The sequence below is a fragment of the Selenomonas sp. KH1T6 genome (assembly GCF_900108415.1).
In the GTDB taxonomy this organism is placed as follows: Bacteria; Bacillota; Negativicutes; order Selenomonadales; family Selenomonadaceae; genus Selenomonas_B; species Selenomonas_B ruminantium_A.
Window position 1 is genome coordinate 1 of the sequence record NZ_FNWN01000017.1, and the last position, 57671, is coordinate 57671.

General features: G+C 48.0%; 55 protein-coding genes. 36 read left to right on the forward strand and 19 right to left on the reverse strand.

What is annotated here, in order from left to right; all coding sequences use genetic code 11:
• A partial coding sequence (locus tag BLW59_RS10650) for a transposase (RefSeq protein ID WP_139283642.1) occupies positions 1–208 on the forward strand: 208 nt, incomplete at its 5' end.
• Positions 209–429: 221 nt separating this feature from the next.
• On the opposite strand, the gene BLW59_RS10655 is transcribed toward BLW59_RS10650, so the two are convergent.
• Together BLW59_RS10655 and BLW59_RS17745 are read right to left on the reverse strand one after the other, a co-directional pair.
• Positions 430–1242 carry a hypothetical protein gene (locus tag BLW59_RS10655; RefSeq protein ID WP_139283643.1) on the reverse strand — a complete coding sequence of 271 codons (813 nt, stop codon included), beginning with the start codon at positions 1240–1242 and terminating at the stop codon, positions 430–432.
• 198 nt (positions 1243–1440) lie between these two features.
• Entirely contained in the window at positions 1441–1617 is a 177-nt protein-coding gene (locus BLW59_RS17745) for a hypothetical protein (protein ID WP_175463405.1), read from the reverse strand.
• A gap of 157 nt (positions 1618–1774) precedes the next feature.
• On the opposite strand from BLW59_RS17745, the gene BLW59_RS17750 reads away from it, so the two are divergent.
• Positions 1775–1942, forward strand: a complete 168-nt coding sequence (locus BLW59_RS17750) for a hypothetical protein (protein ID WP_175463406.1) — start codon at positions 1775–1777, stop codon at positions 1940–1942.
• A 151-nt stretch (positions 1943–2093) separates the two neighbouring features.
• A complete protein-coding gene (locus tag BLW59_RS10660; RefSeq protein WP_074697763.1) occupies positions 2094–2915 on the forward strand; it encodes a hypothetical protein in 822 nt (273 codons plus the stop codon).
• 80 nt (positions 2916–2995) lie between these two features.
• Here BLW59_RS10660 and BLW59_RS17755 read toward each other — a convergent pair whose 3' ends face one another.
• The 13 genes from BLW59_RS17755 to BLW59_RS10725 form a co-directional block, all read right to left on the reverse strand.
• Positions 2996–3421: a hypothetical protein gene (locus BLW59_RS17755; RefSeq protein ID WP_175463407.1), complete on the reverse strand. Its 426-nt coding sequence runs from the start codon at positions 3419–3421 to the stop codon at positions 2996–2998.
• A 157-nt stretch (positions 3422–3578) separates the two neighbouring features.
• Complete coding sequence (gene pglZ, locus BLW59_RS10670) at positions 3579–6185, reverse strand: BREX-1 system phosphatase PglZ type A (RefSeq protein WP_074697764.1); 2607 nt, start codon at positions 6183–6185, stop codon at positions 3579–3581.
• Positions 6186–6187: 2 nt separating this feature from the next.
• Entirely contained in the window at positions 6188–6676 is a 489-nt protein-coding gene (locus tag BLW59_RS10675) for a DUF3368 domain-containing protein (protein ID WP_074697765.1), read from the reverse strand.
• Positions 6669–6923, reverse strand: coding sequence for a UPF0175 family protein (locus tag BLW59_RS10680; protein ID WP_074697766.1), 255 nt, complete (start codon positions 6921–6923; stop codon positions 6669–6671). The genes BLW59_RS10675 and BLW59_RS10680 overlap by 8 nt, the downstream gene beginning before the upstream one ends.
• A gap of 21 nt (positions 6924–6944) precedes the next feature.
• Positions 6945–10601 carry a BREX-1 system adenine-specific DNA-methyltransferase PglX gene (gene pglX, locus BLW59_RS10685; RefSeq protein WP_074697767.1) on the reverse strand — a complete coding sequence of 1219 codons (3657 nt, stop codon included), beginning with the start codon at positions 10599–10601 and terminating at the stop codon, positions 6945–6947.
• A 14-nt stretch (positions 10602–10615) separates the two neighbouring features.
• Positions 10616–14182 carry a BREX system P-loop protein BrxC gene (gene brxC, locus BLW59_RS10690; RefSeq protein WP_074697768.1) on the reverse strand — a complete coding sequence of 1189 codons (3567 nt, stop codon included), beginning with the start codon at positions 14180–14182 and terminating at the stop codon, positions 10616–10618.
• 19 nt (positions 14183–14201) lie between these two features.
• Positions 14202–14756, reverse strand: a complete 555-nt coding sequence (locus tag BLW59_RS10695) for a DUF1788 domain-containing protein (RefSeq protein ID WP_074697769.1) — start codon at positions 14754–14756, stop codon at positions 14202–14204.
• Between the two features lie 10 nt (positions 14757–14766).
• On the reverse strand, positions 14767–15369 hold the full coding sequence (locus BLW59_RS10700) for a DUF1819 family protein (protein WP_074697770.1): 603 nt from the start codon (positions 15367–15369) through the stop codon (positions 14767–14769).
• Positions 15370–15430: 61 nt separating this feature from the next.
• Complete coding sequence (locus BLW59_RS10705) at positions 15431–15988, reverse strand: AAA family ATPase (RefSeq protein ID WP_074697771.1); 558 nt, start codon at positions 15986–15988, stop codon at positions 15431–15433.
• Between the two features lie 34 nt (positions 15989–16022).
• Positions 16023–17147 carry a ParB/RepB/Spo0J family partition protein gene (locus BLW59_RS10710; protein WP_074697772.1) on the reverse strand — a complete coding sequence of 375 codons (1125 nt, stop codon included), beginning with the start codon at positions 17145–17147 and terminating at the stop codon, positions 16023–16025.
• Complete coding sequence (locus tag BLW59_RS10715; protein ID WP_074697773.1) at positions 17140–17973, reverse strand: ParA family protein; 834 nt, start codon at positions 17971–17973, stop codon at positions 17140–17142. The genes BLW59_RS10710 and BLW59_RS10715 overlap by 8 nt, the downstream gene beginning before the upstream one ends.
• Before the next feature lie 225 nt (positions 17974–18198).
• Positions 18199–19506, reverse strand: coding sequence for a replication initiation protein (locus BLW59_RS10720; RefSeq protein ID WP_074697774.1), 1308 nt, complete (start codon positions 19504–19506; stop codon positions 18199–18201).
• A gap of 531 nt (positions 19507–20037) precedes the next feature.
• Entirely contained in the window at positions 20038–20484 is a 447-nt protein-coding gene (locus tag BLW59_RS10725) for a helix-turn-helix domain-containing protein (protein WP_074697775.1), read from the reverse strand.
• A 204-nt stretch (positions 20485–20688) separates the two neighbouring features.
• On the opposite strand from BLW59_RS10725, the gene BLW59_RS10730 reads away from it, so the two are divergent.
• The 28 genes from BLW59_RS10730 (at position 20689) to BLW59_RS10865 (ending at position 48878) form a co-directional block, all read left to right on the forward strand.
• Complete coding sequence (locus BLW59_RS10730; RefSeq protein ID WP_074697776.1) at positions 20689–20874, forward strand: hypothetical protein; 186 nt, start codon at positions 20689–20691, stop codon at positions 20872–20874.
• A 75-nt stretch (positions 20875–20949) separates the two neighbouring features.
• Positions 20950–22101 (forward strand): ParA family protein, encoded by a 1152-nt coding sequence (locus tag BLW59_RS10735; RefSeq protein ID WP_318258505.1) that lies wholly within the window; start codon positions 20950–20952, stop codon positions 22099–22101.
• Positions 22102–22118: 17 nt separating this feature from the next.
• On the forward strand, positions 22119–23171 hold the full coding sequence (locus tag BLW59_RS10740; protein WP_074697777.1) for a ParB/RepB/Spo0J family partition protein: 1053 nt from the start codon (positions 22119–22121) through the stop codon (positions 23169–23171).
• Positions 23168–23626 (forward strand): M23 family metallopeptidase, encoded by a 459-nt coding sequence (locus tag BLW59_RS10745; protein ID WP_139283644.1) that lies wholly within the window; start codon positions 23168–23170, stop codon positions 23624–23626. Before BLW59_RS10740 ends, BLW59_RS10745 begins: the two co-directional genes overlap by 4 nt.
• Before the next feature lie 32 nt (positions 23627–23658).
• A complete protein-coding gene (locus BLW59_RS10750; protein ID WP_175463409.1) occupies positions 23659–24771 on the forward strand; it encodes a replication initiator protein A in 1113 nt (370 codons plus the stop codon).
• A gap of 11 nt (positions 24772–24782) precedes the next feature.
• Positions 24783–25733 carry an ATP-binding protein gene (locus BLW59_RS17120; protein ID WP_081348499.1) on the forward strand — a complete coding sequence of 317 codons (951 nt, stop codon included), beginning with the start codon at positions 24783–24785 and terminating at the stop codon, positions 25731–25733.
• Positions 25730–26455, forward strand: coding sequence for a hypothetical protein (locus BLW59_RS10760; RefSeq protein ID WP_074697779.1), 726 nt, complete (start codon positions 25730–25732; stop codon positions 26453–26455). Before BLW59_RS17120 ends, BLW59_RS10760 begins: the two co-directional genes overlap by 4 nt.
• A 584-nt stretch (positions 26456–27039) precedes the next feature.
• A complete protein-coding gene (locus BLW59_RS10765) occupies positions 27040–27600 on the forward strand; it encodes a S26 family signal peptidase (protein ID WP_081348500.1) in 561 nt (186 codons plus the stop codon).
• A 12-nt stretch (positions 27601–27612) separates the two neighbouring features.
• Positions 27613–28155 carry a hypothetical protein gene (locus tag BLW59_RS10770; protein ID WP_074697781.1) on the forward strand — a complete coding sequence of 181 codons (543 nt, stop codon included), beginning with the start codon at positions 27613–27615 and terminating at the stop codon, positions 28153–28155.
• A complete protein-coding gene (locus BLW59_RS10775; RefSeq protein ID WP_074697782.1) occupies positions 28152–28445 on the forward strand; it encodes a hypothetical protein in 294 nt (97 codons plus the stop codon). The genes BLW59_RS10770 and BLW59_RS10775 overlap by 4 nt, the downstream gene beginning before the upstream one ends.
• A 9-nt stretch (positions 28446–28454) precedes the next feature.
• Positions 28455–28934 (forward strand): hypothetical protein, encoded by a 480-nt coding sequence (locus BLW59_RS10780; protein ID WP_074697783.1) that lies wholly within the window; start codon positions 28455–28457, stop codon positions 28932–28934.
• A complete protein-coding gene (locus tag BLW59_RS10785) occupies positions 28935–29423 on the forward strand; it encodes a hypothetical protein (RefSeq protein WP_074697784.1) in 489 nt (162 codons plus the stop codon).
• A 196-nt stretch (positions 29424–29619) separates the two neighbouring features.
• Positions 29620–29931: a hypothetical protein gene (locus tag BLW59_RS17980; RefSeq protein ID WP_217634617.1), complete on the forward strand. Its 312-nt coding sequence runs from the start codon at positions 29620–29622 to the stop codon at positions 29929–29931.
• Between the two features lie 17 nt (positions 29932–29948).
• Positions 29949–30695 carry a VirB8/TrbF family protein gene (locus tag BLW59_RS10795; RefSeq protein ID WP_074697786.1) on the forward strand — a complete coding sequence of 249 codons (747 nt, stop codon included), beginning with the start codon at positions 29949–29951 and terminating at the stop codon, positions 30693–30695.
• Between the two features lie 43 nt (positions 30696–30738).
• A complete protein-coding gene (locus BLW59_RS10800) occupies positions 30739–31854 on the forward strand; it encodes a TrbG/VirB9 family P-type conjugative transfer protein (protein ID WP_074697787.1) in 1116 nt (371 codons plus the stop codon).
• An 11-nt stretch (positions 31855–31865) separates the two neighbouring features.
• Positions 31866–33203 carry a TrbI/VirB10 family protein gene (locus BLW59_RS10805; protein WP_074697788.1) on the forward strand — a complete coding sequence of 446 codons (1338 nt, stop codon included), beginning with the start codon at positions 31866–31868 and terminating at the stop codon, positions 33201–33203.
• A 14-nt stretch (positions 33204–33217) separates the two neighbouring features.
• Positions 33218–35932, forward strand: coding sequence for a type IV secretory system conjugative DNA transfer family protein (locus BLW59_RS10810; RefSeq protein ID WP_074697789.1), 2715 nt, complete (start codon positions 33218–33220; stop codon positions 35930–35932).
• Positions 35932–36897: a P-type conjugative transfer ATPase TrbB gene (gene trbB, locus BLW59_RS10815; protein ID WP_074697790.1), complete on the forward strand. Its 966-nt coding sequence runs from the start codon at positions 35932–35934 to the stop codon at positions 36895–36897. Before BLW59_RS10810 ends, trbB begins: the two co-directional genes overlap by 1 nt.
• Positions 36898–36972: 75 nt before the next feature.
• A complete protein-coding gene (locus tag BLW59_RS10820; RefSeq protein WP_074697791.1) occupies positions 36973–37377 on the forward strand; it encodes a hypothetical protein in 405 nt (134 codons plus the stop codon).
• Positions 37378–37384: 7 nt separating this feature from the next.
• Complete coding sequence (locus tag BLW59_RS10825) at positions 37385–37654, forward strand: VirB3 family type IV secretion system protein (RefSeq protein WP_074697792.1); 270 nt, start codon at positions 37385–37387, stop codon at positions 37652–37654.
• A 60-nt stretch (positions 37655–37714) separates the two neighbouring features.
• On the forward strand, positions 37715–38719 hold the full coding sequence (locus BLW59_RS10830) for a hypothetical protein (protein WP_139283646.1): 1005 nt from the start codon (positions 37715–37717) through the stop codon (positions 38717–38719).
• Positions 38720–38722: 3 nt separating this feature from the next.
• Entirely contained in the window at positions 38723–41197 is a 2475-nt protein-coding gene (locus tag BLW59_RS10835; protein ID WP_081348501.1) for a conjugal transfer protein TrbE, read from the forward strand.
• Entirely contained in the window at positions 41181–41429 is a 249-nt protein-coding gene (locus BLW59_RS10840; RefSeq protein ID WP_074697794.1) for a hypothetical protein, read from the forward strand. Before BLW59_RS10835 ends, BLW59_RS10840 begins: the two co-directional genes overlap by 17 nt.
• 4 nt (positions 41430–41433) lie before the next feature.
• On the forward strand, positions 41434–44019 hold the full coding sequence (locus BLW59_RS10845) for a hypothetical protein (protein ID WP_074697795.1): 2586 nt from the start codon (positions 41434–41436) through the stop codon (positions 44017–44019).
• Entirely contained in the window at positions 44016–44567 is a 552-nt protein-coding gene (locus tag BLW59_RS10850) for a lytic transglycosylase domain-containing protein (protein ID WP_318258509.1), read from the forward strand. Before BLW59_RS10845 ends, BLW59_RS10850 begins: the two co-directional genes overlap by 4 nt.
• Positions 44568–44581: 14 nt before the next feature.
• Positions 44582–45352: a hypothetical protein gene (locus BLW59_RS10855; RefSeq protein WP_074697796.1), complete on the forward strand. Its 771-nt coding sequence runs from the start codon at positions 44582–44584 to the stop codon at positions 45350–45352.
• A gap of 302 nt (positions 45353–45654) precedes the next feature.
• On the forward strand, positions 45655–47343 hold the full coding sequence (locus BLW59_RS10860; RefSeq protein ID WP_074697797.1) for a toprim domain-containing protein: 1689 nt from the start codon (positions 45655–45657) through the stop codon (positions 47341–47343).
• Positions 47340–48878, forward strand: coding sequence for a type IV secretion system protein (locus BLW59_RS10865; RefSeq protein ID WP_074697798.1), 1539 nt, complete (start codon positions 47340–47342; stop codon positions 48876–48878). The genes BLW59_RS10860 and BLW59_RS10865 overlap by 4 nt, the downstream gene beginning before the upstream one ends.
• A gap of 49 nt (positions 48879–48927) precedes the next feature.
• Here BLW59_RS10865 and BLW59_RS10870 read toward each other — a convergent pair whose 3' ends face one another.
• From BLW59_RS10870 to BLW59_RS10880, 3 genes are read right to left on the reverse strand one after another with little or no spacing between them, the layout of a single operon-like run.
• On the reverse strand, positions 48928–49269 hold the full coding sequence (locus tag BLW59_RS10870) for a hypothetical protein (RefSeq protein ID WP_074697799.1): 342 nt from the start codon (positions 49267–49269) through the stop codon (positions 48928–48930).
• Positions 49270–49299: 30 nt separating this feature from the next.
• Entirely contained in the window at positions 49300–50547 is a 1248-nt protein-coding gene (locus BLW59_RS10875; protein ID WP_074697800.1) for a hypothetical protein, read from the reverse strand.
• A 13-nt stretch (positions 50548–50560) separates the two neighbouring features.
• Positions 50561–50953 carry a hypothetical protein gene (locus tag BLW59_RS10880; RefSeq protein WP_074697801.1) on the reverse strand — a complete coding sequence of 131 codons (393 nt, stop codon included), beginning with the start codon at positions 50951–50953 and terminating at the stop codon, positions 50561–50563.
• A 241-nt stretch (positions 50954–51194) separates the two neighbouring features.
• Between BLW59_RS10880 and BLW59_RS17760 the strand changes: the two genes are divergently transcribed.
• The 4 genes from BLW59_RS17760 to BLW59_RS10900 all read left to right on the forward strand — a co-directional run bounded on the left by BLW59_RS17760 (position 51195) and on the right by BLW59_RS10900 (position 54997).
• Positions 51195–53042, forward strand: coding sequence for a peptidoglycan DD-metalloendopeptidase family protein (locus BLW59_RS17760; protein ID WP_318258511.1), 1848 nt, complete (start codon positions 51195–51197; stop codon positions 53040–53042).
• Between the two features lie 17 nt (positions 53043–53059).
• A complete protein-coding gene (locus BLW59_RS10890; protein ID WP_074697803.1) occupies positions 53060–53923 on the forward strand; it encodes a hypothetical protein in 864 nt (287 codons plus the stop codon).
• A 443-nt stretch (positions 53924–54366) separates the two neighbouring features.
• Positions 54367–54663: a hypothetical protein gene (locus BLW59_RS10895; RefSeq protein WP_074697804.1), complete on the forward strand. Its 297-nt coding sequence runs from the start codon at positions 54367–54369 to the stop codon at positions 54661–54663.
• A 52-nt stretch (positions 54664–54715) separates the two neighbouring features.
• A complete protein-coding gene (locus BLW59_RS10900; protein ID WP_074697805.1) occupies positions 54716–54997 on the forward strand; it encodes a hypothetical protein in 282 nt (93 codons plus the stop codon).
• Positions 54998–55051: 54 nt separating this feature from the next.
• Here the strand turns inward: BLW59_RS10900 and BLW59_RS10905 are convergent, their stop codons facing one another.
• Positions 55052–55375 carry a helix-turn-helix domain-containing protein gene (locus tag BLW59_RS10905; RefSeq protein WP_074697806.1) on the reverse strand — a complete coding sequence of 108 codons (324 nt, stop codon included), beginning with the start codon at positions 55373–55375 and terminating at the stop codon, positions 55052–55054.
• A gap of 1059 nt (positions 55376–56434) precedes the next feature.
• Here BLW59_RS10905 and BLW59_RS18340 point away from each other — a divergent pair.
• The gene (locus BLW59_RS18340; RefSeq protein ID WP_413778188.1) at positions 56435–56680 is read left to right on the forward strand and encodes a hypothetical protein; all 246 of its coding nucleotides are present in this window, start codon (positions 56435–56437) and stop codon (positions 56678–56680) included.
• Positions 56681–57671: the final 991 nt, after the last annotated feature.

Sequence of the window (57671 nt, forward strand, 5' to 3'; positions counted from 1 at the left end):
CTATACCACCAATACCATAGAAGGCTTCAACCGCCAGCTCCGCAAGGTGACGAAATCCAAGTCCGTATTTCCGACAGATGACAGCTTGCTGAAAATGCTCTACCTTGCCATGATGGACATAACGAAGAAATGGACAGGCCGCCGCCAGGATTGGAGCATTATCCATGCCCAGCTGGCCGTCTATTATGAAGACAGGCTTCCGGAATAAAAAATCTGCACGTTCAAGGATTTCTTGACGTGCAGAGAGAAATATGGTTGGTATTAGTGACAAGGGCTTAAACCTCTTGTTTTAATAACAATTTTACATCACGATATGGAGTTTACACAGAATTTGGGACAGCCTCAAAATAGCTGAGCCCCCGCTCTTCAAGAGCGGGGGCTCGTCCCTTTTGAAAGAAAGAGAATAGGATTACTTCTCATTACGATATATTACTGTACTATACCATATAATCCTCGGCTTTTTTTATATTTACCGCATTTTTTCCCCATACAAGAATTACGGAAAACCTTACATTGGAATGTTATTAACTCCATAAAAACGCAATCTTTGCAAATTGTTTTTTGTTTTCCTCTTGTGCTAGAATTGTTAGATGAAGGCTTTTGGGAGGAATTTTTGACAGAAATTTTATTTTCATATTCCCGTTTAAGGCTAGAGTTAATATTGTCTCCTGTACTATTTTTATGTTCTTTGGAGCTTGTTAATCCTTTTTTTGTTTGATTATTTTGTGCATTGGAAGAGATAGAGCATTTCTTCTTGCCAGTTTTCTTACTTGTTTGCTTACTTGCATTCATGACTTTTTCTATTTTTACAACATGTCCATTTTTCTTTATCCTTTTATAACCATATTCATCTGTTATTTCCTCTATTATATTTCCTTTTTTATCAGTTTTTTTGTGATATGAAATCTTTTTTACTGCATTATTTAATACTTCTTTTAACTGTTCTTTTAACTTCTTGATTTGAAGTTCTTTCTGTTTAATCTTTTCTTCATTTTTTAAGCTTCTCTTTTTCCTATTATTCTTTTTAATTTGTTGTATAGAAGCTTGTAAATTCTTTATCTTATTTCTAAATCTTATGGTTCTTGCATCAGTAAAACCTAGGCCATTGTTTACATTTCTTTTAGCATCCTCTCGCTGTTTCGCCATCCGTTCTTTACATAATTTTCTTTGTTCTTTACCTGTTATATTAGCTGTAAAGTGTGTTAAGTGTACGCCACCTGCTCCATGTCCATATCTAAGCATTACTTTGAAGCACTATCCTTTCTTCACATCAGATTTTCGTATTAGCCATTTTATTTTGCACCTTAAATTTCATTATTGTAAATACCCCCTGAAAAAATCTATCACAATACTCTACATATTGCAAAATATCCGATGGCAAAGAAAATCTTTAGCTATATATCCCATTGCTTTTTCTTCGTAAATATTATTAAGGACGCTTTAGGACCTGGCCTCATTCCCCTTGTCGGCCTGGGCCTTTTTCACATATTCTTCCATGAAGGATTTGATGACCTTAGAGGCCGTCTGATTCTTGTCCTCGCATACTTTGGCAAAAGAATCCCTAAGTTCCTTAGGCAATCGTATCGACATCATAACATCGCTTGATTTAGTAGCCATACTGTTTCCTCCGTATTGACATGTATATACACACATTATACCACAAATTTGTGTCTGCTACCCGAAAATAAATGTATATACAAGTATTGACATGTATATACATTTCTTATATAATTGACCTATATTCAAGATATATAAAGACAGGGAGGAACAGAAAATGAATACCAACGAACAGCACCTTCAGCTTGTCCTGGCGGCATGTCAAGCCAAAAGAACCGCAGACATACGTGGCTACATAAAACTTTCTCTAGCAGCATTTTCATTCGGCACCGGCATAGCCTTTGTCTGGTTCCTCCTTTGGAGCATACTGACCATTATCATGTAAAACATAAATAACACCCCCAAGTCTGTGAATCCTTCACTTTCTTGGGGGTATTATTACATACATCATATGCACGGAGAAGGAAAACAAACGCTATATGTAGAAATCATAATGGCAGATATTGTTCCACTCCTGTGAATGTGAGGTAATTATCGTGATTTATCTATTTGTCACTATATTTCTTATAAGCTCGATATACCTCATTATCCTATTTCGTAAAAAGAGCAAACCAAAGATAAAACCACCAAAACCATCAACCGGCGAACCGTATGATAACACGAATCCAGTTTTACAATTAAATCCTTCAAAAATCATAACAATTATAATTTCAGTATCCTCTTTTCTCCTTACAATCTACTGTTTGTCTTCAGTAAAATCCTACAATGATGATATAACTGTACCAGCGACTATAGAAGAGACTAACATCCTAACAGAACCAAAGGATTTTACACAAGAAAAAGCTGATGAACCTTACAGCGAATCACCTGCACAAGTGCCAACGCTTCACATCACACCTACAGAATTTCAGCAAAAATATAATGAATACCTGTCTATTTTACCTTTTGAAAATGTGAATCAAAACCATCTTATTTTGGGGATTCCAGTATTACGACATGAGCCATTAGATGATATTGTTGAATATACATTCAATGACTTACAAATTGGCATGAAGGAGACGATTGACAAAAGTACAGGCGAAATTAAGGAAATAGTCATTATCGCATACATTGCAGGACAAAAAGGAGAAGATGTACGCACCACCTTATTATTTGCCCTTGCTGCTTACAATGCTGCTATTCTGGCAATAGACCAAAATGCAAATACTGACGACATCGCAAAAGGACTAGATTTGTATAACAAAGTTAGTGAATGGGCCAAGGATACCGACACAGCTCACGGTAATTTCACCTATTTCAAAAGGGTATTTTTCGGATATGGTTTAGCTTTTGGAGTTTCTGCAGAACCTGAAAAATAATTCAATCAAAATATAGCCCACTATGACATAAATTATGCTGTAGTGGGCTATTTGACGTGATTTTTTAGATGAAAGAGCTATTATGCTGAAACCACTAGTCGCTCAATGTCACCATACTGAAGCTTACCATTTGCATCCGTAGGCTCGCCCTTCAGGATGTCATTCTTCACTGCCTCTTTATCTGACATATTCACACGACCAGCAGCCACTTCCTCTTCAACCTTTTTCAACAGAGCTTTTCTGCCCGCAACGGTATCTGCAAAGGCTTCATTGTTGTAACGGATATTCATGGAAGTCGCATCTTTATTATCGTTGCAGTTGAAGAATACATAGACGTACTTCTTGGTGGCCGTTGCGGTCTTCTTAGTGGTCTTTGCCGCAACCTTCGTAGCAGCAGTTGTAGTTGCAGCCTCAACAACCTTGCTTGCCACAGACTTCACAGCCTTCTTGGCGGTAGCAGTTGCAGCTTTTTTTACAGTAGATGTTTTCTTTGTAGTAGTAGCCAATCTGGACCCTCCCAAAATCGTTCTGTAAAATTAATCCCAACAAATTCTATCACAGATTGATATTTTATGCAAAAATAGCCTCTTTCATATCCTCTGGAACTAATGAAAATTGGATTTTTTAGTTTCAGCTCCTTGCTTAGATAGTCTCATTCATAAATCATTCCATAAAGTTAAATTCGTCCTTCTGGTAAGCCGTATCAATCTGGAATTCTACCTTCTGCACCACTTCACCGTTATCCTCATTCTGGATGACGAGGAAATACTGGGCACTGCGGCTGTAGTCTCCAGCTTTGAGATTGAAGTTCACACGGAAGGTGCGGTCTGTGGTTTCGGGGCTTACCTTGTCGGCTATGATACGCTGTACATCGCTGACAGCGTTGCCGTAGGCATCGGTGAAGCTTACATCGTAGTTTGCCGGGACAAAGCCGGAGCCTGCGGCTTCCACCTGATAGAAATTCAGGCCGAAGTTCATGTTGCTCACCTTGTGGCCGGAACTCAGGAGCTTTACCTGCACCGGCTTCATGGCATACTGCTCACGGTTCTTTCTGTATGCTGCCGAATCGGAGCGGATGTGTTTGAATTCGAGGATGGGCACCACCATTTCCTGCAAGCTCACGCCGCCATGGACGAAGTTCAGGCCACAGCCCTTGACCTTGAGCCTTATCTGTTCCTTGGGGGCAAAACCCTTGAAATCAGACCTGCCCTGCATGAAATTGACTGCCAGCAGATGGTCTGCCTTGGCCTCTTTGTCTGTAATGACATAGCGGCGGGAAAGCTCCAAAATATGCTCTTTGGATAGGCCGCTACTGGCCTTGCTGTCTTCTGCCAGCGGTCTGGCGGTATAAAGGAAGCCATGGTCAGCGGTCAGGATGATATTGGTACCGCTGAATTCACTGACGATGATACGCACGAGATTTTTCAGCTCGTCAATAGCCTCCTGACAAGCGGTGAAGACCTTCTTGTCATCCGTATGGCTGGCGGCATCTATGGTGTCATGGTAGATATATACTACCTCCATGCCCTTCACCAGTGCCGAACGCTCACTGCGTTTCATCAGGTTCAGCTCAGAGGCCTTCAAAGCTACGCTCTTGGCATTGGCGTTTTTCAGCACCGTATCACGGTTCCCGGCCTCGGTAGACTGACCATCTGCCAATACCGACAAGTTGCCATTGCCCTCCAACTTTACGGTCAGTTCTTCATGGGGAAGCAGGGCTGCCATGCCAAATTTGGTGATACTGGGGAACATGGACTGGCAACTCTCCAGCTTCACCTCGCTGGGAATCTCCCGCTCCAAGCCACCGGCCAACTCTGCCGCTACCTCATACCGCATAGCATCCGAAATGATGACAAAGATACGGTATTTCTCTCCAGCCACCTTACGCTTGTAGAATTCATCCTGCGGGAAAATCTCCTGAATCCTGCCATGCTCGGAAAGGTCATGGGCAATGTTCTTTGTCCAATTCTCCCCAAGCTCCGCCAAATAGCCATTGGCATACTGATTTTCCACCAGTTCGGCCAGCTGCTTGTAGGCATCATCCAAACTTGACGGCAAGTGCATCCCCAGAATCTCAGCAAAGTCAGCGTGGAATTTCCGATAGTAACCATCCATGCGGTAATAGTCACTGGTATATGCTTTCCAGATTTCTCTGGGATTAGTCAAATGGAAGCCAGCCCCATGAACCTCAGCAAATACCGCCATATGGCCATACTGCACCAGACCGTCATACAGATGTTCCCACTCTTCATACCAGAAAGTAGAACGCCGCCGCTCTACCACCTGCAAAATCGTATCTGCTGCCACAAGGTTGTCGATGGCATCCTGCAAGAGCCGTTCGATGATAACGCCATCCACGCAAGGCAGCAGGTCAAAGCTGCCCAGTTCCTCTACAGAAAGACCTTTGAGGCGGTGGGCAATGTTCAAAGATTCCTCTGCCCGCTGTGCCACCGGCAGGAATTCCCGCCTCCGCACACCGTGCATCCACTCTGACACGAAGTCAAAAGCATAGGTTTCAAAGCCCTCGCCTCGCAGGGATTCTATCTCTTTGAAGGCACGGCTTGGAAGTACCCGGCTGGCCGCCGTCACAAACAAATGGAGAAGCAGTCGGGACAGGTTGCTCTCTTCCTTCTCATCATAGCCCGTAATCTGCCGCACCATTGACCAGAAAATCCCGGTCAGCTCATGGGCATGGAGCTTCTGATAGGCCTCGTTGCTATCCATATCTAGACCGGCAGAAAAGACCGAACGCATAATATCTCCGGCCTCACAGGTCTTGCTCTTCACCAACACAGCCATCATGCAGAGCATGAATTTGGACGGTGAATACTCCCCTTGACTGATGCTCTTAAACTGCTGTCTACGTTCCCTGGCATTGAAGAACTTACGATACTGCTTCAAGAGTTTCCGATAGGAAACCTCGTCCGGCAGGCCAACCTCATCCATCCACATGGAGATAAGGTCAGCACGGAATGGGGTGCTGGCCAATTCGATATCCAGCAGCCAGTTGTCCTCCAGATTTTCATAGGCAAAGGGTACATAAACCAGATAGTTGCTCTCCAAGTCATCATGTGAGAGTATTTTCTTGGCCAAAAACTGATTGCTCCCCGTGAGCTTCAGTATCTTCGCATTATCCAGCTGCAAGGAATCTATGTCATCGGCAAACTCCCCCTCCGGGTCCTGCCAAAAGATGATATGCCGCTGATAGTATTCCCTTAGTGGCCGAGAAAATCTCTGATTCAGCTCTTCTATGATTTCCGCTATATCCATGATTAACCCCTATTTACAAGCTCATTTGCTTCTTCGAGAACATACTGCTTTACCTTTGGGCTTACATAAAAGCCCGTTTCCTGTAACTTTTCCACCAATGGTTTTATAGCATTGATATGGCCTTCTTTTTTTGCCTTTAGCAAAATACCCAAAGTGCCAGTGACCTTAAATCCTAAAAATTTCGCTGTTTTCTTGGCAGCATTATCATCCATTATCAGCAAATCAGCCTGTTTTTCCTCTGCTAATAGCATCACTTCCACTTCTCCAGCATGAAGTCTGGAGCTGAACATTTTGCGTGACTGGCTATCTTTAACAGGATATACGTGGATAAAGTCACTGTTTCTGACAAGCGTTCTTGCAGGTTCGCTCTTCACTTCTTCAAGGACTGCAGCAGGTATCATAATTTCCTCGTATAGCTTTTGCAGGACATCGAAACAGCCTATGTCGGCTAGGCCAATAAGGGGTGTGGTATTGGATATTACTTTACGCATTCTGCATTTCCTCTAAAAATTCTTCCTTATCATCAAACTGATAAATAGAAATCTTATTATCACTTAAATAATGGATGAACTCTTCTTTGTCCATTCCGGCAATAGCTGCACAATAGCCTAAGGATACACCATGTTTCACATAGTACTGAAGAGCTACCATCTTCCTTATTTCTGCTGCCGCTTCTATTTTACTCATCTTGATGTCATATAATACTGCTTCTGGTATATCAAGAGCAATCTGGCACATTTTACTACCTTCTTTCACAAGTTACTTTATCTTGGCCAAAACATCCCCAAACAAAGCATAGTTATGCTTCACGCCGTCATCGAGGTCGATTTCCTGGCGGAGGTCGGCGTAGTGGTGGATTTTTTCTTCGTAGAGGTGGATTTCGTCGAACTGCTCCCGGAGCTTTTTCAGGTCACGCTTAAATTTGTTCTTGTCGGCCTGGCTGGCTGCGGTGTCTATGCGGTTCTGGGTGGTTTCGATGCGGGTCTTGTAGAGTTCTTGCTGTTTGTAGACATAGCCGGTACGCATACGGGCAATGGTGTCCTTGTCGTAGCGGTGGATATAGACCAGTGCCTTGAAGCTGTTCTTCTTCCCGGCATCGAAGAGCCAGTAGATAGGCCGTTTCTGATAGCGTTTGCAATGGTCGGTGTAGAAGTCGTTGAGGAAGTAGCTGCGGATAGTCTCCAGCGGGGTGCCTTTGCCTTCCAGAGCGTCAGCGATGAATTGCAGGTTCTCCCGGTAGTGTTCCTCGCCAAAGACAGCCTTGAGCCAGATGCAGAAACGTTGCACCATATCGTCCTCAAAGTATTCATCGTCACAGATGGGGATGATGGCATCTTCGTCCGGCTGGAAGGTTTCATATTTTGAGTGGTCGAGCTCGCCACCTGCCATGATAAGCCCAGGCTCGTCAAGGGAGTAGCGGCCAAACATACAACCCACGGCGTAGGAAAGGAGGGATTTGACCACATCGGCCTTGGTGAGGACATAGTTGTTCCCCTTCATAGTGTCGGGAATATCGTCCTTGGTGTCATAGATGCGGGCCACGGTAACATCCTTCTCAGCCACCTCTGGGGTCAGTTCTTCGGATAGACCGTAGATGTCGATAAAGATGCGGTTGAGTTCTTCCTCGTTGGATTTGAGTAATTTATAATGACTATTAGCAACTTCTTTATAATTCTCATAAGCATCAGATATTAAATGCGAATTATTAAGTAAAGGATGATATTTAAAATTCCAAGCTGTTTCATAAGAATTCCAATCAGTTCTTGAAATATCAACACATTGTTTTGATATTTCTTTTACTTTTTCATCACAGTTAATTAACATAGGAATACTATTGTAATTATTAAGTTTGAAATGTAGTGTAGGATTTAGAATCTGTGCTATATTGTCTACCACCTTAGAATTCAAATACGAAATTAAGGTAAAATAATCTTCTTTTGTAAAAACAACATTCACTGATGCATCAAATATAAATCCATTAGGAAATATTCTAAAAGATAATCCTTTTGTTGTTATATCTGTCCAACAAATATGTGGCTTAAAATATAATGCTTCATTGCTAATTTTCCATCCTAAATTGTCACCTAATTGAGGATATACTTTTTTTGTATTTTCTTTGATTTCAAAACCATTATCTTCCCAATTAACTACATATTCTTGATTTCCATACCATTTCCTATATTCCCCTCCTTTATTATAAGGTATCCATTTTTTTTCACTTTCGATAACATCATTAGCCGAATCACCGTTAAACAACATTTTTTTACTATCTATTTCAAACCATAGCCTAAGGAATCTTTCATTGTCACCAGTACGCATTCCTATACAAGCCTTAGACTGCGAATCAATAGATTTATCGGCAAAAATATTAAGAAGTTTTTCACTCACCCAATATGCTATTGGAGTTCCAGAAATTATATTGAAATTTTCCTGATTATAAAGGAATATGTTTTCTCTTTTTAAAAAAGATATTTCCTTTGCTCTTTGCGTCATTAGATTAACCAATCTTGAATAAGTCCCAAGGAACTTTTCGATATGCACATTAGCAATAACAAAGCTTGTCGTCTGTACAACTTCTCCTCCTATTTCTTCAAAGGCTCTTGCTCCTAAATGAACCATATTAACAAAGTTTTTCTGGAGCAACTTTTGTCGTAATTTTTCAAAGCTTGATAGAAACATCCATGTATGTTGCGTTATCATTGCAATGAACCCATTTTGCCTTGAAATTTCACCACATCTCTCTATAAAACATGCAAATAAATCATTTTTACTAGCCGGATATTTCTTTCTTACAAACTTAGACAAACCATCCGACATATTATTACTGCCCATATACGGCGGGTTCGTAACCACCACATCATACTTCTGCCCCATAATCTTCGCCTGTTTCACCAGCTGGGGCAGTCTCTCAGCCACTTCTCCCAGCCAGGCCGCCATAGACAGGTCAAGGACACTACTCTCCTGCATATCCTTCACATAGGTCAGCAAGGCCTCATAGTCCTTGTCCTTCACATCCAAAATGGAGCCATATTCCTTTGCATCTTGGAACTTCTCAATCAGCTCATCAGCCAGCTGCACGAACTGGCTATCAAGGTTCAGCTGCTGTTCACCGCTCATGTCCAAGGTCAGCTCTGACCACTTGGAAAGGCCGTTGCTCTCCTGAATGGCACAGAGGTTCGGCTCGATGCGTTTTGTCAGGATGCGGTGGTTATAACGCCATGCACTCATCATCACGGCGAAATAGGCCAGCTGGTAGGCTCTATCGTCAATATCAAGGCCGAAGAGGTTGTTTTTCAGAATCAGCTCAGGGCAGTCTTTCTCACGGTGCCCTGCGTCCTTGTAGATTTGCACCAAGACATCGAAGGCGTACACGAGGATGTGGCCGCTGCCCATGCAGGGATCAATTATCTTGATGTCCTCGGGACGGAGGTCGGCACGAGCAGACCGCAGGGCAAAAAGTTCTTTTTCTACCTCCGGCTCTTGCATAGCTTCTGGCAGATAGTATTTCCATTCCATGCGATTGGCTGTATCTTTCTCATATTGCCTTACTTCCTGTGCAGTCCAATCGCCAAATGTATATGTACCATCAGCTACGATGGTTCCATCAAATCTCTTGCCCTTTCCAATCTTCGATTCTATATAGAGCCGTCCCAGAGAATTCTCCACCATATACCGCACAATCCAGTCCGGGGTGAAGAGCTGGGTGGCAGCGGGTATGTTTTCTTTGCTGACCTTAATATTCTTCTTCAAGGCCGAAAAGACGGCATCCTTCGGCTCGCTGTTGTAATACTGGTAGAGCCAGCCGATAATCTGCACGGCATCCCGCCAGTCTTCCTCATCAATCTCCGTCACCAGCTGATGTATAACGCTGCCCTCACGCAAGAGGTTGTCCGGCAGCAGCAGCTCGGTGTAGTCTTCTATCTGCTGGAACATGACCGGCAGGATGCTCCCCAAGGCATTGCATTGGGTAATTAGCAGATACTTATAGAGTTCTTCCGTGGCATCCTTTTCCTTCAGGTCGAAGATGACAGACTTATCCAAGCCCTCCAGATTTTCCATGGTCAGACATTCATCAAGAATCTGTGGAGCAAAGGCACCTTCACGGCTGGAGAATACCCGTACCCGCGTGGGGAGAACACCATTGACCTCCATGTAGCGGAGTGCAGCGAAGCGGTTGAACCATGTATAGGCAGCTTCCTCCATCACCGGCTGGAAGCCTTTCTCCTGCACCCGCTGGACAAGTTTCCTTCTCTTCCGGCGTTCATCCTCGGTGAGAAGACGGCCATTTATCTCCCCGGCCTCGGGGTTTGCCTTGCTTTCCCCATCCACACCGTAGAAGTAGGCACGTTGTGTGACCCTCGTTATTAACTCTGTTCTCGCCCAGATGGCAAATTTCTTGATTCTATTCTTATCCATGGTACATGATACCCCTATCTTATCTTGATTTCGTCTACTGCCGCCAGCTGGGCTTCCAGCTCTTTCTTGGCCTTATTCAAATAACGCTCTATATCTGCCACAGACCGCAGTGTAACTGCCGGGAAAGCGGCCTGACGGTAGATAGTCTTGGCCTTGGGAGGCGTTACAGGCTTCACTGGCTTCGGAGTTTTTTCCTTATCCTCCGTTTTTTTAATTTTTTCCTCATGGCTGCGAATTGTGCTCTTGATGCTTCTGACAGTCTTATCCTGATAATCAAACAGCCCCTGAGTTACGCCCTGCAGCTCCAAGATGCTCTTGTTGGCCTCTATCTTTTTCCGCTGGTTCAGATAATAGCTGTTGGCTGCTTCAATCTGCTCCTTCACATAGGCCACGTTGTCACCGGCAGCATGGATGCTGCTCATGCACTGGTTGATGACTTCATAGTTCTTTGCCCTGTATGTTTCAAGCAAAGCCTCATGTGCCTTGCGGACCTCAGCAATCAGGCCGGTCAGCTGATGGATGCGGCTGTAGTCATATTCCTGTGTAGGGGGCACCTGCAGAATGGCCCGGATTTTATTCAGAGAGGCAATAGCTTCCGGGGTTTCCTCCAGATAATCCATATCACGGGTCATGTTCTGCTCGAAGAAAAAGGCCTCGTCAAACAGCCCCACCTGACTGTCGAAGAAGGATTCCACATCATCAAGGCCGTCCATGATGTCCTCAAAATCATCACGGACAGACAAAAGCTCATCCACCAGAGTGATGTTATCCGTCTGCTTTGAGAGGACCCTGTCCAGCAGCTCGCTGGCCCTCACCAGTACCATTTGCCCCGGATATTTCACCGCATGGTAGCCGGTGTAGCGAATAAGCAGCTCCTTGTAATGCTGCTTCCTGCTTTTGAACTTCTCGATGATGAATTCCACCAAGCCATTCTCGTCCTTGGGTATGCTCATCAGCTGCAGATACTCTTCGAGGAAGCTCACTGCATCCTCGATTTTCTGGGCACTCATGAGCTTGTGCTTCTGCACCTGGGTCTTGCCTATCTCAGTGCGTTTCCGCAGATAGTCAATGAGATTGGGGTCGCTGGCTCTGACTGTATCGCCACCGTATTTCACGGTCACTTTCTGATTGTAGATGAGGATGGCCATACAGGCGGCAATATCTATTTCACGCCAGCCATAGGGCACATCCTGATACCGCTTCTGAATGTCTCCCATGGTGGTATTCTGCTTCTGCTGGAGCCGCAGTTCCAAGAAATCTTCTATCTTCTGGGCAGCCGCTGCATTTTCCTCTTTGCCTGTATAGAGGGACAGCTGGGAAGCTCCCTTGAGGATATCCGTGATTTCCTCGTTGGTTTCTACATGACGTACCAGGAGATTGTAATTGCTGTAGAGATGAGTAACCAGATATTCAAAGGCCTGATTTATCTTGCTCTTGGCATCACCGGCACGGGTGCTTATCTTCTCCCCATCCACATAGTAGATGCCCTGTTCAATAGCCGTGGCCAGTTCCTCCAGCACACGCTCTTCCAGCTTGGCTGCATTGGCCTCCTGAATGGCAATGATGCCTACGGCATTGGCTGACCTTGTTTTTCCGGCATTGATATTCACATACTGGCGAATACGCATGGCCTCTTCCAACAGGTCATAATAGCGGGAATCGGGGGAAAGCACTACGATAGCCCGGCCTTTTGATTCGGTAATCAGACTGAGTTCGCTGTCCGTCTTGTTGGAAGCACTGGTCAGGAACTGGATGAGGATATCCCCCTGATTGCCGCCGATGGTCAGGTCATCCACCATCTTGATGTAGGAGAAATCCTTTATGTCATAGCGATAGCCCTTAGCCGTATAAATATCGCCGAAGATAAGCTTGCCAATCTGCTCAGTTATCTTGCTACTGTCCACGTCCGTACCGTCAATATCCCGCTGGATGTCCTGCTCTTCATCGGTGAGGAATTTGAACACATCCCCGGTGCGGCCAATATAGTTCTGCTTCAACAAACGCTCAAGGGAAGCATTGATTTTCTGGCGGCTTTTTACCTTATCAAGGTCAAGGCTGTCTGCCATAAGAATCATGATATTATCGGCATTGCCCGGCAGGTCATTTTCCACATAGCGGATGAGGTAGAGGCATTTCAGCACATCCACATCGAAAAGCTCCAGTCCTTCCTCTGCCTGAGCCGCTTTCTCGCAGCGGTCAATGACCCGGTTGATGGAGCTGTCCAGAAAGCCCCGCATGGTGTCATAGAAGCGATAGAAGGGAGCCAGGGCATACTCGTCCCTTGTCTTTATCTGGATAGCCGCCTCCTGGAAGCTGGAGAGCATGGAACGCTCACCCCCGGCCAAGTGCTTGCCGGTATTGCCTTTTTTCCGTACCTGATAGAAAACCTTCTGCAAGAGGGGGAATTGATAGGGCACAAATGGATAGTTTGCCACAAAGACTTCCTCGTTCTTGAAGCCCTTCAGGTCTGCCGGGGTGTCCTTGAACATGAAGAGATTATCCAGAGAGGCCTTGGTCTTTTTGTATGCCTCTCCCAAAGCGGCATTGCCTTCTTCGTTCTTGGCAAGGATTCTCCGCTGGATTACTTCATCAACAGAGGATGAGGTCAGGGAAAGGCGGGTCTTGAAGCGGGCCATGATACGGGAGAACTCGTCCTGACGAACTTTCACCACTTCATCCAGAGCTTCCTGCCCGGTGGCAATTACCCATACCTTGCCGCCACACTCGGACCCGAGCTTTTCTGTCAGGGACTGGAAATTCAGCAGCATATCTGTGTCTGTGCCGATATACTGCCCAACCTCGTCCATCATAAAGAGCAGACGATAGTCCTCAGGTTTGGTATCCACATAGGCTTTGATTTCCTTCGCCAGCTGGGCAATGCTGATTTCCGCTTTTTCCGTACCGTTGAACCAGTCCCGGGCAGACTGCTCGCTCATACCCAGTACCTTGCCCAGCACCTCGATGATGTCATCCTCAAGGAAAGCGAAAACATCCCGGGATTCCTTCCAGCTGTCCCCGTGGACTTCCTCAAAGACCTGACAGAACTCCTGCCATTTGCCCTGCTGGCTCACAAACTGCTCCAACCGGGCAGTCTTCAAATCTTCCCCGTAGAAGCCAAGATGATTGTAGAACATCTTGGCAAAGACCCGCAGCACTGCTGTTTTGGTCTTGTCGCTGGGGCCTTCAATGTCGATGTTGAAGAGGATAGCATCCGTATGGCCTGTAGCAGACTTCTGTATCTCCTGCTGCAGCTCCGGCACCTCTTTGAGCTTTTCGATAAAACGCTCTGAGGTACGTTTGCCCTTCACTTCTTTGTCTGACAGCAGATAGGACAGCATTTTCAGGAAGTGAGATTTACCACTGCCGAAGAAGCCGGAAATCCACACGCCCATATCTGCCGTGGGATTGTCATAGGCCTGGCAGTAGTATTTGAAGAACGCCTTGAAGTGCTTGCGGAGTTCATCAGTTATGACATACTCGTCCAGTTCCTGCTCAATGATGTCTGCATCTTTCTGGTCAACCTTGATAACGCCATTGATGGGACGTGTAATGTTTTTCTCAAATATATTTCTTATTTCCATGACTTGCTGTCCTCTCTGATTATTTTATGTTGAAGGCACGATAATAGGGATTAGCCTTCAGGCAATTGAACAGCCTTAACTCATGACCATCATATTCTCCCGGATAAAGCACAAAGATGGGCATGTTGGAAAAATAGGGCTGTATGGCATTCAAGAGCTTATGAATACGCATAAAGGGGAAAGCACTGCCGATGCCAGTGATGAGGATTACATCTTTTTTCCCATGGGGTTCATATTTCATTTCGTTGATAAAGGCGTCCACTGTAGCAAATTTCTGAATCTCTTGGAAGAGGCCTTTCGACCCCTTCTTTTCTTCCAGCTTGGGAATGACCTTCGTGATTTTCTTCTTCTCGCAGATGGAAAGAAAAATCTCATAGAGGTCAAAGACCTTCAAATTGCAGTACAGCTTTGCTTCCTGCAATTTCTTCACGAAATGACGGACTATCTGCTCATCTTCCGGGTGATAGCCGTATATATGTATATTTTCTTCATTGGAGAGGCCAAACCCTTCGATGGTCTTGGGACTGTTCATCATTTGACGAATCTCATCCAACTTTGCTTTTGTATTGCTCATAGTCTTTCCTCTAGTTTACGTTGAATGCTGGCAGCATCCACTCATCATGATTTCTCTTGATTACCGCAGCCACCTGTGAGGCCAAACTGACAGGCTGAAGCTCTTTGGCTCTCGCATTTGCCAGATACTCGTTCTGCACCAAGATGTTCATCAGGACACTGCCAATCTTTCCTATTGTGGAATTGCTCCAAGCTGCCACCTGTTCATTTTGCTCGGCCAACTGCAGGAAGAAGATATTCACATCGCCCCGGCTGAAATTGGGATTATGCTGCCGAAATTTCTCTCCCACCACCGTCACCATGAACTCAGCTACCAGACGGCTGTCCCGCATCATGGCATAGAGGCACAGCTGGCGGGCAGTCTGTGCCGTCTGGGTGGCGATGATATGCACAGCCTCGTCATCCTCCAGCCCCTTCAATCTGCGTACACAGGGGCGAATCAGGCTGCGGACAGATTTCTCCGTGGGCAGCTGGAACAGATTCTCTGCGGCAATCTTTTCGTAAATTGCCGCCTCATCCAGCCCCTTGTCCATCAGCTGTGCCACGATGCGTGTTTCACTGAACAGGAACTGCTCCCGGGTCAAGCTGGCACTGTAGCTATTTGCTGCAATCATATTCAACCTCACTTAGTTTCAATTATGGCCTGCATCTGCCTTTCCAAAATATCTTCTTGCATCAATCTCCTACCTGCAATCCATAGACTTCCTCCAAGAGGGCATTATAAGCCTCCATGATGGTGTTATGCTGCAAATCGTCAAAATGCTCCTTGGTTTCACAGCCCACATTGTTCTCCTCCATGTATAGGGAATGATAGGCCACCTTATCCGCTTGCTGACGGCGAACATCGAAGTAGGTAGCAAAAAGATAATTATGCGTACTTACAAAAATCTGCACCTTGTGCCGGGATAACTCCAACCCCTTGGCATGGGGCAGCATATCCTTGACAGGCAAAAACACTGCCTTATTGTCAGCAGTGCTTTTCTCTATCTGTATGGATGCTGGCTGTGTGCCGAGGCCGCTGTTTAGTTCATAGCTGGTCCCTCCACGCTTGAAGTATTCAGCCAGCAACCTGTTCTTGTCCTTATCCGACATCATCTTGGCATAGATAGCTTTCATAAGCTGGGTTTTCCCCACACCATTCTTCCCAATGAAAACATTAACGCCGGGGCATGGCAGCACCTCTGTATGCTTGAACACAACAAAGTTATCTAAACTTATTTTAGTTATGGCCAATTACATCACCTAGCCACCTATCTTCAAATCACAATTACTCAGCTGTCATTATGCTTTTAATAAGCTCTCTTGTATCTTCGGATATCTGTGGGTTCTCTATTATTTTCAAAAGTCCCTCTTTGATTATTTCCTTTTCCTGTTTGGATGCTACAAACATTATTGTCTCATAATCAGAAGGTGGCTCCTTAGACACTTCCAATTTGCTTGTTATTACATACTTCTGTGGCGAAGTGTATATATTGTCTACCTCATCCACGGTAGTAGCTTTGGAAAGCAGCTTCATACTATTTGCAGTGAGCTTATTCCTATACAGATGATTGTTATAAATATAACGCTGCAAATCTTCGGAGAGAAGCGAGAAAGTCCTGGCTGCCTGGGTAGTAATCTTATCTTCACCTGTTCCATCCACCAGCGGCCAGAACTCAGCAATCAAAGTACGGAGCTGATATAACCTTTTTACTGACCCTTCACTCGTTCCCATAACCTTAGCTATGCTGGTCATGATACGCTCCCTTTGCTCGCTGGGTTTACGAGTAGTTCTGGAATCAAGTTCAAGACGGTTCATGTTGATTACAGCCTGAGCTTTGATGGCCGTTGTGTTATCTCTGCGGATGATGTTGTCAAAAATAATGATTTTACGAGCCTCTACATCATCCAGCTCTTCATAATCATAGACATAGCAATTCATGGTGCTGAAGCGTTCAGCCATCACCGGGTCATTGCCTTCTTCGCTTGTGAAGATTTCATGCAGAGCCTTAAATGCTTGGTATCTTGTATGACCGCCAAGTATCATGTATGTCCCATTCACCTGTTTCCAAACCAGAGCAGGTGAAAGCTGTCCGTAGGCCACCAAGTTTTTCATAAGCTCTGTCATAATGGTCTTATCCTGCTTTGGGAAGAAGTTCCATTCTTCTTTGGCTGGGATTAACTTCGTTATTTCTACCTGCTCCATGTGATACTTGGGATAGAGCTGCTCTATCTGTTTAAGTTGTTCATCAGATTTCTGCTTATCCTCTGCAGATATAGGAGCAACTGTTTCTTTGCCTGTAACCGCCAGCTGTTTCCAATAGTCAGCATCAAAGGTTGGTTTGCTCACATCATCATAGGCGTTTGGCTGAGCAAATGCTGACATACTCACTTGCTGTTTATTCTTACTCATAAAGAACCTCCGTTATCTCCTTATACAACTTCTCAAAATCAGCAGATATCTTTTTGTTATGGAACCTCTCTGTGACAGCACAATGGAAGTTTACAGACTTTCTGGCATCTTCACTATCTCTTATGGTTGTTTCAAAGAAGACACCTTCCTCCACGCCACCGTTCAGGTTAGCCAACGCTTTAGGTATAGTTGCCCTAGCGGAGGGAATATAGTCTTTGGCACTACTTGTATTACCCTTTACTTTGTTAAAGAAATAGCCAAGCAATTTAATATTGGGATTAGCTCTGCGACGGCTCTTAACAATATTCTGATAAACCTGTGACAAGCCAGCTACGCTTCTCTCATCAGCCTCCATGGGAACCAGTATATAATCGCAACTCTGCATAGGAAGCAATGTATCAAGCCCAATGGACGGATGAGAATCCATAATTATCACATCATAGTTATTCAATGCTTGTAATGAATCCATTAACTCAACCCACGGATTGATAGATTCATTAAGCTTGCTGTCCCTGACCCTGCTCAGAAAGCTCTCATCCTCAATAAGCAGTGACCCCGGTATCATGTCTATGTTTTTATACTGGGTAGGCAATATAAACGCCTCCACTGGCACAGGCACATTCATGATTTTAGCTATAACTGCCGATTGAATGTCTCTCTTGCCATCGGAAGCTACACCCATTGTCTGCGTTAAATTTGTTTGTGCATCAGCATCTATCATCAATACTCGTTTACCAGACTTCGTGAATAGATAAGCTAATGCAGCTGTTGTTGTGGTTTTTCCTACTCCACCTTTATGATTCGCCACACAAATGACCTTAGCCATTATGACACCTCCAAGAATGTTTTTTATTTTATTATAACACAGCGAATAGTTTTTTACATTCAAATACCTATGTTTTTTATTCGGGACCAAATTGGTCCCGAATACTCCTTGTAAAAATGTGACCACATCAATTATTATATAGACAGACATAAATAGATGCCCAGTGTAGTTGATTTGCATTCGTTAAATCAACTACACTGGGCATCTTATATAATATCACCAGCATTATTTCTTTTCGTTAATGTTTAAGTTTGCCTCAATGTATTCAGCCGTTATACCAGACTTCCCTTGCATCTTAATACCCAGCTTCAGCAATAATACCTCCGAATATTTTTCAATCCATCTAGCAATTTTTTTATCAGTTATACCAAGTGCCTGATATAAACTAGCCACTTCTGGATGCTCTTGTAAAATATTTTTAACCAATTCATCTTCTGTCATAGAACCAGAGTTTTCAATTAGATTGTTCATGGAAGCAGCTTCCCGATTCCATTCTTGGATTTCCCTATGCTCTCTTTCCTCTGCTCTGGCGGCCTCTATGTCTATCTGCTTGCTTCCGGCGTAGTCTCCCTCCATGGCTTTTCTAAAGTACCCGCCAATTCTTTTTAATTTCTGTCGCTTATCCTCCTGTCTAACATATTCCATCTGCTCCTTGCAGTATTCTACACCATAGTTCTTGACATAGGCTTCGGCATCTTTCTTTTTCTGGCGAAAATCCTTGACCATAGCCCTGATGGTGTCAATCTCTATCAGGGAGAAAGCACTCTCATTCTTCGCTGCAGATACTTCTTCCTCGTCAACTGTAACAACAGGTTCATTGACTTCTGCTGTCTCCACTGCTGCCAACAGGCATGGCTTTTTCTTTATGAATACCTTCATATGGGTTGTTTTTCGTCCTGTTTTGATAAACTCAGGTGTTATCTCGATGTCTGTACACCTATTTACCACATCAATAGCTGGGGTTATCACCCTCTGCTTGAGGCCTGAAAAGCTATCATAAGAAGTTCCCCCTAGCAATTCCCGCCATTCATCAATGGAATAAAACGCATAACCAGTTCGTATCCAACTGTTACATATCTCGTACATCTTGAACGCCGAATATGTATCACATTTATTTGCAATTAGCATATCCGCCTTAGTGAAGTTTTTTGTCAATCCCTGTATGTACGGAGCCATCTGCGGATTTATATATGCAGTCAGTATCCCATTTTCATATGTCATACTCGGAATTATTTGTCTAATCCGCCAATTTCCTGCGTCATCCATCATGCTAATCTGTGTTATAGCCACCTTCTTGCATTCTTCGAACAACACCTTTGAGTAATTCGTGTTTTTTATATTGCAGTCTGCGACAATGGTTTTCGCATCCACAGAGAGGTTATCCAGCCTGTTCTCTTGCTGTGCCTTATACAAGAAGTAATTGGTGATTTTATATGTTGTCACGGTCATATTGCCGTGCATCATTATCAGCTTGTTATCTTTCGTTAGCCATAGGCCGTCCTTCTCCCGTGGCAGAGGCTTAGGTGTCCCCATTATGACCCACCTTTCATGAAACATAGCAAAATAAATATATCGTGCCCAGAACTATCCCAAAACCTAACACAATAAATATGGCACCACATAATTAGTCATTTAGATATTTATTTTGCTAGGTTTATCCCTATTATAATGCTATTCTTTCCATAATTCAATATTTATTTTGCTATGTTTGTTATTTAATCTGCTAGGTTACGTATTTATTTTGCTAGGTTATGGCTCACAGATATTTAATCTGCTAGGTTTTTTATTTATTTTGCTAGGTTTATATATTTAATCTGCTAGGTTTAGATATTTATTTTGCTAGGTTTCGTGTCCGCTAAGCCTTGATACATAAGGGCTGGCGGGGTGCCAACAAAACAATAACAAAGTTATTACAAATAACAACAAACAGAGCTTGTTCCTGTGGATAACTTTCGTTCTCTCACAGTAGACACTATTCTCGCTGTTTTGTTGTTGTTGTCCTTCCTGTTTTAAAAAAATGGGGTAATCCTTAAATGCAAAAGGATTGCCCCATTCTCTCAGCCATTACATACGTCTTCTTTGCTTGAGCAGACGGTACAGATAAATCATAGCAGCTTCTCTCTGAATAGCCGTAAGTTTGAAAAAAGCCTCCATCAAAGCTGCTTCAGCACTATTAAGCTTGTGCTTCTTCATCAGGTTGGCCAGCATCAGATGCTCGTTATCCTGAAACATGTCTCCCTCACCGCTTACAAGCCATGTCTCAGATACGCTGTAAGTATCGCAAATGAGCTTTGCAAGTCTGGAGTTAACCTCACGTATATTTCGCTCAATATTTGTAACGTATCCTTGTGTCATGCCCATCCTGGCTGCAAACTCCGTCTGACTAAGTCCAAGCTGCTTGCGAACAGCCCGGACTCTTTCACCGTTAATCACTCTAGAAACCTCACATGTTATTCTGTTATCTTCAATTTTGTCACTAAGGAATACTCTTATATTTTCGCTAGTGTCCATTGACATTATACCATCTTGAAATTACATAAATCAATTAGCTCGGGCTGTCGATGGAGTAGGTAATCCATATACAACCAACTGAAAATTAAAGACAGATTAAGCCTGGATTATTTTTTAATTAAAAATGGTTTATTCCTATTGTCCTAAATAAATCATTGTTGTAAAATTTATCATACAAATAAAAAAATAAAAAGGAGCAATGATATGTCAGATTTGGATGAACTCAAGGAGAAGGAAAAACAGGCAGAAGAAATTCTGGCGAACCTGAAAAAGCTGAATCCAGAACAGCTCAAGGCTTTCAGCAACATGATTATCGGCGTGGCTACCATGAACGACATCATGGCCATGAATGCCAATCTTGATGAAATAGTTAATCGTGCGAATGCCTAATCTTTTGTCTGATGTTTTATGAGAATAGCAGAATAAATAGTCGCTGTTTATAAAACGGATGGAGGGGATTACTTTATGACCGAAAAAGGGATGGCAGATTTTGGCCTTGAAGAAAATGCCCTGCTGGGCGAATTATCCATCGAGGAAATGCAGCAGCTTTATGTGAAAATGGCTGAACGTTGCAAAAGCCTTGAGCAGATTATCGAAGTCAATGACATATCACGCCTTGGGCAGCTGGTATGCAAATACCAGAATAATTCCAAGGAACTTCTTAAACAGATTGCTATGATACTTCCAGCTGTGGAGTATTCGCCAACGGAAACAAAAGAGATTGTAAAGCTTCTGGATTATCTTGAGGGACTGCATGAAAAGCTGGAAGCCTATGTGGTAAAGGGGAATTTACCAGAAACAACATTGGACAAAACTGAATGCTTCGGCGAACATGAGAAAATGCGAACCGTAAGTTTTATAAACTTCAAGGGTGGCGTGGGCAAGACAACGGTGTCTACCAATTTTGCCTACGCCATTTCTTTGCTAATGAACAGCGGCATCCGCATCCTGTTCATCGACAACGACAAGCAGGGCAATGCTTCCGATTGGTTTGAGGCAGACCGGCAGTATGGCACCATTGCCAACGTGCTCATGGGGGATGTGTCGGTGCGTAAGGTTATCCAGCGTACCCGCTATGAGGGCATAGACCTCATAGCAGCTGATACGGGGCTGATTGAAGCCAATGCCCGCCTGATGCAGGGGGGGAGCTGCAATGAGGCTGTAATTCTCCGTGAAGCTCTGCAGGAAGTGGCTGAGGACTATGACCTCTGCATCATCGACAATCCTCCCGACATCAACATGTCCGTCCTGAACGCTTTATCCATCACCGATGATGTTATCATCGTGACTTTCCCGGAAAAGGATAGTCTGGCCGGTGCCAAGGAGATTATGGGGCAGATTAAGCAGGTGAAGAAGCTTAATCAAGGCCTCAATCTTTCGGGCATTCTGGTAAACGCTTTCAGCGGCCATCAGGCAGTCTACCAGTGCATTGACGAGATGAAGAATAGGCATCTGCCGGTGTTTAGAACCAAGATTCACTATGCCAACAAGGAAGCCAAGAATTTCCTCAATGTGGCGAGGCAGGGCAAGAAGAGCATTTTCGAAGTCTCGCCCAGCTGTGTGATTGCTAGGGATATATTCGACTTCTCTAAGGAATATCTGGGTGTAGCGTTGTAGGTTGGAGGGATGGAAGGATGAAAAGATATTCAAGTGACTTGCTGGCCATATTGGACAATCAGAGAAATGCAGATATGCCGGTGCGGGATTGTGCCTATGAGGTGCAGCTGATTGATGCCCATGATATTGTGCCCAACAGCAAGAACTTCTATGGGATTCGGGAAATTGAAGAGCTGGCCACCAGAATAAGGCTATCCGGCCACATCACGCCGCTTGAAGTAGTGGCCAGTGATGATGAACCGGGAAAGTATACCCTGATTTCCGGGGAAAGACGGCGGGCAGCCATGCTTTACCGGCTGGAGCAGGGGGAAATAGATAAGGCCGTTATACCTTGCATTATTCGAGAGGATTTGGGTAATCGGGGATTTCTGACGGCTGAGGAAATAGAGACGATAAACATCATCTGTGCCAATGACTACCGGGATAAGACACCTTTCGAGAAGCTGGATGAGGTGCAGAAGCTGAAGCCTATAGCCCGGAAGTGCTGGGAGCAGGAAAGCGACAGGCCGGAAAATTTCAGGATGTACTTTGCTAAGAGCTTTTTGGGCATATCCCCAAGCTCATTGCAGCGTATTACCGTCCTGGAGAAGCTAGTGCCGGAGGCAAGAGAGGCTTTTGAAGACAATCTTATCAGCTATACCGCTTTGTCGGAGTTGGCGTATAAACCAGAATCAGAGCAGCGTGAATACTTGGCGGGGCTGAAAACAGGGGAAAATGCCGGTACAGTAGCAGAAGTGCAGGGAAAAGACAGGCCAAGCGAGGCAGAGCCTCAAGAAGAACCATGTGCGGAAGAGGTCATGCCAGAACCCGTGGCTGACTGTCAGGGGGAAACTGAAGAGCTCCCCAAAGTCACAGATAGCCCTAAAATGCCCCTGACAGCCTCCAAAAGCGTCGATATGGCAAAATTGGAGGTACAGGCTAGGCAGTGGGTAAAAGAGGGCTTAGAGAGGCTTCTGGAGGAAGCTGAGGGGGAAATGGAAAAGGCCAAGGCGATGGAAGATAATGCCGGGGCTGCTCTCTGGGATTTGAGAAGGGCTGCCGCTGCCCTTGCCATCGAGGCCATGTTATGAGCCTGAAACGAAGGATAGCAGTCCTGTTTGTGGCAATTATGGCAGGGATGTCCAGCCTTGCCATGGCGGCAGACCTGCCTGTAACGTCCCCTTTCGGTTGGCGGGTTCATCCTCTCACCGGCACATGGAAATTTCACGCCGGTATAGACCTGGGCTATGAAACAGGTTCCGGCGTTCCGGCTCTTTGGGATGGACAGGTTGTCCAGTGCGGCAATTTCGGCGATGGCTACGGCAATCAGGTTATGCTCTACCATGCGGCAGTGGATGCCTACACGAGATATGCCCACCTGTCGGCCATCTATGTGAATGGCGGTGATTGTGTCAGCCAAGGGCAGGTCATTGGAGCCGTGGGAGCCACCGGGAACGTGACGGGTCCGCATTTGCATCTGGAGCTTATTGCCAGAGGGGAAGATGGTTCGTATCAGTACGTGAATCCTCTGGACTTATGGAAATGATTTCTGTCGCTTTTATGAAGGGGCGTGATGTTTTGCGATTTAAGGCACAAGATATTGACAACGAGAGATACTACCAGCTGCCCAAAGGACTGTTTTCCTACAAGCGTTATCATAGGCTGAGCGTAAAGGCCAAGGTGATTTATGCAGTTTTGAAAGACCGCATGTGCCTGTCAAGAAAAAATGCCTGGGTGGAAACAAACGGCGATATTTTCCTCATGTTCAGCTATGGGGAGCTGGCGGAGATTCTAGCTATGAGCAAAACGGCCATCTGCCGGGAGTTTAAGAAGCTGGTGGATTTCGGTCTTGTGGAAACGGTGGCAATCAGCAACAACGGGGCACAGAAGATTTATGTGAACCGCATAGAAATACCTGAAACCATGGAAGATGTCCATGATTACGAGGAAAAACTGGGCAAGGCCGAAATGGCTGCACAGGAAGGAGAGGCCAGAGGCATGGTAGCGGATGCTTATAGCAAAGGCATCAATATGAGCATAAATGAGGCTCGCTCCAAGGTTTCCATGCGGATTAAGGCAGGCCGTTCCGAAAACGGAACACCCTATTCCGTACTTGAAACGGCCTGTTTCGATAATGGAACGCCCCGTTTCGCTGGTGAAACACCCCGTTCCGAAAATGGAACAGCCCCCGTTCCGAAATCGGAACTAAATGAGACTGACTTATATAGCTATACTGAATTAGAGAGACAGAAAAGAGAAACTGACAATAAGACTACTACCAGTAGTACTGGTACGCCCCCTGCCGCTGAAATGGCATGTGACCCATTTCAAAAGGTAATACGCTCTTACCGGGACAATATCTCTTCCATGGTGGGGCCGGTAGTCACCAATGAGCTGGCGAAGCTCTGCAAAGAGTATGGGGCAGAGCTGGTCAATGATTCCATCACAGAGGCAGCTTTGTCTGCCAAGGGAGAGGTAAGCGTCAAGTATCTGCGGGCCATTCTAAGCCGGTGGAGCAAAGAGGGGAAGGAAAAAGCTCCAAGAGCAGCCTCTATGAGCAATAAGTCTACTGTGGCAGAGACTGCCCCGGAGCCTGAGGAAGTATACGACGATGAAGGTAATCCGCTTCCACTGCCTCTGCCCGGGGAAAATGCCCAGGAATATTTCAACCGTGTCGGTATCAGCGTGTAGGGGGGATAGCCATGCAAGCACTGGAAAGCATAGAGGATTGGGATATCCGGGATTATGTACGCTCGACTGCCCGGAAGTGTGGAGTGAACTTAGATAACCTCACCAAGGGGGAAGTGGTGCCATTCCCAAGGCCGCTCAAGGGCGTGTATGAACTATCCGAGGCGAAGATTCGGGAGTACAACCGGGAGCTGGCTGAGGTGGAGGAAGCACAGGAGCAGTGCAGGGGCTGCGATGGGTGTTCCTGTCAGCACAAGGACAAGTGGAAAAATCTCACGGTGAAGGCCGACTGCTGGAACGATGAAGTTCATCTGGCTCTCAATAACTGCAAGTTCACTCAGCAGAAGAGCAGGGAGAAGAAACTAAAATCCTTGATGGAGGCTGCCAAGATACCTGAGAAATACAGGGAGGACACATGGGAAGACCTCACCATACAGCAGGGAAATATGCGGGCTGTTGCTCTTGCCAAAAAGGCTGTGCAGGACGGCAGGAGCCTTTATCTATGGGGCAAATGCGGAACTGGCAAGACCAAGCTGACCTCCATCATTGCCAATGAGCGGCTGAAAAAGGGGCTGCCTGTTTTGTTTGTTTCCCTGCCGGAGCTATACAGTGGCATCAAGGCCAACTTTGACAAAGGGGGGAGCAGCTGCGAACTTCTGGAGCTTGTGAAGAAAGCCGAGTGCCTGATTCTGGATGATTTGGGAGCCAGCAATCGGACGGAGTGGTCGGTGGGGATTCTGCAGGAGCTTGTAGATTACCGCTATGCCAATGCCTTGCAGACCATTATCACCTCGAACAATTCCATGGCTGAACTGAAATCCTATCTGGTCATAAGGGACAAACAGGGAAAGCCTATGGATGAGAAGCAGTCAGCCCGGATAACATCACGCCTTGAAGAAATGTGCCACACGGCAAAGCTAGACACGCCGAGTTTCCGGCAGAAGCAGGAGGAAAATCTACGATGAACGCCATAAATCCAGACCTTGGCCTGTATGTGGCCGAGCAGATACTCATTCAGAGATTCAAGACCAGTGAGAAGGAATTAGCCCAGCTGGGGCATTTGGCGAGGTTTTGCCAGATGGAGCCAGAGGACAGCAAGCGTTACAAGACCTACCTCAGCCTCCAGCGATACAAGATAAACATGGCCATGGTGGATATTGTCATCATGGGGCTGACACAGGAAATGAGGGATTTCGTAAAGGCAAGATACCGGGATGACAAGAGCTTCCACAGGATTGCCATAGAGCTGTTTGTCTGTGAGGCCACGCTGCACAAGTGGAACCGCTTCATTCTCCAAGCCCTTGCCACCATGAGCAGCTACACACTGGCCGGGGATGACATCTACCGTCCCAATGTGGTGAGGAATATGATTCACCTTCTTGATATGCGTATAAATACTTTTCAAGAGACGGAAAAGCTGGAGTATAACAAGGTGTGGCTGGCTTCTTTGGTGGACAAACGCCGCAGGTACAGAAAGCTGCTGGAAGCCCTTATGGAGATACAGGCGGCCTATAGGAAGGCAGATACCGGGGACAGGAACTATGTGCGGTATCAGGTGATAAACGAGAAAATCCGCCACAGCAACGAGAATGTCAGCCAGATAGCCGGAAGATGCGGTGTGTCGCTGGCAACAGTCCATAAGCACCTCAAAAGCTACACGGATGTGGTGCAGAAGTATATTGCCTGACACAGAAAAAGCGAAAGACCGCTCCAAAGAGCGGTCTCTCTCCCTGCAGCTTGCTAAAGGCTCAGGTTTGCTAGTTTTCCGTGGTTAGCTGAGAAGCCAGACTAGAAACTGGACTGTCAGCGTCGCGGCGATGCTGGCCGCAAAGGAAACGAGAAAGTCCTGCCAAATGGCAAAGTTACCACCTTCCGTGGCAGTGGCCAAAAATATAATAGCAAAAATTGATGACGTGTGTTATACTGAAAGCACGAGAAAGTCCGAAACATGTGTCATGCGGGAGTGCTAAACCTGCACAGTGGCCAACTTCGGCGGGCGGCTTGTCATCGACAGGCCGCTTTTTTTGCGTTAAAAAGCAAACACAGAGCAAGAACGATGTTCATGTGAAGTCATTTTTGGCAACTGCGTTCTTGAAAGATTGTGGGATAGAGCGTTATATATGCTTGTCAGAAGAAATAAGGGAATCAAGCTGGGCTGTGAGTGTTCACGGCTCTTTTTTTGTTTATTTTCAGGTTCTGAGTAAAACATCGAAGAGTTTGCGGAGCAAATTTTCCCTTAGACTATGAAGCGTAGTCGGGAGGGAAACGGAATTGAAGTGGATAGATACATCGAAGAAATCTCACCGGTTTATGGTGGTTATAGGAATTTTTGCAGTGGTGCTTGGCCTTTGGCGGTGCTTATCCTGTGTGTCAAGGCTACCGGCAGAGTACCGGGTGCTTTACTACAACCATACGGACAGCCTCCCTCGTGGCCTTTATCTGCGGATGCCTTTGCGGGAGTTGCGGGATGGGGATTATGTGGTCTTTGAGCCAACGGAACAGATTACAGAGGTGGCTTACCCACGAGGCTGGCTCTCCCCGGGGGTGCGATTTCTGAAACAGGTGGGGGCTGTGGCCGGGGAAAGCTATGAGATAGAGCCGGACACCTTGCAGTTCAAGGCAAATGGCAGATATATCGGTCAGGCCTACCCGGAAGACCGGGAGGGGAGGCCGATGCCAGAGATTCGAGGCAGTTTCCTGGTGCCGGAAGGAGAGTTCCTTCCCATAGGCACCAATCCCAGAAGCTTTGATGGCCGGTACACAGGTACGGTGCCGCTTAAAAATATCTCGGCAAGGGTGATTCCCCTGCTCACAGGAACGTGGATGCCGTAAGGAGGAAGTTTTTTGCAGGACAGAGAGATACAGCACTATCACATGACTGGTTTCGAGGCCTTCTTCAAAGAAGCCCTGCCACCAATCAAGGCCACCTTGGATAAAACACTGGGGGACAGGGAAGGGCACTTTGCCATGGCCATAGTGGAAGCAGCCCAGAATGCTGCCATGTACGCCCGGAAAAGCCCGGAAGAGGTAGCCATAGATATAGACCTTGTGGCAACGGAATCAGATATTACCGTGAAGGTTACGGCAGATACAAAGGAGTTTGATGTGCTGGCTTACCGGCAGAGGCTTGGCAGGATGGCCAGAGACAAGCACCAGCGGGAAAAGGAATGGGCAGACATCATCAAAGGAACCCAAAAAAGTCGAGGATATTTCACCATGCTTATGGCTGTGGAATGTCTCTATGTGGATGTGACAGGCAAGAGCGTCACCCTTTGTGCCTCAAGGCCTTATAAACCGGTTCATATCTCAAAGAAAATCAAGGATATCGTGCCAAGGTTCATGCTGGAGCAGAACGGCGTAATCATAGAGGGGGAGGAACTTCATTGAGCTTTGTGAGCAAGCAGGAGGATAAGGCCGTCATAAAGGTGCCGGGGGCGTATATGTTTACCATCTGCCCCAAGGTAGAGGCAGAACTGAAGGAATGTATGAAAAGAGGTTGCCGGAAGGTGCAGGTGGATTTGGAGAAAACGGAAGTCCTAACTTCTGCAGCTATTCGTCAGCTGGCAGGTTTCTGTCGTTTGGTTGAAGAGGAAAACTTTGGACTGAGCAATGCGGCTGGCTGGGTGCTGGGCACAGTCAAGGCCAATAATCTGGAACGATGGCTGAAAGCAGTATAGGAGGGGCAAATGGAAGCAGAAGCATTGGGAATCAAGCGGAACCACATCTTTATCGCAGTGGCAGTGATGGTTACGGTCATAATCGCTGAAATCGTGGCCTGTCTTTGTCTGACAAGCGTAAGACCGGCAGAAAGTCTTGTGGTGGATTATGAGGCAGCCAAGGAAAGCATGGCAGAACTGGAGACGGAATTGAGGGTGACGGATAGAGCCAAGAGAGAAAATGCAGAGGCGTTCAAGGCACTGTCGCTCCTGATGACAGGCAGACCGGCAGAAGTCAGCTTTGAAACCTTGGCAGTGCAGGCCGGGTCAGAAGATGGCAGCTGGGCAAACTTGTCTGTTCGGGCAAAAAATGAGGAAGTACTGCAAAAATACATGAGCAATCTCACAGCCAGCGATAATTTCAGCGGCGTGGCCATTGCAAGCTCCCAAGAAAACCCGGATGGCAGCATCAAGGCGGTTCTCAGCGTACAGAAGGAGGAGGCTAGATAAATGGCAGGGATTTTAGATAAGATTCGAGGCCTTGCAGCCGTCCTGGGTATCTTGGGGGTGGCCCTCATTGCCATGACAGGTTACACGATTCATACCTTTCACAGCCAGCTGGAGAGGCAAGGGCAGATTGCTGTCATGACCCATACCATAGAGGACTGGCAGGAAAAAGCCGACAGGCTCAACAGCGAAAAGCTCAGGCCGGTGACAGCAGAACAGGCCAAGGAGGTCAAGAGTAGGATTATCTTTGCCGCACAGGGGAACCAGTTGAATCTTTTGGGTTCATCAGACCATGCTGAAGAAAATGGACGGCTCTGTGAGCTGAATGTCAGCGGGGACTGGGGCAATATGGTGAATTTCCTCAAAAACTTCGGCTCCGGGGATGCCTTGGTGGGCATCAAGGGGCTGGCCATGAATATGGAAAAGGGCAAGATTCAGGCTCATGTGGTCTATGAGATTTATACAAAGGGTGGTGCGGGCAGTGAAAGATAGGATAACCAAGCTGATGAGGAAGCATTATCGCATAGCTGGATGTATGGCGTTAGGCATTTTTGCTTTGACGATTCTTACAGGCAGCACATGGCATTCGCCTGATGGAAAAGATGTCCATAATGGACATGTTGAATATCAGGCGGTGAATATTCATAATCCTCAAGATGTCCATAATGGACATCTTGAGCAGATGAACGTGGATTTAACAGTAAATCCCTTTGTTGATACAGCCCCCGAGGATGCTGCTCAGGAAAATACGGCAGGAAGTAATGGAGGCAATTACCGCAATCTGCCCGCTATCCCGCTAGTTTCTCCCACTTCCCAGCCACGGCCTGTGCTGCCGCTGCCCAGTATTCCAAAGGCAGCTACGCCAGCAAATCAACCAGCAGTGGCAAGTGCTCCGGCCAAGGCTACGGAGACTGCCCCGGCAGAAAACAAGGAGGCAAAAATAGCCTTCCTTGGCGGCGGTGAGATTATGTTTGCCCATGGCATGGAAAGTGACAAGTGATTAGGAGGCAAGAATTTATGTCGATTCAGAAGATGTTCAGAAGGCCGGAAAAATATAACCAGTCAGGAGGCAGCAACCCAGCCACTCCGGCAGAAAAGGCTGCGGCTGTTTGGGACAGACGAGTAGGAAGTGCGGTGACACAGGCCTATAACTGGCGAAGGGCTACTATCCTCATGGGAATAGCTTGCCTGGTGCTGGCTGGCGGCCTTGTGGTTCAGTCCTTAAAGACACAGGTCATTCCCTATGTGGTGACGGTAGACAAGAACACCGGGGAAGTGGAAAAGGCCGGGGCTTTCACCGGGGCAGATTATACCCCCGGCGAGGCAGAGAAGAAGTATTTCATCACCAAGTTTGTCCTGAATGCCCGTTCCGTAGTGCTTGACCCTGTAGCCCAGACCAATGACCAGCGGGAAGCGGTGGCCTACCTTACCACGAATGCAGCCAACAAGTACGAAATGGTGAAGCAGAATGAGAAGTTCGATGATAAATTCGGCAATTGCACGGTAACGCCTCACATCGTATCAATTCAGAAGGTGCCGGATTCCGAGACGTCCTATCAAGTGCGGTGGACGGAGGAAGAGTACGGCATCCGCTCCGGGGACAAGAAGACCCGGAACATGAGCGGCGTGTTCTCCTATACCATGCTGCCGGTGGAGGGGGATGCCCTGCAAGTGAATCCCTTGGGGCTGTTCATCACAGGCTTTGATTTCTCCAATGATGCAAGCCAGGTCAACAGCGGAAGCGAAAGCAAAAAGAAAAGCTGATTTCAACCGAGACAGTCACATGAAATTTATGGAGGTATAGAAAATGTTGAATAGCAAATTAAAGAAAATTATCTGCGGGGCACTCCTTTGCAGCACCTTTGCCATGCCCTATATGCAGAGCGTGGAGGCTGCCAAGGCTCATGATGTAAAGGCCGAGGCACAGCAGACTGAGAAAAGCCAGAAGGAAATGCAGGATAAGCTCACAGCTTTGGAGGGCAAGCTCAAAGCTGTGGAGGCAGACAAGACCTCCGAGGCCAATACTGCCGCCATCAAGGAGATTACCGAGGAACTGAAAGAACTGCACAGGCAGATGGAGAGTTCTGCCGTTGCCCAGAGCCGTATCATGGAGGCCTTGGACGATGTGCAGTACAGGAACAAGGAAATGGAAAGATTCATGGAAGACCCCTCAGACGGCTACTATGGCACAGCTGCCACGGAGAAATATCTGGTTTATCCGGGAGGCGATGGCAGCAGCCCCAGCTACACCCAGGATGCTATCAACGCTCAAGGTAATTCCACCATGGTTTTTGCCTATGCTCCCAACCAGCTCTATAAAATCTACTGCCGTCGGGGCTATCTGACGGATTTGGCTTTCCACAAGGGGGAGAATATCAAGTTCGTGGGTGGCGGTGACACGGTGGGCTGGACAGTGACCAACTCAACCGTGGACGGGGTTCCTCATCTTTACATCAAGCCGGTGGTGGAAACCAGCACCACCAATCTCATTGTCACCACGGAAAAGCACTCCTACCAGCTTATCCTGAACACCTCCAACTGGTACAACCCTATGGTCACTTGGACTTATGAGGCTGAGAACATGGCAAACGGCCTGATGGCAATGGCGAAGGAAGACAGGCTCACCACGGGGCAGGTAGCTGCCACGAATATTGCCAATCTGGATTTCAGCTATCATGTGTCCGGCGGGGAAAGCTCCAGCCGTCCTTCAATGGTCTTCTCGGATGGGGAAAAGACCTTCATCAAGTTCGACAAGATGGTGGCCCGGAAATTCCCCCTCTTCATCAAGGAGAAGGGCACCAAGGATATGAAAATCACCAATTACAAGGTCAAGGACAACTACTTCATCGTGGAAAAGGTCTTTGACCGGGCACAGATTCGCCTTTCTGACAGCGAAATTATCACCATTAGGCACGGCAAGTAAGGGGGGAGAACATGAATAACCTTTTAGGGAATGCCCAGACATTCTTCAAGCGTAGATGGGGGAAGAAGACCGAGGATGATGTGGATGACGAGACTGAATTTGACGGGGACGAAGCAGACAAAAGCCCCGGCAAGGTCAGCATGAACGGCGGCAGCCATGGCACAGTCTTCGGCATAAACCGCAAAATCGTCACAGCAGTCGTAGTAGGCGGCTTTCTGGTGGTGGGCATGGCCACTATCTTCAACATTACAGACAAGAATGACAAGGCACAAGAAAAGCCCCCGCAGACACAGGAAACGGCTGCCAATCCTGACGGCCTGATGAAAAATGACAAAAATGCGGTTGGCAGCTATGACCAGCTTTTAGACCCCAGACGGCAGCAGATGGGAAAGCCGGGTAGCCACCCTAACAATTCCGGCAATGCGGAGGCAAATGGGCAGAATGGAGATAATCCAAACAATCCCCAGCAGGTTCAGCAAGCCCGGGCGAATATGACCATACCGGCTATTCCTCAGGCTTCCTATTCTGCTCCCGTGGCTTTGCCCAGTCAGGCAAATGCTGCTTCTGCTGCCCAGTCTGCCGAAGAACGGGAAGCAGCACAGGCCAAGAAAGCCATGGAAGACCGCTTTAAGAGTGCCATAGATTTTGCTCTGGGCAGAAGCGGGGGCAATAACGCAGATATGGTCACGGCTGATGCTGGAGCATCTGCTCCGGCAGGGGGAATGAATGGCAGCCAGTCAAATAATTCCGGCCTCGTGCAGGTGGGCTATACGGCTCCCAGCGACACGATTCTCCAAGCCGGTACAGTTATCCCGGCCATGCTCTTTTCCGGCATCAACACGGACACCCCAGGACAAATTACCGCAGAGGTTCAGGCTGATGTCTTCGATAGTGCCACAGGCACAAGGCTTCTTATCCCGGCTGGCAGCACCTTGGTGGGCAGCTATGAGCAGGGAGAGGCGGCAACTACCGGCAGGGTTAGTCTGGTATTCACCACCCTTGTCATGGCAGATGGCGGTTCCTATAACCTTGGGGACAGCATGGTGGCCATGGACACCGGCGGTTATAACGGCCTCCATGGCAAGGTTCATCACCATACCGGCAGCAAAATCGGTGGCGGTATGTTTGCTTCGGCCTTGGCTGCTCTTGGCTCCTATGCTTCCGGCAATGTTTCCACTCAGAACACCTACACCGGCGGCCAGCTGGCCATGCAGGGGGCATTGGCGAACCTGATGCAGACGGCCTCAACCCTCTTCAAGAAGGGTGCAGACAAGCAGAACACTGTCACCATTGCTCCGGGACAGCAGTTCAATATCTTTGTCACCAAGCCTATTTCCTTCGGCATTTGAGGGGAGGACTGAGCATGGAAGACAGACAGTTACAGACAAAGGTGATGCTCTATATCATCGGAGTTGTGCTCATAGGCATCCTGCTCGGCTCATGGTACGGCACCCAGCAAGTGGGTGCCGATTGCCATTATGCAGAGTATCTAGGTGGCCTTCACATTGGCAGCATTGCCATCTACCAGCCCTTTGGCATGGTGGCATGGAAGAAAAACGCTGAGATTATGGCACAGATTACACCCCAGGTCATGAACGCCCACTTTTTTGACCTCTACCTCGGGGGCTTAATAGGAGGCGGCATTGGCTACATGATTAGCAAGAAATACCAGCAGCGTACCTCCCACGGTACGGCGGCATGGGCAACGGCGGAGGACATCAAGAAAGCTAAACTTAACGCCGAGGAAAACGGCGTGGTGTGCGGCAGAAATCCCTACAGCCATCAGATTATGCTCCATGATGGGCCTGAGCATATCCTGCTTCTGGCTCCTACCCGCTCAGGTAAGGGCGTGGGTGTCATTACCCCTACCGGGATAATCTGGAAGCACTCCATTTTCTTCTTTGACCCAAAAGCGGAGTTATGGAACATGACCTCCGGCTGGCGAAAGAAGCATCACAAGCAGAAGGTCATGAAGTTTGAACCTCTTTGCAAGGACGGGTCCGGGGCACGATGGAATCCTTTTGCGGAAATCAATTTCCAGAGCACGGATGAAATGGATGATGTGACCACCATTGCGGAAATGATGTGTAAGACCGGGAGCGGGGAGGGAAACAAAGACCCCTTCTGGGACAATTCAGCGGTGGCAGTAGTGAAGGGGGTTATCATGCACCTCCTGTATAAGCACTTTCAGGAGGGCAAAGACCTGCCCAACCCGTCAGATGTTATGAGCTTCCTGTCCTCTCCAAACATGGACACTGACCATCTTTTCGCAAACATGAAGATATATCCCCATATCAGCCCCAAGGAGTTCATGGAGGTTGAGGAATGGGAAAATGTCATGGACGAAAACGGCAAGCCCTTGCTGGATGAAGAGGGCAAGCTTGTCCGCAAGCTAAAGAAAAAGTGGCGTAATCCCCTGAAGGAAATCTATGGGGAGTACATCCCAGACCTGAAGCCCTACAAAAAGGCCTTGGGGCTGCAGCCGGATACGGAGGAATGGTTCAAGGTCAAGACATTGGAAGACTTGCGGCTGGCCATTGAGGACTATGAGAAGCAATGCAAGCCGGAAGATAAGCTAAACTGGGAGGCTCCCGACCTTACTGGCTACAAGGACAAAAGCGAGATTGACACGGGTATTTCCATGGCAGATTCCAAATCTCCGTGGTATCACCTGCTGGTGCATCCGAAAGTAGCTGAGAGTGCCAGCAATATGCTTAACGGTGCCAAGGAAACCAGAGGCTCTATTATGCAGACTACCCAGACTGCCCTTGACCTGTACCAGAATCCACTTATCAAGGCCAACACGGCTATTTCGGATTTCACCGTCCGTGACCTCTTAGACCCCAAGCAGACGGTTTCCCTATACCTTGTGTTGCAGCCCAACGATGTAGAGAAGCTGCGGCCTCTCACAAGGTTGTTCATCAGCACCATGATGAGCAAGCTCGTCCGGGATATGGATTTTGGGGAAGGCGGGGGTACTACCAATGTGGTTAAGCAGCGATTGCTGCTAATGTTGGACGAATTTCCCCAGCTCCGAAAGATGGAGCAGATAGAAAACCAGCTGGCCATCTGTGCCGGTTACGGCGTGAAAATCTGCATTGTGGCCCAGAACATTGGACAGCTTAACCAGCTCTATACCAAGGAGAACGGCATTGCTGCCAACTGCCATGTGCAGATTTACTACACTCCGGCAGATAACGATTCAGCCAGGATGCTCTCGGATAAGCTGGGGGATGCTACCATCACCACCAGCAGCATATCCAGTTCCGGCAAGCTCTTTGAGAAGAACACCTCTGTATCGGAGAATGCCAGAAAGCTCATGACCCCGGACGAGGCATCCCGCATGGACGAGAAGAAGGAACTGGTCTTTGTCACCGGCAAGCGGCCAATCTTTGCCGACAAAATCCGCTTCTATGAGGAACCCTACTTTGTGAAGCGGGTATCGGTGAAGGCACCGCCTTTTTCAGATACATGCACTGAGGTCAAGGACTACAGCCAGCTTTTTGCCATCCATGAGCCGGAACGCCGGTCACAGGAAGAAAAACGCCGGAAGGTGGAACTTGCTCGTCTGGAAGCCGAAAAAGCCTTGCAGAAAGAGGCCGGGGCACAGCTGGAGGAAAAAGCTAAAAATAAAGTGGTCGATACGGCTCCTGAAAATCTGGCACCTGTGGAGCCTAAGGTGGAGGAAGAAAAAGAGGCGCAGATACCGAATGAGCCAGCCCCGCATACGGAGGAAGAGCGGAAGCAGGAGGCTGAGGCCTTTGCCAAGGCGGCTGTATGCGTGAGCCGTCAGCCTCACAGGCGGCCAAGGCCAATGACACAGGAGACAGCAAATGAAAAAGAAGCCGGAAATACCGAAATTGCCCAGCCTGACAGACCTGAAGAACCGCAAGATGAAGACCATAGCGGAACCCAAGGGGCTGGACAGCCAGCAGAACCTTTTGAAGAAAGGCCACGGCCAGAAGGTGCGGACAAGGTAGAAGCACCGCCTGATGAAGGGGATGATGACGATGATGAGTATGACTTGGATGACGATGAAGAATGGCAGCAATACCAACAGAGCAAGAAGGTGGGCTGATGGCGAATACACAGCTGGTCAATGAACGCTATGTGCAGATGCTTGAATCCAACATGGGGCCGCAGCTGATGGCCTATATGCAGGATGAGACGATTACGGAAATCATGCTCAACCCTGACGGTCACATCTGGATAGATACCCATGACCGGGGACTGGTGGAAAGCCCTATTACCATGAGTGCCAATATTGCCAAGCAGCTCATTTACAATGTCGGCTCTTTGGCTGGTCGGGTAGTTCCGGCAGATTTCCCAGAATTGGAGGCAGAGATTCCCGCTTCCCGGCTCTTTAGTTCCTGCCGTTTTCAAGGGGAGCTGCCACCGATTGTGAAAGCCCCGTCTTTCAATATCCGCAAATTCGGCAAGAAGCTCTTTACGCTGGATGATTATGTGGCACAGGGCACCATGACGGAAGTGCAGCGGCAGACCATCATGACGGCCATCCGGGAGCATAAGAACATCATTGCTGCCGGGGGCACGGCTTCAGGCAAAACCACCCTCCTGAATGCCATCCTGGCTGAGATTTCCCAGATGAATGAGCGGATAGTGATTATCGAGGACACCTCGGAACTTCGCTGTACGGCTCCCAATCATGTGAAGCTGCAGACTGCTCCACCCAATATGGATATGGATATGCTGCTGAGAATCACCCTTCGCAAGTCTCCCAACAGGATTGTGGTAGGGGAGGTACGTTCCAAGGAGGCCATGACACTTTTGGAGGCATGGTCAACAGGCCACCGGGGTGGCTGCTGTACGGTGCATAGCGAATCTGCCTATGACACTCTTTCCCGTCTAGAAGAACTGACCTCCCGTGTCTCCATGACCCCCCAGAAGGAAACCGTGGGCAGAGCCGTGGATGTGGTGGTTTACCTGCGGAAGAAGGTCACCAAGCGTCTGATTGAGGACATTATTCTGGTGAAGGGCTACAACAAGCAGACCGGGGATTATGACATCGAGAAAATCGGCTGAGTAAAACATCGTAGAGTTTGCGGGGCAAATTCTCTCGTAAAATTATGCTTGGATAGAAAAGGAGGTAAGTTCAACATGTACATGGATTCTATCAAAAAAATCAAGAAGAAGGGAGCCACTGCGGCTTCCAAGGCACTCACCTTTGCCAAGGAAAACAAGGCCTTCATGTTCAAATTGGGGCTGATGGCAGCGGTGGTGGCCGTGCCTGATGTGGGATTCTGCAATTCAGCGTCCAACATTCAGGTGACACCCCTGCAGAAGCCGGTGCAGATGTTCACCGACCTCATGACCGGCCCGATTCCTGCTTGCTTCACGGTTATCTCCGGGGCAGTAGGCGGCCTTTCCTGGGGCATGGGCATGGAGCAGCAGGTCACCCAGCGGGCTATCAAGTGCGTTGGCGGAGGTGCCATTGCCACTTCCGTAGGCAGTGGCATGAGCTGGATTGGCATTGACGGCGTTTCCAGCTGCCTCTTCATGTGAGGCCGCCATGGACGGTCAGGAAGGGGTTGTTTCTTGGTATAACCTGCCTTTTTATCGCTCACTGACAGAGGAAATTCTCTTTATGGGTGCACCGAGAAACGTCATTATCCTCAATGGTATCGTGTCATTCATGTTCGTCATGTATTTTCACTTTGTCTATATACTGCTCTTGTCCGTGGCCGTACATGCCCTGTGCGTGTACCTTGCCAAGGATGATGCCCAGTTCTTTGACTGCTTGAGCCAGTATATGTACAAGGACAATTACTATTCAACGTGAGCAGATGGAGCGGAGTGGGGCTTTTGGCCGCTCCGCTCTAAATTTTTATCGAGGTGCATTATGTCGTGGAAAGAATTTGATTTAAGCAATAACACAGTAGCCGACTGGCTGCCCTGGGGAGGGTTGACCCTTCCCCATGTGGTGCAGGAAAAGGATGGCAGCTACTTCGGGGTTATCCGCTACAAGGCTTTGCCGGAGGGGGAGCAGGTAGATTTGAAGCTGCCGGATTTCCGGGAGGGATGGAGCCTGTGGCTGGAGCGGCAGCACGTTCCCATGGAAGAGGATGGGCTGTTTATCGTCTTGTGCTGGAACCCTTTCATCAATCAGGCGGGCTACGCTGTGAACCGTTTGGACAAGGAAATTACCGTCAAGGCCGAGGATGCCGGGATTTATTTCGCAACGGTCTTGGATGATTTTGCAGATGCTATAGGCAAGGTCACAGAGGCCAATGCTCTGGAATATCAGGATGTCATTGACTTCATGAGTTTTGCCATCGCCTACAACGAACAGAAAATAACCATGCCGGAGGTTCCCTTGTATCTTGATGCCCTGCTGTCACAGGGATTAGAACTGAACCTGTCCGGCAATAGCATAGAAATGGGAGGGGAGGAAACGGTGGCCGTTTCCCTTGCTGCTCCCCTGCCCCTGAAACAGGAGGAAATCTTGCTCCATGCTGTAGACCGGCTGCCCTTTAGGTTTGTGCAGCGGCTGCTGCTCATGGAGCCGGAAAAAGCGGAGAAGAAGCTGCTGGCCTACATGGGCAAGTGGTGCAGTGGCAGGAAATCTGTGAAGAAGCTCATAAGTGCCCCGCTGCTCGGAGAACTGACGGGCATATACGCCAACAGCCTTTTCCTCCTGACAGACAAAGGGCAGACGAAGGAAATTGAAAGATACGTCCGGGATGTGCTGAACCGATTGGAAGCACTCTATATAGTGGAGGATTACAACCGCAAAGATGTGTGGTGGGGGAGCTTGCCGGGGCTGTTCCGGGCAAATCTCACACCGCCGCAAATGAGCTTTGGAGGCCTTTCTGAACTCATGACCCATTACCGAAAGGAGGCTTAGGCCTTGTACCGACTGGACTTATTCAAGCGAAACAAGAAGTGCCTGAAAGATGTGATGCCCTTTGCCAGAATCATCGAGTATTCGCCATCAGCGGGCAATCCGAAGCTGGCGGTCACCATTGGCAAGGATGGCAGCTTTATGACCACATGGCGTTATCGAGGCCCCGACCTAGATTCGGCAGTGCGGGAAGAGCTGGCCATCACCACGAGGATATTGCAGGAGGCCATAGGGAGCGTCAAGACCGGCTGGGTCATGCACTTTGAAGCTCAGAGGACACCATCCACTTCCTACCCGGAGGATAACTACTTCCCTGACCCCATCACCAAGGGGATAGACATGGAGCGGCGTTACCTCTTCGCTGGAGGCAATTATTTTGAATCCACCTTTTACAACACCCTTTACTGGATGCCGCCGAAAGACAGCCAGGAACGCATCCGGGAAATGATGGTGGAAGGCCGGGAACATCGTGAGGTGGATGCAGAAGATTCCCTGACCTATTTCTATGAAGCAGTGATGAAAATCTACCAGATATTCAAGAGCCTGAGGATTCCCACGGAGTTCCTAGACAAGCATGAAACTCTGACCTATCTGCACTCAACCATTTCGGCAGATAACAGGAAGCTCACCATGCCCAAGAAACCTATGCTCCTAGACCAGATGATGTTTTACGACACGCCACTATATGGGGGCATTGAGCCGAGACTGGGCAGGAAGCATATTCGGGTGATTACCCCCATCGACTTCGGCACTGATACTGTCTTCGGCTATTTCGATGCCCTGAACCAGATGAACTTTCCCTATCGTTGGACAACCAGATGCGTCTGTATGTCTAAGTCTGATGTGCTGGAAGAACTGGAGGGCATCAAGCGGAAGTGGAAGGGAAAGCTCCAGTCCATCTTGTCCCTTTTGTTCCATCGCCAGAATAACGTGGAGAACAACAATGAAACGGTGGAGGCCAAGTTGCGGGATGTGAAAGATGCCATCAATGCCGTGGAGGGGGACACCATTTCCTACGTCTACTACACCACGGCAGTAGTGGTGATGGATGAAGACCGGGAGGTAGTGGAGGAACGAGCCAAGATGGTGCGTCAGGTCTTTGTGAATCTTGGCATGAAGCAGACGGTTATTGAAGATGTGAATGCCCTTGATGCTTGGTTCGGGAGCATCCCGGGGATGCTATCCCACAATGTACGCCGTCCCCTGATTTCCACCGGCAACATGGTGCACATGATGCCCTTGTCAGACATCTGGGCAGGTCATGCCAGAAACAAGCACCTGTCCGGCCCCGCTCTCCTATACACGCAGACAACAGGCAATACCCCTTTCCGGCTGAACCTTCATGTGGGGGATGTTGGGCACAGCCTAGTAGTCGGTCCCACTGGTGCCGGTAAATCTGTACTCTTGAACTGCTTGGAAGCCTCATTCCGCAAATACAAAGATTCCCAGGTCATTATTTTTGACAAGGGTGCTTCCTCCAAAATCCTGACTACAGGGGTGGGAGGCAAGTTCTATGACCTTGGCAGCGAGAAGGGGGAGCTATCCTTCCAGCCCCTTGCCCATATTGACGATGATAATGAACGCCAGTGGGCACAGGAATGGCTGTGTGACTTCCTCCGGCAGGAGAACATGGAGATTACCCCGGAGGTAAAGGGCATTATCCGTGATGCCCTGGGGGCACTGTCCGGCATGGCACAGGAGTTTAGAACCATTTCCGGCTTTGTAGGCTACTTGCAGGATTTCAAGCTCAAGGAGGCCTTTTCGCCTCTGGCCTTGGCTGACAGCAAGGGCAATCAGGGCGAGTATGGTGCCATCTTCGATTCCGACACGGACAACTTGGAGATTAGCAGCTGGCAGACCTTTGAAATGGAAAAGCTCATGGGTTCCAAGATGATTGTCGGACCCGCACTTATGTATATCTTCCATCGCATCGAGCAAAGCCTCACTGGGGCACCGACACTTATCGTGTTGGATGAGTGTTGGGTTTTCTTCGACAATCCCATGTTTGCCGAGAAGATAAGGGAATGGCTGAAAGTCCTCCGTAAATACAATGCCAGCGTGGTCTTTGCCACGCAGTCCTTGGTGGATATTACGAAATCTCCGCTGCTGGACACAATCCTCACCAACTGCCATTCCCGCATCTTTCTGCCCAATACCCACGCTCTGGAGGAAAGCCAGAAGAAGACCTATGAAACCTTCGGCCTTAACCAGAGGCAGATTGAAATCGTGGCAGCTGCCACGCCGAAACGTCAGTATTACTACGACAGCCCGGAAGGCTCCCGGCTCTTTGACTTGGCCTTGGAATACTGTCCCTTCACCCTTTCTTATGTGGCAGTAGACAAAAAGGCACTGAACAGGATGAATGAAATCCTCACGGAGTACGGAGCAGCAGACTTCAACCGGCATTGGATTATAGAGAATCGGGTGGAATACCCAGAAGAAAAAAGCAGGGAGGAAATAATCTATGGTATCGAGTTTTGAAATCCTACTGACCATTCTAATCATCTACTTTGCCGCCAGAGTGACCCGCATGGAGGAAAGGATGAACCAGCTGGAGGCCAATTTCAACCGGCATATCAAGGACGGCTCCATGGAGGAAAGCAACACGGTCCACATGGGGAAAGCCTTCGGCAATGACGATGCGTCCTTCACAGGCACCGTGACGGATATTGCCAAGGGCATCAAGCAGTCCGTGGAAGAAGTGAGAAGGTGACAGCATGGCTGAGATAAGAAAAGCCTACCGGCGGCAGATGAACCGGCTTTTGCCCCATGAGAAATTGGCTGCCCTTTATGAAGGCATAGACCGGGAGGCTATGGGAGCATTTGCAGAGGCGGGCTACTCATGGGAGGAAGTAAAGTCCGGCCTTATGGATAACAGCTTCTACCTTGGACGGCTGGAAGAGGCCGGGGCAGCACAGGCCTTGGAGAAGATTCTTCCAGCAGGGATTGAGCCGGGTCATATCAGGGCACTGGCCAGCGATAAAGCCGGGGAAATGAGCCGCATCTACCAAGAGGTGCGGGAACGGCACGAAAGGGAGATAGCAGACCTCTTTGCCCCGGCAGACGAAGAAGCCCTGTCAGCTTTACTTGACCAAGGCTTTTCGGAGCGGGATGTCCATGCGTTCATTCAGGACGAAGGATATTTTGTCAGCCAGATAGCAGATGGTCAAGTTGCTGACAGATACGCCAACAACCTGTTCCGGGCTGTGGCGGAGGCCAGAGGTAAAAAGGCGGATGAAGACATAGAGGCTTGTGAGGAAGCAGCAGCAGAGTATGCCAAGCTTCTGGAAAGCCCCCAGGGCAGGGAAAAGGGCTGGAACTTCCATGCCGAAGGGCAGGTGGCCATCTACCTTCTGGTGCAGGAAAAGTACATGCCGGAGACTGTCTACGATGTAATGGATTCACGCTTGCACAACTATGGGCGTGAGCATGTAGACGAGCTGGAAAAGCTCATAGAAAAAGCCCAGCAGGTAAAGAGTGCCTACCTGAGTATCGAGGATGCCCCGGCTGTAGGGCAGGGAAAATCCCCGGCAGCTGTTTACAGGTCATACCTGAAACGCTACATGGCTGAAAAGGGCTGCCACTTATTGAGCTTTTCCGATGAACGGGTAGTAATACGGCAGATGGTGGAAGAGGGCTTCCCGGAGAAGTTCCTGCCCCAAGCCTTGGAGAAAGCCTCCCCGGTGGCAAGAGAGCCGGGACGGCTGGAGGATAAATACATCGAAGCTCTCCTGTATGACGGGGAAGTCAAGGGGACAACCACGGATAAGGCTGAGGTTAGTGTTCTGGATATGTATAAGAACCGTTTGGCGGTCTATGACAAGACTTTTCGGCGGGCAGGGCATGACGGGGGCATTGCAGGGAATTTCCGCAGATACTTTGATTGCCTCATCACCATGTCACTCATCCGCAAGAGCCGCACAGATGCAGAGATAGAAAAAGCCATCATTGAGGGCAACTCTCACATAGAGAAAGGCCGGGAACACAGCTATGCCCAGGGATTATTGGAGAAAGCCCGGAGGCTTATCCAGAAGCAGCAGGAATGGCTGGAAAAGGTAGAAGATAAGCTTCCTTCCGGCAAAACCTTCAAGGAAATGCTGGCCTTGGACTATACGGCACAGGCCATCTGGAAGTATCTGCTGCAGGAGAGGCTGGCACTGAACCCGAGCCGTGCAGGAAGACTTTGGGAAAAGGGCGTGGACAGGGACATTGCTGAAACCTGTCTCTTGCGGTACAAGGATTTTGACCGGGAAGCCTTGCATGATGTGATAGGCCAAAGCCCCCGAGCGATTCTTCTGGAAGATACGGGGCTGGCAGAGGCATATGATTACGCAGATGAAGTCATAGATTCAGTAGTTGAGCAGATGGCTGAGAATGCCGCACAGCTGGCCGAGGAAGATGCCTTGGAGGAAGAATACAGCCGCCAGCTGGAGCTTTCTGCCGAGGGGCTGGAGTTTGACACGGCCAGCGAATACCAGTGCGGCCAAGGTGCCCTGCAGCTCATGATGCACGGCTACGACACTCTGGCCATCCGCAATGCCCTGCTGAAAAAGACCAGCCAGCAGAAAGCCAAGTCCAAGACGGCGGCACCCTATGTGGATGGGATTCTGCAGCGGGTGCGGAACGCTTATTCCCGGATTCTTGCCATCAAGGCTTACGAGCAGGGTAAGGACATCAAGGAAAATGCTGCCGAGGCTGAATACAAGGCCGAAATGAAGAAGCTCTGGCAGAAGAACAAGGTCATGCGGCCAGCTGACGATGAAAGCATAGCGGCAAAACTTCTGGCCAGACATAAAAAGGAACTGGTCATTGCGGCACTACTTGCTTGTTCGCCGTGGACGGTGATGCCGGGGGTAAGCGGCCTCTATGTGGAGCATTACCTTATCCGCAAAGCCCAGCAGGAAATCTTGAATGCCCAAAGGCGGCTGGCAAGGGAGAGGCCGATGGCAAGGGAAAAGAAGACGGACAACATTGCCGAGGAATATCGGGATGAGAGGGAGGCCATGCAGAAGCGGCACAGTCTCTTGCCGTACAACATGAAGATGGATGAGCTGGTGGCCATGTCTCTCTTGATGGCCGGCTTTTCCACTGTGGCAGTGGGGGCTGTCTTGGAGGAAGAATCTCCCTGCCGTACCAGCCAGCAGAATTATGGTGCCAGCGTGGCCACCCGTGCCCAAAAGGCAGTTTACAGCCAGACCACGGTGGAAGAAGAAACACGCAGTGAAACATGGGCAGGAGTTCAAACGCCGGTACGGCACAGGACGATAACCGAAACAGTTTATACAGGGGGCGTGAATGGGTGAAACGGTTATTTTTGATAGCGATTATGTCGCTATATTTGCTTCAAGGGGGCCTCCCCGGGGAAAGCACGGCAGAGGCAGCAGATGTTCGGAGTGTGGTCTATTCGGAGGTGGCTGCCTACAATGGCAACGCCAATGAAGCAGTCTGGATAACGGATGCAATTTGCTACGCATCCAGCCTGTACGGCGTAGACCCGTTGCTGGTGACTTCTGTCATGGAAACCGAGAGCCATTTCAATTTTGGCAGCTTTTCGGGTGCCGGAGCCATCGGCCTGATGCAGCTGATGCCGGGGACGGCCACAGCTGTGGGGGTAGACCCTTATGACCCGCTGGGAAATGTCATAGGAGGCGTTTCCTATCTGCGTAGCCAGCTGGACAGCTTTTCTGGCTACGGAGATTACGCCGTGACCAATGCGGTGGCTGCCTACAATGCCGGGGGCAATGCGGTGAGAAAATACGGCGGGTGCCCGCCTTTTGCCGAAACCCAGAACTATGTAGTGGAGGTGAACGGCACCTATACCCAACTACTGAACAGATACTATTACCAGTGAAGGAAGTGAGGCAGATGAAATTTAGGAAAGCGGCCATAGCCATGGGGGTGCTCCTTGGCGTGACCGTTCCCTTTGGAGCCATGAACCTTTCCAGCAGGAATGTCGAGGCCACAATTCTGGTCTATGACCAGAAAAACGTGGAAGAGGCCATCAAGGAAGCTGTGCAGACGGCCCAAATCCTCACAGAGGAACAGAAGCAGCTGGCCTTGGAAATCCTCAACACCAAGTCGTTGGATGCCAAGAAGTTGCTGGCTATGCTCCAGAGCCAACAGGCAGCAGAGCAGTCCATCATGTCGGGAGATATTATGTACCCAAGGGGGACATTGGAGAAGCTGGGCAAGCTCCCCAGTATCCTCAACCGCCATTCCACCCCCACAACCATCATGGAAAACGAGATAGGCACCATTGAGGATGTCTTCAACGGTGATGCTACGGTGGTGGATTTGTACCAGCGAACCATGAAGAACCGCAGGGCTTTGGATGCTACCTACAAAGCGGCAGCGGAGTCAGCCAAGAACATTCAGGTGGCAGATGGCAAGCTCTCTGTAAGTGTCAACTCTGCCGTGGAGGCTGCCAACAATGCCGAAGGTCAGAAGCAGGTCTTGCAAGCCCAGACGGCCATTTTAGCGGCCAATGCCCTTGCTGCCCATAACGGCAACGAGGCACTGGCAAACATCATGGCCATGGAGGCAGAGGAATACTACGTCAGAAACTACGAAAAGGCCATGACCGAGAAAATGGAGCAAGATTCCCGGGAAAGCATGGCCAGATTTTGCAGCCATTAAGGCTGCGTGAAGCTGAAATGTAAAAAGCCGCCAAAAGGCGGCCTTTTACCTAAGATTCCAGGAATATTTTTTTGAACAATTTGAATAGGATTTGTGCTACGAACGTACATATTGCAACAAGGATGGAAAAAGCGATAAGGGAGCCCATGAATATAGCCATCAGACCAAGAAACATGCAGAATCCCTCCTAGCAATAGTCCTTGCATAAAGTATATCAGAAAATCCACCGTACAGTGAAACATTGTAGAGTTTTTGCGGGTTGAATACAGATTATCCTATAAATCAGGGAGGTGGCTGCGGCCATGAAATACATAGACGAACAGGAAAAAATGGAGCTGGGACGGCACCTGGCGGATTACCTCATAGAAAGCGGCTGTGCCACGCCGGAGGCCATTGAGCGGGGCAAGAACTTCTCCTGCCCGGACCCGGCTCATGGAGACGATTCCCCGTCAGCCCATTATTACGACAAGGGTCCGAACACCTGTCCCGTGGTGTACTGCTTCGGATGCAGAGGCACATGGGATTTGTTCAAGCTCATTGGGGCAAGGGAGAACCTGCCGGAATTTAGCCAGCAAGTAGAGCGGGCACGGCAGCTTTACGGCACACTGGAAAGGGATGCTGCTGCAAGGCCGGTAGTCTACAGCCCGCCAAGGAAGGCTCCTGCCGTGCGGGCAGAACTCACCACGGAGGATAAGGTGAGGATAAAGCAATACCTGACCAATTGCCAGCAGAACATCTTGCAGACCGACTTCTGGCGAAAGCGGGGCTTTGCTGAGGATTTTGTAAAAGCCCATGGTCTTGGCTACGATGTGCATGAAAAAAGGCTCATAATCCCCACGGACACCGCCTATGTGGCCAGAACCACACAGCCTGATGAACGCATACGCTACAAGAATCCCAAGGGCGTGGCAGTGTCCTTGACCGGCGGCGAAAAGCTGAAAGAGCCGGGGCAGGTCTTTGTGGTGGAGGGGGCTTTGGATGCCTTGGCTATAGAACAGGCGGGGGGAAGAGCCATCGCCCTGAACAGCGTGAGCAACGCCAATCTTCTGGTAAGTATGGCCAAGGATTCCCCTGCCGAGTTCCTGATAACCCTCGACAACGATGAAGCCGGGGAAAGGACGGGAAAAGACTTGGCTGAAAGCCTTGCCGGACAGGAACTTTCGGTAAAGCTCATACCCAAGGCATGGCAGCCTTGCAAAGACCCCGGGGAATGGCTGGAACTGGGAGGCAGGGAGGTCATGGAGCGTAGGCTTCAGGAAATCACTAATCCCGAGGCAGAGGTGAAGAACGAGGCCCAGGAGGACAAGGAAACCTATCAGCAGCTGTATGACAGATTGATGGAGCACAAGCCAGACCATGCCAAGAGTGACCTCATAGAATATTGGCAGCGGGTGACCGAGGAAATCCGCAACGCCGTGACCCGGCTCCACGAGGCACAGAAACTATGTGAGGCTCTGGACTTGTGGACACTGGCCATAGGGCAAGCAGCCAAGGAGTTTGATTTCAAAGCTGAGGAACTGGCTCCCGTCCGGGATGTGCTGAAAGAGATAGGCAAGAAAGCCCAGCAGGAAACCGAGGACTGGCAGTTCATCTTTGATACCATGTGCCAGCTGGATGACTTCACCCGTGACCTCATTGGCAAGGCTGTAGAGGCCAGAAAGGCAAATCCCTTGCTGGCCTTGCCAAAAGTGCAACACGCTGGCTCTATGGATGAGGCACTGGCAAAGGTGGAGCCGGAGAATTTTGAGGGTATCTACTATGCGGCTGTGAAGGAAATAAGCAGGAAACAGGCCGGGATAGGGATTTACGAGGCAGACAAGGCCATAGTGCCCTTGTTGAAGGAAAAAGGGATAGGCAGTGCCCATATTTCGGGCATACTGGCAAACTCCCCACGCCTTGACCATTTAGGCCAGCAGGAAAAGCTGATGGACAGTCATAGATTTGTAGAGCATATCTCAGGCAAAGAAAGAGAAGAGGCGATGACACGTTGAAGACAAACAAGAACACTGGCATAGCGGTGATAGCCATGCTATTGGTGCTGGGCATAAGCGGCACGACCTTGGCTGCCAGCAGTGATTCCATCGTGGCTGGCGGCACAGGTTTGGGAGGCAACTTCGATAAGCAGCTGGCGTTAATTGGCGGGGCCTTCGTCACCTTGGCTAAGGTTACAGTGTTGGTGATGACAGCAGTGGCGGCCATGATGGTAGGCTGGGGCATAGAGGATGGCAAGAAGACCATCTGGAGCTGGTTGCTAGGGGCTGGCCTTGCCATAAACTTCGGGGCGTTTCTTACAGAGACAGGCGTCGTGGATATGGCCAGCAGTGCCGGTCATGGGCCATCTTCACCCACTTTTTACAGCCCGGATATCAAGAATGATGTCAAGGACATGGATGTGTTATCCGGTTTTATGGACAGTTACCTCAATGGTGTGATAAAGCCCGGTTCCCAGGCGATTATTTCTCCCTGCCTAAAACTGCTTCTCATTCTTACGGTGCTGGAAGTTGGCTGGCAAATGTCTTTCAAGCTGATTTCTGGTGACAAGATAAAATACCTTTTGTCTGTGATTATCAAGATGGGGATTTTCATGTTCCTGATGATGAACTGGATTGACCTAATGGGGGCATTGGGTCAGGGATTCCAGCAAATTGGATTCCTGGCAGGTGGAGCTGGTGCTACCGGCGGGGTAGACTTGAAGCCGGATTCCATATACAAGAATGGTTTCTATATTTTTAAGCACGTATGGGATGAATTCAACTGTAAGAGCATAGGTTTGCTTCTGCTAAATTTGCTTTCTTTGGCGGTAGTAGTAGTTTGCATGATACTTACAGCTATAGAAATGTTTATGGCTAGAATTGAATTTTATACCATGGCACTAATCACGATACCTTTATTGCCGTTTATCATGCTTGATAAGTTCGCATTTCTGGCAGAAAAGGCGATTGGCGGTATGTTTAATCTGGCCATTAAGTTATCCGTGATTTCCTTCATAACGGCCATGGCTATCCCCTTTATGCAAACCTTCAGGACTAAAATGGAGGCAACACATGATGTATGGACACAACCGGCATTGCTTTTTCAGGCTGTGCTGGCGGCCATGGTCATATACATGCTTACCAAGAAGATTCCTGAAATAGTCTCAAGTCTGATAAATGGCCAGCCAAGCTTTAGTGGTGGAGGAATGGTAGATATGGCCAAGGGTGTGGCTAATACCGCTGTCGGTACTGTCGCTGGAGGTGTGGGAGCTGTGCGGGCTGCTAGTGCCATCAATGCAAGCGATAAAGGCGGATGGACGGGAACTTTGGCACAGTTGGGTAAGTCAAAACTCATGAGCACGACGCCTGTAGCTAGATATAGAGGTGCCGTAAAAGCTATGGATGACCTTAATAAACATACGGGCAGTATAATGCTTGAACGCATGCGTAGAGGTGAATCTGCTACAGGTGATGATAAAAATAAATCTACGGGGAATAATGGTAATGCTGAACAGAATGTAGATACATTCAAAAAAGCCAATAGTCCTGCATAAAATAATAAAAACGCACCATCACTATGATAGTGCGTTTTTGTTATCGGTATTAGCTATTTACTGGAGTAGAAGCAGAACGGGAATTGACGGCTAACATACCAAGTAGCTGATTCTGCTTGGTGAGTAATTCGATAATTTTATCATATTTTTGATTTAGATTTGCAATTTCATTTTTGTTTGATTTAGTATCGGTATAAGTTTCCATGAGTACAGAATAAAAACCGGGGGAACGAAGCTTTATGATGGCATCAAGATTTAGAGTCCCTAAAGAATCTCCCATGGAAGTTGCGTTTATTAAAGCTTCTCTTTTGGAAAATCCATAGTAATCTTCAAATTTACGGTCTTCTTCTTCACGCTCAATCTCTTTTTTGCTTTTACCAAAAAGTCCCATACGAAAACCTCCTAGTGCTAAAAAACTACGTTATCTTGTTTGATTTTCATTTTGTTCTCTCTGTTGCTTCTTTTCCTGATAGATTCCCAGTATTCGCTTGGCTCGCAGCTGAATCATTTTGGAGAGCTTATCTACTGCTTCATCGCTGACGTTGTATAGAGGATGCTTGGTGAATTCGAAATTGAGCAATGAGCGTAGAGCTGGGGCATGGCGGGGGGTGACAAATAAGCGGGCTTGCAAATCAAAATCCAGATATTTACCCTGAATGCTGTCAATATAATCCTCTAAATTATTTAAGCAGTTTTGTGTCGCTCCTGCCAGCAGGGATAAGCCATTGTCAAAGATTGGTGCCGGGCGAAGGAATTCGCCGGTGTTGTTGTCAACCAAGTAGCCGAAGTTGCCAAGGTGCCGGTCTTGATTGCATATCAACGAATCAAAGAGCATAAGGTCTTGATATTCCTTTTCTCCGTATAATTTTGCCATTTTTGCTTGACTGGACAAATCTCCAAGGTCTGCATCCATGGTATCGAATCCTTTGGCTAGAAAATATTCATAGGCATTGATGAAGCCTACATTTTCAGAGGTAAAGAGCTTGCATTTGCAGACAATCTCCTTATCACCATTGCGGTGATGGAATTCCTCTAAGTCATAGCCTACATGCTCAAAGCCCATTTTCTCTGCTACTTGTGCAGCGTAGAATTCCATGGTTGCCTGATTGCGTCTGTCCGGGCGAGGAATAAAATCATCGCCTTTTAGCAGATATATCCCATCACTCCTGTTTGTCCAACACTTTTTCAGCATACCTGATGAAGTAAGTTCCGGGGAGGTAATGACACCTTTCACCTTTTCGTGATACCCGGTAAAAGCTACATAGGCAAGAACTTCATCGAAAGGATGGTCATAAAGATTGAAATCCTGCCATTTTACGGGTACTTCATCGTTGGTAATCCAGTAAGCATCATTGAGGGATAAGGCATGAGATATGTCCACATATTTCAACGGATTGCGTGAATCTTCAATAGCAGTCATAATCTGATTTACAAATTGACGATTCTTAGGTGCTTTACGATGATTTATCCAATCCAAAAGAAGCTTATTATCTAATTTGTTTTTTAGTGGAAGTGGAAGAAGTTCCTTATTTTCATCAATTGTTTCCAAAATGCTGATTTGATACCGATATTGCTTTTCTCCAAAGGCTTCTTCCAGTTCGCTTTGCAAACAAAAATGAACCAGTGGTTTGTCCTTGGAGCGTAGCGTATATTTAGCTATTGTTTCCATGATTAACTCCTGATTAGTCTTTGTCAAATTCTGCCAATAACGCACGTTGCAACAGCTTTGAGCAGTCAATACGCCGCTCTTTGGCTATAGTGGCCATCCACGCTGGCATGGTAACGGCCTTGGTGATGGTCTTCTTATCGTGTTTCTCCTTATAGGCAATGCGGTCAAATTCCACAATAATCATACCTTGCCCGCTCGGTGGCGTTACAGTTGCCGGGTCAGTTCCCTTGATTCTCAGAGCTAGGTCATCGTCCAATCCTTTGTCCAATGCTTCATGGCCGTTATCCATCAGCTCTTCCAGTGACTTACCAGACACCTCGATATTTAGGTCGATGAATTTGCCCTTGTATCCTTGTTTGTCTGGCAGCTGCTCAATAAGCATTGGGTAAAAATAACGCTCTGACATACTTAATGTCCTTTCATTCTCTAAATTCTCTGGCAATAGTATAACATATATTTACATATGTTTCAAGAAATGGAGTAAAACATTGGATAGTTTGCGGAGCAAATTCCTCGGTAAAATCCAATATAGTAAAGCACGGGAGGTAAGTGAGTAAATGTTAAAGCGTGTCACACTGCTATTATGCATAATTTTTCAGCTGTGTATATCCGGCACAGCACTGGCGTACACCGAAGATACAGAAACTATGGGTAATGAAGTAAGGGGAGCCGGAACGCTGGAATGGCCGGTGCCCACGCCTCCATCAGTTATGACATCGGCTTTTGGTTATCGCATACACCCTATAACGGGGGATGTCAGGCACCATGGCGGTGTTGACCTTGCAGGAGACTATGGTGACATTGTAAGAGCAGCTGGAGCCGGTACCGTGGATTATGCTGCTTACGGTTACAATGACGGGTTTGGAAATCTTGTTATCATCGACCATGGCAATGGATTGAAGACATACTACGGACATAATAGCACAGTGGATGTTTCTGCTGGTCAGTCTGTAGTTGCTGGCCAGCCAATAGCGACTATGGGGTCCACTGGTAATTCAACAGGGCCGCACTGTCATTTTGGCACACAATTGAATGGTAAGTGGGTAGACCCGGGACTGTTTGTGTCAGGCATGGCACAGATGGAAGCGGAGAAATTTGGCAGCCGTGTAGATGGTGGTGACCCGACAGTGGCTACAGATTTTGATGACAGCGATGTGTCCCTAGAGATTTCAGCAGACTTCGCCAAGCCACTGAAGGATGTTATAGATACCTTTGTGGACTTGCTGACTAAGGCTCTGGAGATACTGAAAGATTATATCTGGCAGATATTTGCTTGTCTGATGGCTATAGACCTTGCCATGTCAGCCATGTATAAAGCCCTTGGGGCATGGGGAGATAATGACGAGCATAGCTTCACCAGCTGGTTCTTCTACAAAATCATCACTTATGGTTTCTTGATTTTCATGCTGATGAATTGGGGGGATTTCATTGGTAATCTGGCCTTGGAAGGTTTTCCGCAGCTGGGAGCCTGGGCCGTGGGTGAATCTCTGGATTCGGCAGGGAAGACAGTCTCTGACCCCACCAAGATAGTGCAGAAGGGCATGGAGATAATCACCCCTCTCATAAATGAAGCCTTGAAAGCTCATGGGCTATTAGACCTGCTTATGGAAGCGCATACCTTCATAATCTGTGCCATATTTGGAGCAGTGTTTCTAATCCTCTTCGTAATCATCGGCATCCATGTGGCGAAAGCATACCTCTTCTTCTACTTTACCATTCTCTTCTCCTTTGTCTCCTTCATGTTCGCCGGACTGAGACAGACAAGGAAGTGGGCTTCCAATGGTATCAATGGGATTTTCGCCTCGTCCTTGAATCTCATGTTCTTCATCATATTCACGGTGATGCTCCAAGTGACCATGCAGAATCTTGTGGTGGGGAATTTGGTCGAAACCCAAACTACCGTATCTGAAACAGGCAGCACTGCCAAGATTATCAGCGAGGAAGACTGCCTCGCCCGCATTCGGGCAGTGGAATCCTACGGTGGTAACTACCACTGCGACAACGGGCAGGGGTACTATGGAGCCTATCAGATAGATTACGGGAATTACAACAACTGGGACCACTGGTGCCAGGACTACGAAAATAGTGGCGGTACGCTCATCCATGACGGGGAAAATTATACCCGTTGGACTTCCTATGGAGACAAGGACACGGCACCAGAGCCAAGCACGGAATATCCGTGGGCACCAATCAATCAGGACAGGGTGGCAGCGTTCATAATTGAGGGCTACTACAACAAATACGGCTCATGGGAAGCTGCTTGTCGGGCATGGAATCAGGGGGAGGGGGGCATGAATAACGCCGCTGCCTACGAGTATCAGGCGGCAGTCCTTGGTCATCGTGGAGCCAACAAGAGCAGCCGTGTGGCCAATATCGCCGTACTCTTCCAGCTTCTCCTGATAGTCCTGCTCTTTATCAAGATAGCTGACCACATGGAGAAAGTTATCAATAAGCAGTTCGGCGGTATGGGCTTCAAGCTCACAAACGAGCAGTAACGAAGGGAGGTGAGACTATGCGAAAAGGAAAAGTGATTTACTGCCTTGGTGTGCTGACAGCTTGTTGCATCTGTGGCGTGGGAGCCTATGGCGTAGGATTTGCCCGGACCATACCCGGTGTGGATGAACCCTTTGACCCGGCAAACTACTACAGCATGACCAGCATATCTTATGCCGACAGTGCCCCGTCCCCCTTTGCCTTGAAGGACTTGGCAAGGCAGAAAGGCAATGTCTACGACTACGCACGGCACATGAAAGCCCTTCTTACCACGCAGAATATGGAAGACTGGCTGTCCACTGCCATGGAGCGATTCGGCATTCAGGTCAAGAACATAACCCCTTTGGACAAAGGCATCTTGACCACCTTGCAAAGGAACATTGCCAGCTTGAACGGGGATACCAACAGCAGCAGTATGGGGGAGCAGACCTTAGACTTCTGGAAGAGCCGAATTTTCCGCAGCACAGAAGGATATGAGGATGAAAAATCCTTCAATGCTCAGGAACAGTATCAGGCAGCCGCAGAAATCTATAAGCATTATGGCAACAATGCCAAAGGCTTCATAGATACCGCCAGTAGCGAACAGGCCAATATTGCTGCTATAGTGGAGGCCAGCAACAACGCCGAAGGTGAAATGCAAGCAGACCAAGCGAAAGCAAATGCCATGGCCATGCTGGAAGCCGAGGCGGCAAGGCGAAACACCCTGCTGGGCAACCTTGCCAGTATCAGGGCAGCGGAAGGGAAAATCAAGCAAAACGAGGATTTAGCCTTCCGGCGGCAGGTTCAGGCGGCACAGGTAAGTATCGAAGACCCTTATCACCGCACTGAGAGGTCGAAAAGACTTTATGAGAAGTCGGAGCCGAAGGGCTTTGTGAGGTTTTGAGGTCAATGAACCCGTGTACATAATGTAAACGGGTTCGAGGCACTGACAGTAGCGGATACAGACCCACTATGCACCAAATAATATCTTATAGAATTTGTGTATAGGCATTACCATACAAAAGCAGGTGAATCATTATGGTATATCGAAATATAAGAGAAGCCGTTTTGGGATTGGGGATGCGTGGAGCAAGGTATACAGAGTATGCTCTAGTATTCGCTTCTTGTCTTGGCCTTTACAATAATTTGCAGGTGAATTTTGGATTTGAGGACAGACAAGTATATGGATTTTGCCGTGGTAGAACAGTTTGCTCATGGGGAGATGAGTTCCGGCGGTGTTAGTAACGAATGGTGGATAAGTGAGGGTATTCCGTTACTAAAAAGGAGATTGGGAAAAGAAACTCATAGGCATCATGCTCCATAAAATCTGAAAATAGGAGATATAACATGTGGGAAAGATGTAGATACTTTGAAGCAATCGGTTCCGAGGGTGGAGTAGTGCTCTTAGATGAAGAATACGAGAAATTATGTCGTATAACCCTTGAATATTGTCAACATTACTACGCTATAACCTGCGGTGTATATGGAGATATGGTTCATACTGCATTTTGCGATAAAACTAACTACTTAGAAAAGTATATATCAATGAAAAAAGAATTACAAAAATTCATAGATGATATCTATCAAAAAGACACCTTAGCTGGACGAAGTGAATTTTATGAATACCTCATTGGCAAATATTGATTAATAAAAGCTTTGCTAGATAAGATGCCTTCCATCAAAGGAGATTGTAAAATTGTTAAATGGTGACGTAATAGAATTTGTCGATAGAATCCATTATGGTGATGAACTAATCTTCATGTATAATGGACAAAAATTCTTTTTACAGGGATTTTTGGAAGATGATGGGATATGTACAACTTATCTAGACCGCTGGGAGCCACCTGCTGATGATTATATTTGGGTGGGGCGAGGGGATTCAAAAAATTTTCCAGTCGAGGAATTTCTGAAAGCTGAAATCTGGGACGGAAAATCCTTTTGGGAAGTAGAAAAGAAAATGGAATGGCTTGATGGTTGATAATAAGGTGTTTCATTAACGCCTAAAAACAGGTCTGAATCTAAAACAAAGGATTCAGACCTGTTTTTTTTCTGTCACTATAGAAACAACTTGCCGGTCTAAGAGTTCTAGTAGACGGCTGGATGGTCCACTGGGGGTATTCCTGCCGGATTCCCAGGCTTCGATGGTCTTCTTGCTGACGCAGAGGTATTTGGCAAGGATAGATTGGGTTAGGTGATTCTTCTGTCGGATGGAGCGTACATCTTCGCCTGTGAATTTTCTGGCTGGAGCAATATCAACGGTCAATACGCTATGAGCGAGGTTCTGCTTATTGTTTCCCTCGAAGTCCGTAATCAGTTCATTGAGCGAAGCCGCTATCATATTATAAGTTCTGGTCATTTTGATTCTCCTTTGCTGACATTGTACCCTATTTAATAGGGTGGGGCAAGGAAATTGCCTTTTGGAATAATAGCAGAAAATTCTTGCAATATATGTTAATATATGTTACTATTTTACTGGAAAACCGTAGAGTAAAACATTGTATAGTTTTTCAACCCCTAAGCAGATTTACCATGGATATGTAATCACCTTATGAAGGAGGCATATCCATGATAAGCAAAAATGCTCTAATGACAGAAGCAGACCGCTTCGTCTTAGACATGAAATCGAACCAGCAACGCTACATCGACTTCTTGTCTACCATGGGAAAGTACCACAAGTATGGGCTGACCCAGCAAATCAATCTCTTTTTCCACGCCCCGGCAGGTGCCAGCGGTGCGGTGGCTACCAAGGCCATCTGGGAGAAGCTGGGAAGGAAGGTGGCAGACAATGCCAAGCCTATTCCCATCATCACAGGCAGCGAGTATCAGGAACATGTTGAGGAGGTCTTTGATGTCTCGGCTACCGAGGGGTATCAGGGAGAAACGCTCACATGGGAATATGATGAGCAGAAGTGCAAAGCCTATATGGATGAGCATTTCCCCGGACCCAGTGACCTGTCTATGCCCCAGCGAATCCTGAATTTCACAAAAAGCTACACCGAAGCCCTGCCATGGGTGGAGGACAAGGAACTGGCAGCTCTTAGTACAGCCTATGTAATCATGGAGCGTCTGGGCTACGATGCCGAAGACGAGCTTGGCCTTGAGCTGATGATGCACGATTGGGAGGATGTGGATGTCGAGAAGACCCTTGCCACGGTAAATGATGCCAGCAAGATGGTTTTAAGTCAGATTGGAGATTTCATCAGAAAGGAAGAGAGACACAATGGAAATGAACGAATTTCTGGCCAAGGAACAGGAATATCAGGAAATGCTCACCCGGTGGGACATGGAGGACAAGGCGAGGGAAGAGCGGATGAAGGAGCTGGACGAGTTAGACCAGCTGACGGCGAAGGCAAAGGAAATGAGGCAGCAGATGCAGATAATCCCCGGACGGTGGTCAGGGATTTGGGCGAAGTACATGGAGGAAGAGAAACCGGCCCAGTGGATAGCCATTCTCCAGAGCGGGGAGATACAGCTGAGGCTGGGGTTGGTGGACAGGGAGTACAACCAGAAGTACGAGCAGATGAAGCAGGAGTTGAAGAAGAAGAGAGGCCTGAACCACATATTCCAGCAGAAGGACTGGATGGGGTACACGAGGGCGATGATGGCGATGGAGGACGAGATAACGAGCCTTCTGACCCAGCAGCTGACGGGACAGGCGTAACGGAGGCTTCCCCCACAAGCATTTCGGTAACCTCAGCCACATTGAGGCCGGTGAGGAATCCGGATGGCAGCATTGCATGGGTGCCTGAGGATGTGACCGAGAAGGAAGTCACCGTAGATACGGCGGGGAAGGTCATTGAGGAAAGTGACCCCGTGGCCGTGGACATAGAAAAGGATAAGGAAGTGACCTTAGAGCCTGAAACAGCAGCGACCAGGGAAGGTAAAGCTGTTGAGGCTTCCGCAGAAGAAAAACAGGATAGCACTCAGCCTGTGGCAGTTGATGAAGAGGTTGTGGTTGGCTATCCTAAGCCCACACAGGAAGAAAGGGAAATGGCCCGGCGGCTGGATTCCGGGCGTGTGCCAAAGGACAAGTATCTTGAGTATGCAATTGCCAGCCTCCATGTGGAATTTTATCGCTGGCATCAGATAAGGGAGTTTGGTGGTGGTGCTTATGAGACTGACGGCGAAGCCTTGAACCTTGTCCGCAATCACATCATTGCTACGGCATTGGGAATAGAGCAGCGTGGACTGACGCTGCCCGAGTCGGAAAATATGCAGCTTCCTCCAGAGTATCCTTATAACTACATGAAGCTGGGCACCAAAAACTATGAAAGCCGCTTGCAGTTCTTAACACCCACAATGAGGGAACAGCTTATCCATGAGCTGCCGCCAGAACTTGCTGCAACAGAAGAAAAGGGGCAGACAGAGAATTCCTTGCCAGAAGAGGAGCCTGCAGAAGAGACAAGCGAAGCTGCTCCCTCTGTGGAAGCAGAACAGGAACCAGAGAAGCCTTTTACCACCGAGGATTTCAGCCGTTTAGACTTTGCGGCAGATATGTCTACTGTCTCCGGCAAGCGTAAGGTTTTTGAGCGGAACATGGCTGCTATCCGTACCGTCAAGCGGCTGGAGGATGAGGAAAGGGAGGCCACGCCGGAAGAAATCAAGGTTTTGAAGAGCTTTTCCGGCTTTGGTGGCCTGCCCGAGGCCTTTGA

Coding starts and splice junctions, on each gene's coding strand:
- BLW59_RS10905 (WP_074697806.1), bottom strand. CDS start 55,375: ATGACCAGAACTTATAATATGATAGCGGCTTCGCTCAATGAACTGATT.
- BLW59_RS10845 (WP_074697795.1), top strand. CDS start 41,434: ATGGCTGAGATAAGAAAAGCCTACCGGCGGCAGATGAACCGGCTTTTG.
- BLW59_RS10805 (WP_074697788.1), top strand. CDS start 31,866: ATGAATAACCTTTTAGGGAATGCCCAGACATTCTTCAAGCGTAGATGG.
- brxC (WP_074697768.1), bottom strand. CDS start 14,182: ATGGAAATAAGAAATATATTTGAGAAAAACATTACACGTCCCATCAAT.
- BLW59_RS10715 (WP_074697773.1), bottom strand. CDS start 17,973: ATGGCTAAGGTCATTTGTGTGGCGAATCATAAAGGTGGAGTAGGAAAA.
- BLW59_RS10830 (WP_139283646.1), top strand. CDS start 37,715: ATGTCGTGGAAAGAATTTGATTTAAGCAATAACACAGTAGCCGACTGG.
- pglX (WP_074697767.1), bottom strand. CDS start 10,601: ATGGATAAGAATAGAATCAAGAAATTTGCCATCTGGGCGAGAACAGAG.
- BLW59_RS10675 (WP_074697765.1), bottom strand. CDS start 6,676: ATGCGTAAAGTAATATCCAATACCACACCCCTTATTGGCCTAGCCGAC.
- BLW59_RS10795 (WP_074697786.1), top strand. CDS start 29,949: ATGTCGATTCAGAAGATGTTCAGAAGGCCGGAAAAATATAACCAGTCA.
- BLW59_RS10840 (WP_074697794.1), top strand. CDS start 41,181: ATGGTATCGAGTTTTGAAATCCTACTGACCATTCTAATCATCTACTTT.
- BLW59_RS10695 (WP_074697769.1), bottom strand. CDS start 14,756: ATGAGCAATACAAAAGCAAAGTTGGATGAGATTCGTCAAATGATGAAC.
- BLW59_RS10820 (WP_074697791.1), top strand. CDS start 36,973: ATGTACATGGATTCTATCAAAAAAATCAAGAAGAAGGGAGCCACTGCG.
- BLW59_RS10870 (WP_074697799.1), bottom strand. CDS start 49,269: ATGGGACTTTTTGGTAAAAGCAAAAAAGAGATTGAGCGTGAAGAAGAA.
- BLW59_RS17745 (WP_175463405.1), bottom strand. CDS start 1,617: ATGGCTACTAAATCAAGCGATGTTATGATGTCGATACGATTGCCTAAG.
- BLW59_RS17760 (WP_318258511.1), top strand. CDS start 51,195: ATGGGTAATGAAGTAAGGGGAGCCGGAACGCTGGAATGGCCGGTGCCC.
- BLW59_RS10780 (WP_074697783.1), top strand. CDS start 28,455: ATGGAAGCAGAAGCATTGGGAATCAAGCGGAACCACATCTTTATCGCA.
- BLW59_RS10895 (WP_074697804.1), top strand. CDS start 54,367: ATGTGGGAAAGATGTAGATACTTTGAAGCAATCGGTTCCGAGGGTGGA.
- BLW59_RS10680 (WP_074697766.1), bottom strand. CDS start 6,923: ATGTGCCAGATTGCTCTTGATATACCAGAAGCAGTATTATATGACATC.
- BLW59_RS10800 (WP_074697787.1), top strand. CDS start 30,739: ATGTTGAATAGCAAATTAAAGAAAATTATCTGCGGGGCACTCCTTTGC.
- BLW59_RS10720 (WP_074697774.1), bottom strand. CDS start 19,506: ATGGGGACACCTAAGCCTCTGCCACGGGAGAAGGACGGCCTATGGCTA.
- BLW59_RS10700 (WP_074697770.1), bottom strand. CDS start 15,369: ATGATTGCAGCAAATAGCTACAGTGCCAGCTTGACCCGGGAGCAGTTC.
- BLW59_RS10880 (WP_074697801.1), bottom strand. CDS start 50,953: ATGTCAGAGCGTTATTTTTACCCAATGCTTATTGAGCAGCTGCCAGAC.
- BLW59_RS10725 (WP_074697775.1), bottom strand. CDS start 20,484: ATGGACACTAGCGAAAATATAAGAGTATTCCTTAGTGACAAAATTGAA.
- BLW59_RS17750 (WP_175463406.1), top strand. CDS start 1,775: ATGAATACCAACGAACAGCACCTTCAGCTTGTCCTGGCGGCATGTCAA.
- BLW59_RS10730 (WP_074697776.1), top strand. CDS start 20,689: ATGTCAGATTTGGATGAACTCAAGGAGAAGGAAAAACAGGCAGAAGAA.
- BLW59_RS10875 (WP_074697800.1), bottom strand. CDS start 50,547: ATGGAAACAATAGCTAAATATACGCTACGCTCCAAGGACAAACCACTG.
- BLW59_RS10710 (WP_074697772.1), bottom strand. CDS start 17,147: ATGAGTAAGAATAAACAGCAAGTGAGTATGTCAGCATTTGCTCAGCCA.
- BLW59_RS10735 (WP_318258505.1), top strand. CDS start 20,950: ATGACCGAAAAAGGGATGGCAGATTTTGGCCTTGAAGAAAATGCCCTG.
- BLW59_RS10785 (WP_074697784.1), top strand. CDS start 28,935: ATGGCAGGGATTTTAGATAAGATTCGAGGCCTTGCAGCCGTCCTGGGT.
- BLW59_RS10655 (WP_139283643.1), bottom strand. CDS start 1,242: ATGCTTAGATATGGACATGGAGCAGGTGGCGTACACTTAACACACTTT.
- BLW59_RS18340 (WP_413778188.1), top strand. CDS start 56,435: ATGGAGGAAGAGAAACCGGCCCAGTGGATAGCCATTCTCCAGAGCGGG.
- BLW59_RS10740 (WP_074697777.1), top strand. CDS start 22,119: ATGAAAAGATATTCAAGTGACTTGCTGGCCATATTGGACAATCAGAGA.
- pglZ (WP_074697764.1), bottom strand. CDS start 6,185: ATGGATATAGCGGAAATCATAGAAGAGCTGAATCAGAGATTTTCTCGG.
- BLW59_RS10825 (WP_074697792.1), top strand. CDS start 37,385: ATGGACGGTCAGGAAGGGGTTGTTTCTTGGTATAACCTGCCTTTTTAT.
- BLW59_RS17120 (WP_081348499.1), top strand. CDS start 24,783: ATGCAAGCACTGGAAAGCATAGAGGATTGGGATATCCGGGATTATGTA.
- BLW59_RS10890 (WP_074697803.1), top strand. CDS start 53,060: ATGCGAAAAGGAAAAGTGATTTACTGCCTTGGTGTGCTGACAGCTTGT.
- BLW59_RS10810 (WP_074697789.1), top strand. CDS start 33,218: ATGGAAGACAGACAGTTACAGACAAAGGTGATGCTCTATATCATCGGA.
- BLW59_RS10855 (WP_074697796.1), top strand. CDS start 44,582: ATGAAATTTAGGAAAGCGGCCATAGCCATGGGGGTGCTCCTTGGCGTG.
- BLW59_RS10760 (WP_074697779.1), top strand. CDS start 25,730: ATGAACGCCATAAATCCAGACCTTGGCCTGTATGTGGCCGAGCAGATA.
- trbB (WP_074697790.1), top strand. CDS start 35,932: ATGGCGAATACACAGCTGGTCAATGAACGCTATGTGCAGATGCTTGAA.
- BLW59_RS10860 (WP_074697797.1), top strand. CDS start 45,655: ATGAAATACATAGACGAACAGGAAAAAATGGAGCTGGGACGGCACCTG.
- BLW59_RS10745 (WP_139283644.1), top strand. CDS start 23,168: ATGAGCCTGAAACGAAGGATAGCAGTCCTGTTTGTGGCAATTATGGCA.